This is a genomic window from Oenococcus kitaharae (assembly GCF_025758695.1).
Classification (GTDB): Bacteria; Bacillota; Bacilli; order Lactobacillales; family Lactobacillaceae; genus Oenococcus; species Oenococcus kitaharae_A.
This window is the reverse complement of sequence record NZ_JANJQP010000003.1, coordinates 173,015-230,685: the sequence shown is the minus strand read 5'-3', so window position 1 is coordinate 230,685 and position 57,671 is coordinate 173,015. Positions and strand designations below refer to the sequence as shown.

The window sequence follows — 57,671 nt, the reverse complement described above, 5'->3', positions numbered from 1 at the left end:
AATCCAGTGTGTGCCAACAAGACCGAGCTTTATCATTTTTCAATCTCCCTTGATAGGTTTTTTAAATCAGATAGTCTGCCGTTAAAAATCGACAAAGGCAGGCGGAAAGAACGAATACCGGAACCAACCTTCCCATTGGCATTATACTGTACAAATTGATTAACCGTATCGGTGTTGTCCAGACTGTTTTCTAGCAGCCAATACCTCATATTCAATGGCGCCAGCTGTGCTTGAATCCGATCGTAGACTGCCTTGTCGCAGCGGACAATGACAGAATTTTTTGGATAATAGGACCTTAGATCCAAAATCAGGCCACGCAGATTGGCAATTGAATTGTTGTCAGTAATATCGTCATCGGTTACAGAAATAGCGATCGGTAAGTTCCCTACTTGACGGCCTACATTCTGCACGAAATATAAATAAGCCGCATAAGCTGTCGTGAAAGAATCATAGATCAGCACCGCGCCGGCCGACAGACCTGCGTCCCGCGCCGACTTCAGAGATGACATATACAAATCATCAAAATCGCTGCCGCCAGTCGTGGCGCGAAAATAGACAAAACTTAATCCCTGCGCACGCAAATAAGAATAATCGCTATAGGGCTGATCCGAGCTCAAAGTTGTTCCTCTAGCAAACTTGCCGCTAGCCAATTTAGCCCGAGTACTGCCGCCACTCTGACTATCAGAACTGCTCGAGGCGCGGCTTGATTGACGTTTAGAACTTTTTGAAACTTCACTTTTTGAAAGCGCCTGCTTGATTGGCTTAGAACTAGAAGATGATTGCACAGCAGGCCGGCTCTTTTGGCTAGGAACACTCGCAAAGACCCACAAACTGACCGTCCAAAGAAAACCTACAATAACAAGGATGTAAAAGATGTAATCCAGCATCCCTTTCTTTTTATTTTTCCGTTTCCTCTGCACCTTTCTTATTATAACTAAGTCTTGGCGTCCGCTATAATTATGTTGATGGTTACCAGGCAGACCAGGTATCCAACCAAAACGTTGCCGTCAGGGAGAAAAATATGTTTCCAGCATTGAATAAACAAATCGACAAGTTTGCTGATCTGATTATCAAGAAAGGTGCTCATGTAGCGCCCAGGCAGACAGTCGTTATCTACTCGAATACAGAAACTGATTATTTTGCTGAAAAATTGGTCAAGCGCGCCTATCAAGCCGGTGCTGTGCAGGTACAGGTTCAATGGCACAATGCACTAGAAACAAGGGAATTTTATTTGCATGCGAGTCCGGCAGTCATTAGTGAAACGCCCGAATACTTAAAAGTCTGGGGCGACGATCTGATTGGTCGGAAAAACGCGACAAGAATTTCAATTATGTCTGACAACCCTGATAATTTAAGCGGTATTGACCCTCAAGTGATTGCTAATAGGCGGCAAGCTTTACGGCCCGCACTAAAAACGGTCGCTCAAAAAACGACTGCCGATGTTATTTCCTGGCTTGTCGTGGCAGCGCCTTCGATTGCTTGGGCAGAAAAAGTATTTCCGGATTTGCATGGTCAAGAAGCTGCAGAACGCCTTTGGCAGGAAATTTTAAAAACAGTCCGCATCAGTGAAGATAATGATCCAATCGCCGAATGGGATCAGCATGTCGCTGAATTAAAAGCCCATGCTGATTGGCTGACAGAACAGAATTTTAAAGAACTGCGTTACAAGTCGGCCAAAAGTGATTTTACGATTGGCTTAGCAGAGCACCATCGTTGGGAGGCTGCTAGTTCAGTCGATCGAAGCGGGAATCCCTTTATTCCTAATATGCCAACCGAAGAAGTCTTTACTGCACCAGACAACCGCCATATTGACGGTACAATTGCTTCAACGCTGCCATTAAGCTACAGTGGCAATCTGATTCAAGATATTGTTCTGCAAGTCAAAGATGGCCAGATTGTTAAGGCACAAGCTTCAAGTGGTGAAGCAGTACTAAAAGACCTGATCGCTACAGATGCTGGCTCGCATTCTTTTGGTGAAGTTAGTCTCGTTCCCTTCCACTCGCCGATTAATGATGCAGGTGTCTTGTTCTATAACACATTATTTGACGAAAATGCCTCAGACCATGTCGCTATCGGCCAGGCATACAACACTAATATTCAAAAGGGTGAAGAACTTGATGAGAAGACACTTGCATCATATGGCTGGAATCAAAGCGATGTACATGTGGATTTCATGATCGGTTCTAGCGATATGGCTATTGACGGTGTCACACAAGACGACCGTATTATTCCAGTATTTAGAAATGGTGATTGGGCATAAAAAAAGCGATTCTGAATGGAATCGCTTTTAATTTGCTTATTATCTATTTTGCAAAAGCATTAACAGCAAGCCTAGGATCAACCAAATGCCGCCAAGGATTGCTGTAATTCTTTTCATGACAGCCTCAAAGCCACGTGACTTTTGTGCCTGAAAGAGGTCGCTGGCGCCGCCTGACAAAGCATTCAATGCGTCCTGCTGTTTGCTGGGCTGCATCATAATACAAATAATCAAGACGATACCGATAACGACTAATGCTGTTAAAATCAACTGTGCCATACTCCATCCAGTATATCAGATTGATTCCGTTTGACAAAGAGCATTGTGCAGAAACAAAAAACCTCGGAAAAACCGAGGTTTTAATCAATACAATTTATGGCTCATCTTATCTATATAAAATTAGTCTAATTTTGCAAAGTGGAGCAAAGTGCGGACCATGTTGGATGTGAAACCGTATTCGTTGTCATACCATGAAACAGTCTTAACCAACTGGAAATCACCGCCAGCGACGATCTGAGTCTGAGTTGGGTCAAAAACAGCACTGTGAGTATCGTTGATGATATCAGAAGAGACAATTTCATCATCGTTCCAACCAAAGCTTTCGTTACCCTTTGTATATTCTTTAAAGGCATCGTTCACTTCTTCAACAGTAACTTTCTTTGACAAAATACTTGTCAATTCAGTCACAGAACCATCGATAACTGGAACACGCTGAGCATGACCGTTCATCTTGCCGTCAACTTCAGGAACAACCAAGCCAATAGCCTTGGCAGCACCACTGCTATGAGGAATCGTGTTGGAAGCAGCTGTACGGTTAGAACGCTTCTTAGAACCGCGAGGTCCATCAAGGATCATCTGAGTAGAAGTGTAGGCATGAACAGTCGTCATTGTACCAACTTCAACACCAAACTTGTCTTGCAGCAAACGTGCCATTGGTGCCAATGACTGGGTCGTGCAAGAACCAGCAGAAACAATTGTATCGGCAGATGTCAGAATGTCTTGGTTAACACCGTAAACAACTGTTGGTACAGCACCGGCTGGGGCAGAAATTAATACACGCTTAGCACCGGCATCGATATGAGCCTGTGCTTTTTCTTTGGAAGTGTAGAATCCAGTACACTCAAGAACATATTCAACACCATCGTTCTTAACCCAAGGAAGGTTGTGAGCATCTCTTTCAGAATAGATATGATAGTCTTTGCCGTTAACCGTCAAAGTAGCTGTCTCATCATTAGCTGAAACATCGGCGTTCAATGTGCCATGAGTGGTATCGTACTTGAGCAGATAAGCCAGCATTGAAGGTGTTGTTAAATCGTTGATCGCAACAACTTCAATATCAGAGGCTTCATCTTGTAACTCAAGGATCCGACGGAAAGCCAAACGGCCAATACGTCCGAATCCATTAATACCAATCTTTACAGTCATAGAAAATTTTCTCCTCTTATGAATATTTGGATATTGTCCGTAAATAGTATAACACGGGCTTTTGACAAAGCTTGACCATTAGCCCGTCTGACAAGCTTTTTTTACCTTGACACAGGTTATACATTTCACAAAATCTTATTGAAAATACCACTTTGTCCAAAAGCCTGAAAACAAAAATAGATTAGCCTTCTTATCTAGTATAATAGTAATGTTCGCGCGAGTAGTGTAATGGATCATCACGTAGGATTCCGGTTCCTGAGATGAGGGTTCGATTCCCTCCTTGCGCATTTTTAGTTATCTTTATTGGCGATAATAAAAGCCTATAAACTGATTTTTTTCAGAAATTCCCCTATCAACGCTGCAGGATAGCAGCAACGTTCGATGGAATAATAAGAGAGTCGCTGTTTCCCATCAATGCAGGACCAGTGACGGCTGGCTTGATATTTAAAGCCCGCCTAATTTTGTCTGTTCCTACCTGCTGACTCGTTTTCGATACAACTTGAAAGGATACGCCGTCTTCCCAATCAGAAGTACCTTGTATTGAGTACGATTGAACGTGTTTTTTGGCATTCGCATAATTTTTTGCGATCAAAAGAAAGTCATTCAGCACTAAATTAGTCTTCACATTTGAGGCCAGAGAATTAACAAAAGAACTGGTTAAAAAAACAGCCGGATTTTTTGCTTTGTTTAAAAGTGCCTGTATCACGAGTCTTTGTCTCTGGGTTCGACCATAATCGCCCAGCGGATCATCATAACGCATTCTCGTGAAAGCCAAAGCGGCTTGTCCATCCATACGCTGATATTCAGTCCAATCAGTACCGTCGGTACTGTGATAGTAAGTGGATGATCCCTTGATGAAACGATAAATGTCATTACCCGTATCGTGAGCAGTATACGGATTATAAGAAAAATTCAGAGGCGATTTCACCTGGACGCCGCCTACTTGATCCACCATTTTGATTAATCCGCCCATATTAACCAGCGCCACAAAATTGATTGGCACATTTAAATAATGCGAAACATCAGACACAGTCTGCTTGAGGTTAGTAAAAGTATAGACTGAATTTATTTTTTGTGGAAAAGTATTCTCTAATCCGGGAATTGCCACCATCGTATCTCTTGGAATAGAAACGAGCGTCGTCCTTCTCTTTTGCTCATTAACTGTTACTAGCATCATAGAATCAGTTCTGCCTTTGTCGGTTCGGTTCAAATCACCAGTATCGGTGCCCAAGAGCAGGATCGAAAAGGGCTTTTTACTATTTAGAAGTTTATTGTTATGTGCAGACTGTACTTTATCTGTTAATCCAAGGCTTGTTTTTTTAAAGGATTGAGACAAGTTCAAAAAATGATATCCAAGCAGCAATAAGGCTGCTATGAAAATAAAAATGAAAATTCTTGATCTAATTTTGTGCATCGTTTTTCCTTTCCGTGAGATCTAGAATGGCTATATGTTGGCTTGCCTGCGGCATCACGCGGCCAAAATCGTTAAACTTATTTTGAGGTTTTCTTATGAATTTAAAGCAATTAAAGTATTTTGTCGTCATCTGTGAAGAAGGACAGATCACGGCCGCGGCAAAACAATTGCATATCAAGCAGCCGCTTTTGAGTTATGAAATTAAGCAATTAGAGCAGGAACTAGATACTAGTTTATTTGTCAGAGGCCCGAGAGGAATTTCTCTGACCGATGCCGGCAAGATTTTCAAACCATATGCTGAACAAATAACTGAGTTATCCAGGGTCGCTCAAGGCAAGGTACAGTACCTGCATAAAGGTATTTCCGGGTCATTATCAATTGGCAGCGTCTCATCTTCAATAAATAAGCTGCCGAATCTCAACTTGCTGCAACTTAAAAAATACTATCCCAATATCAGCATCAATATCATAGAGGGTAATACGTATAAATTACTAGGTTACCTGGAAAAGGGATTGATTGATCTAGCAATTTTGCGGACTCCTTTTTCAAGTAATGGCGTGATCGGTTATTATTTTGATAAAGAACCAATGATTGCAGCTTCGTGGGCAGACCCAGGTCAGGTGGATCAGGCAGAGACATCATCCAGTGTTGAGTTAAAAGATCTTGCCAATGTGCCTTTAATCATCTACAGAAGATTTGAAGAAGTTATAAAAGGTGCTTTTGCCGAGGCTGGCCTGAATCCACTGATCGTCGTCCGTTGTGATGATGCCAGAACAGCATTGGATTGGGCTAAATGCGGCTTTGGTACTGCCTTAGTACCACATTCTGCCATCCTGCAAATTCAAGAACAGCGGGATCGGCGTTTCCATATGCGGGAAATACGGGCGAAAAGCTTGGAAACACAATTAGCTGTTATGTGGCGGCGAAACGAACCCTTTAGTCCCTTGGTGGAGAATTTCTTAGAACTCTTGATTGGTCAGCAGTCACATAAATCGTGACACTGGCTGCCATGATTTCGCCAATGTGCCGATAGATAATAGGTGCAAACATTTTACATTTCTGCAAAACCTAAGGCCATACCGCAAAAAAGAATAATCAATACCAAAGTCGTAATGTAGCCATACAATTTATCCCCGCCTCTAAAAAATGCATAAATTGAGGCTGCCACTCTTAAAACAGGGGTCAAAATCAATAAAAAGAGACCAAGCATAATAATGGCGTAAGGCTCTAAACTGCATAAGTCATGCACCAAACTAGTCAACGAAGTTGGCAGCGTGTTTGCTTGTTGGTTTTGCTGCAGGGAAAGTATGATAACGCCGATAGTGATGATGGTTCCCGAAAGGATAACACCTATTCTTAAAATTTTGCCAATCATAATTTCGATGCTTGTCATCTCGCTTGTTTTTGTTGTATCTTCTTCAACCATAGTTAAAATCCTCTGAACATCATCTGCAGGCCCATATATGCTAATACAGGAATGAAAATCATCCTGATAGTTCGAGCTTTCAGATACAACATAATTCTCGATCCAATAAGTGCGCCAATTAAAATACCAATTGATAACGGGCCGGCGATCTCTGGGCGAATTGATCCATTGAAGAAATAAATCATCGCACTCGCAGACGCCGTGACACCAATCATCAGATTGCTCGTTGCACTGGATGGTTTGATCGGCATTCCCATAATCGTATCCATGGCGAGCACCTTAAATGCGCCACTTCCTATCCCTAGTAAGCCGCTAGCTATACCTGCGCCATACATCATCGCAAAACCACCCGGAACATGCGAAACTTGATAATGAATCATTCGCTGAGACGGTTTATCATAATAAGTATCGTCCAATCTCAATTTACGCGAGATAGCATCTGCCTGTACCTGATCTTTCGTCTCTTTTTTTGCCCTCAATTTTTTAATCATATTGACAGCTGAAAAAACTAATAAAGCGCCAAATAAAACAAATAAAAAGCCTTTTGGAACAACGCCTGACAACAGCGCTCCTGAGATAGCGCCAATAGTTGTAGCTATCTCAAGAAACATTGCCACTCTCAAATTCAGCATTCGATCTCGCAAAAACGAAACTGCTGCTCCGGAACTTGTCGCAATAACAGCAATAATGCTTGCGCCAATGGCATATTTGATAGGTACTCCCATCATAATAGTTAATATAGGCGTTGCGATAATGCCACCTCCTAGACCTAACACGGCTCCAAAAACACCAGCAAGAAGGCCTACTAACAATAAAATTTCAATACTAATCATTTTTCTCTCCTTAATATCGAACTCGGTAAATTGTCTTCAACTATGAAGAATTCGTGCCTTCATTGTTAATCACCTTTTGAAAATATAATTTTTCCAAAATATGCTGGTTGATGTCAGGAATCAAGTCTATGTGGATTTTTGCCAATTCAATATGCATGAAACAGCTCCTATTACGAACAGATATTCATCCACGTTACACAACGGAAGATAATGAACACGTATCACCATACGTTCGCCAATCATTCTATATCTAAAATTCATAAAATATAGGCATGTATAATATGTATTTTTTTGATATCTAGGTAGATAAACGTTCAAACTATCTTAGTTCACAAAAAAGAAGCATCTCGCTTCTTAAATAAATGTCCTGTTTTGGTCGGAGTGGCATAATTTGTCTATAGGCTGCCGGATAGACGGTCCGTAGATTGTTTTTCAAATTGGAGGGCGCCGCATGGCAAAACTTAATTATGAAGATCAAGAGAATTGGCCATTTGAAGGCGGGAAACGGCAGTCGCCGATTGATTTGCACTTTGCTCAAGCTAAAAAAATGCCATCAGCTGCGGATTTGCAGCTGGCCTACAGTCAAGTGGCCAGCTACGCTAAAGATACGGGGCGCGGCATCGAAGTTGGATCATCTGGCCAAGCCATGATTAATCAGCGGCCATTTAGTTTACAGCAGTTTCATTTTCACGCACCCAGCGAACACTTGCTTGACGGACAGGATTTTCCGGCCGAAGTTCATTTTGTTCATGAAGCAGCAGATGACCAGCTGGCAGTGATTGCCGTTTTCCTGACTGTTGGGCAAACATCCCCAGCAATTACCTCGATCCTGCATCAACTAGGTGCCTCAGAGAAATTTGCCTGTGATGTCGAAAAACTGCTGCCAAAAGACCGTTCTTACTTTCATTATTTAGGCTCTCTGACCACACCACCATTGACCGAAACGGTGGAATGGTATGTGATGACGCACCCTGTCGAATTATCGGCCCTGCAGCTCAAAGAATTCCACCAGCTTTATGAACATAACAACCGAAAAATCCAAGCCATGAATGACCGGCCGCTGCTTTATTTTCAAGCCAAGGAGCCATCATGAAAGTACTGGTCTTTGGCGGCAGTGGTTTTGTCGGGCAGCAATTACTGAAAACTTTTCAAGCACAAGGCTGGCAAACGATCAGTGTTTCACGGCACGGCCGACCGAAAAAAGGTCAAGCGGCCTGGGCTGATGAAGTGACTTGGATCAAATCTGATGTGACAAAAGATCAGACTTGGCAGGATGCTGCTAAAAATGCCGATTGGATCATTGATGCGATTGGTATTTTGTTTGAAAAACCCAAACAAGGCATCACCTATGAGAACGCGATTGTACTGCCCTTGCAGAAGATCGCTGGGTTTTTGCTTAAACAATCAAAGCCAGCCAGACTGATATTTATTTCTGCTAACAAAGCGCCTTTTGTCCTGAAAAAATATATGCAACATAAGATCGCGGCTGAAAGATTTTTGCAGCAGCCCGATTTTGCCAAGCTACAAAGCGTGATTATTTATCCAGGGCTGGTAATTGATGCTGCTAAACCTACCACGCTGATTGCTGAATGGGGCATTCACCTGCTGTACCGTCTACCCTTTTTAAAAAAATGGATCAGCGGCTATCTGCCCATCAAACGGACAATCTTAGCCGACGAAATTACCAAAGTCATGCGGGGCGGCAAATCAATTTTGACGCAACGGCGGCCATAACATGATTAAGAGGCTGTTATTTTCGTGCTTGCAAAGAGATTAGAATCAAACCGAGAATCCCCAAGCTCAGGCCCAAAAACATAAAGGAATAAATACTCAGCCAGACAGCTGAAACGAAAATCAATAAAATACTGCTGACAAAAACACTGGTAATATAGACAACCCGCATCTTTGCCCCCAAATTAACGAAGAGACAAACGATTTGAAAGATGTTTAACAGGGCTGTCAGAAAAGCAATCACAATCGACGACTTTGCCAGTAAATTTCCCGAAGACATCAAAGCATAATTATCACTTGCCGTTACAACAAGTGGATAAATAATCAGCAGTAGGCCAATGGCCACAATCAATTTCATAAACAACAGAAAGAATTTGAATAGTGTCTTGTCATTATACATATTGGACCTGCTTTCTCAGGAAATTCAACCGGTATCTATTCTTATTATATGGGTTGCACAAAAGGACTGTCTAGCAAAAAAGCCCGATTTCTCGGGCTTTTATAATAACTATTTTACTTTTCAGATGCTGCAACTTTAGGCAGAATCAAATTCAAGAGGATACCGATCACCGTTGCCAAAGCAACACCGGAAAAATCCAATCCGTTTGATAATTGCAGATGGAAATTACCAATACCGATAACAAGAATTGGTGCCGCTACCATCAGATTGCGTTTTTTTGAATAGTCAACTTTACTATCAACAATCACCTGCAGGCCGGCTGCCGCAATCACACCATAAAGCATGAATCCAACGCCACCGATAACCGCGCCAGGAACCGTCTCAATCAAAGCGGACAATTTACCGATAAAACTCAATAGAACAGCCAGGACAGCTGCGCCACCAATGACCCACACAGAGTAGACACGGCTCATCTGCATAACGCCAATGTTTTCCCCGTATGAAGTTACTGATGGGCCGCCAACCAATGATGCTGCAATTGAAGCTGTACCATCACCAGCCAATGTATGACTGAGTCCGGGATCTTTAAAGAAATTATGGCCTGTGATTTTATTCAGCACCATGATATGGCCCAAATGCTCGGAAATAGTAACCAGAGCTAGCGGCGCCATACTTAATACAGCTGAAGGATAAAACCTGCTGCTTTCAAAAATCGAGTTGAAGTTCGGAAGTGCAAACCAAGGTGCGGTCATCACACGGCTGAAATCAACCAAGCCAAACAACACCGCAAAAATATATCCAGTTATAATCCCTAACAGAACCGGAATCATCCCCATAAAACCCTTGAAACACATGTTGTATAAAATCGTGACAGCCAGCGTTAGCAAAGCAACAATAAAAATCTTAATATCGTATTTACTTGTTGCGGAGTTGATTGTCGCATTCTGAGCAGCGGTAGATGCCAAAGATAGACCGATCACCATGACAATCGGGCCAACGACCGAAGCCGGGAAAATTCTGTCAATCCAAGCAGATCCGGCTTTAGCAACAATCAAAGCGACAATCAAGTAAACAACACCAACTGATAGAACACCTTGCCCAACAGCTGGATAGCCGAAGGCTTTCATCAAACTGCCCATTGGAATGATAAAGGCAAAACTAGAACCCATGTAGGCCGGAATTTTTCCTCTAGTTATCAGCATGTGAAGCAGTGTACCAACACCTGACGAAAAAATTGCCACACCAGGATTTAAACCAACTAGCAGCGGTACCAGTACAGTCGCCCCGAACATACTGAACAAGTGCTGCAAACTTAAACCAAATAAAGCTGGAAATGGTGGTCGTTCATACAAGTCGTAGATAGAACCATTTGCGTGTTTCTCTTCCATAATTTCTCAATTCCTCTCGTTTTTGTGCTAAATAAGAAAAAACGCAACCGTTACCCAATAAATGGGCAAGGCTGCGTTAAAGCATCTGAATCACTTGTTTTCTATTTTTTTGCACTGAGAGTAATTAAAACAGTCCAATCCCAGCTTGTCAATAGTTATTTGTCAGCAACTGTAAAACGTTCGCCGATGAAGCGCGGTTCCTCAATTTCGTTAAGAATGGCTGTCGCAATATTGCCTGTCGTCACATGGGATTTGCCATCTTCAGCATAAATTAATTCATCCCGGCCGGTCATGTAATCAGAGGCCGGCCCATCGACAAATTCCTGCTGCGGCGAGATCGCTGTCCAATTCACATTTTGAGCATCGTGCTGTAAAACATAAAGTGCATCGACACCAAATTTCGGCTCATCGATCCAGGCCTCGTTATTAGCCAGCTTAGACAAGCTGTCGTATAAAAGTTGTCCGTCTTCTCTTTTAAGTGAGGAAGCACCTAAAATAAAGATAAAACGACTGTCGATTTTGCGGCCAATCCGTAACAAATAAGTCAAAGCATCAAAATTTTCAATCGGATGAGTATGATTGGCAAAAGCATTAATCACAACATCATAGCCGTGCAAGTTTGCCGCACCAATTTGATAGAGGCTCTTTTTAATAAAATAGCCTGGGCCAAGGAGTCCCTCAGCCTTATTTAAATCCCGCACAAAAGCTGTCACCTCATGCCCGCGTGCAATTGCCTCACGATAGATTGCTCTTCCTGCCATACCAGTCGCACCAATAATTGCAATCTTCATCTCCTCGAACCTCTTTTCTTCGTTCGCGAATTAATCATCAAAAACAAAAACAAAATTTGATTTTAAAAGAAACTGATTAAGACACCCAGAGCCGCTTAGCATCGTGAAAACGCACTCATGCCAACATTTTAACTCATTGCAATTTTTTGTTTATCTAATTTGGCCTGGCGGTCGCGATCACGCTTCATAATCGGTCCTAAATACTGGCCAGTATAAGAGGCTTTAACTTGAGCAACATCGTCAGGCGTGCCCGTAGCGATGACCTGACCACCACCTTGGCCGCCTTCAGGGCCTAAATCAATCACCCAATCGGCCGTTTTGATGACATCCAGGTTATGTTCAATGACAAGCACCGTATTTCCAGCATCAACCAAACGATGCAGTACTTCTAAGAGCCGTTTAACATCATCAGTATGCAGGCCCGTGGTCGGTTCATCCAAAATATAAAAATTACGGCCGGATTGAATACGATGAAGTTCACTGGCTAATTTCATGCGCTGAGCTTCACCACCCGAAAGAGTCGTCGCAGACTGTCCTAATTGGACATAGCCTAGGCCGACATCCTTAATTGTCTGCAGTTTACGAGCAATTTTCGGTATCGCGGAAAAGAAAGGCAGCGCTTCATCAACCGTCATATCCAACACTTGGGCAATATTCTTGCCCTTATAGGTAACTTCCAAAGTCTCTGAATTGTAACGCGTACCGCCACAGACTTCACACGTGACGTAGACATCCGGCAGAAAGTTCATTTCGATTTTGATAATGCCGTCGCCTTGACAGTTTTCACAACGGCCGCCTTTCACATTGAAAGAAAAACGTCCCTTGGCATAACCACGCATCTTCGCTTCATTAGTCTGAGCAAACAAGCCGCGAATATCATCAAAAACACCCGTATAAGTTGCTGGATTTGACCGCGGTGTCCGACCAATCGGTGATTGATCAATGTCGATCACTTTTTCAATGTGTTCAAAACCTTTAATTGACTTATAGGCGCCGGGTTTTTCTGAGTTACCGTTAATTTTTTGTTTCAGCGCGCGTTTTAGAATCGAATTGACTAGCGTGGATTTACCCGACCCAGAAACACCAGTCACAGCGATGAATTTGCCCAAGGGAAATTTAACGTTGATCTTTTTTAAGTTGTTCTCCGCTGCCCCATCTATTTCGACAAACTCGCCATTGCCTGGATGGTGTTTTTCCGGTACTGGAATAAATTTCTTCCCCGACAGGTATTGGCCTGTAATGGATTTAGCCACGCGTTCTACTTGTTTAGGCGTACCGGCGGCCATGACTTCGCCACCTTTGTCGCCGGCACCCGGGCCAATATCAATCAAATAATCAGCCGCCCGCATCGTATCTTCGTCATGTTCGACAACAACGAGTGTGTTACCAAGGTCGCGCATCTTTTTGAGCGAATTCAAAAGCATATCATTGTCTCGCTGATGCAGTCCGATAGACGGCTCATCCAGTACGTAAAGGACACCTGATAAATTCGATCCAATCTGGGTGGCCAAACGAATTCGCTGGCTCTCTCCACCTGATAAGGTCCCGGCAGAACGGGAAAGCGTCAAGTAGCCCAAGCCAACTGACACGAGAAAACCCAAACGGTCGGAAATTTCTTTGGCAATCGGTGCGGCGATTTCTTGATCGTTTTTACCTAATTTCAATGCTTTGAAAAAAGACAATTCATCGGAAACTGCCAGATCCACCACTTGCCCAATATTCAAATGATGAATTTTCACTGATAGCGCTGCCGGGTTCAAACGATAACCGCCACAAGCCGGGCAGGACATCTCCGCCATATATTGACTCATCACATCCCTTGTAAATTCAGAATTAGAGTCGTTAAAACGCCGCTGAATATTATTCAAAACGCCTTCAAATTCAGTATCAACATCACGAACTCCGCCGAAATCATTTTCATAATGGAAATGAAATGTCTTCTTGCCAGTGCCATTCAGCACCATGTCACGCTGTTTTTTTGGTAATTTGCGCCAAGGCGTGTCTTCATTAATACCATTCTGCTCGGCAAACTGTGACAACATAGACGGATAGTAATTAGAAGAAATAGGGTTCCAAGGCGCAATTGCGCCTTGCCTAATCGAAAGCGAGTCATCCGGAACCACAAGATCAATATCAACTTTGCGCAGCACACCCAACCCTTGGCAGACTGGGCAGGCACCCATTGGTGCGTTAAAAGAAAACAATCTCGGTTCCAAACGGCCGACACGAAAATCCTTTAAAGCACCCGAATAATGGTCAGAAAATTTCATCGTTGACCCGTCGACTTCTTCAACGGTTACCTTGCCATCCGCGATTCGAGTTGCGGCCTCCATAGCATCATAAAGGCGGGATCGCGAACCAGCTTTTAAGATGATGCGGTCAATCATGATCTCAATCGTATGACTGCTTTCACGATTCAAAGACAAGTTTTGTTCTTCATCCAGCTCAACAATCTCACCATCAATACGGGCACGAATATAACCCAATTTTTTGGCATTTTTCAGAGATTGTTCATGCGTACCGGGCTGATTTTCGATAATTGGCGCAAAAATCTGCAAGCGGGAGCGCTCAGGCAGTTTTAGCACTTTTTCAACCATCTGGTCGACAGTCACCATCACGATTGTGCCGTCTTTAGGTGCATCCGGCCGGCCGATTCGTGCAAACAGCAAACGCAGGTAGTCATTAATTTCCGTGACAGTTCCGACCGTCGACCGAGGATTATTATTGGTCGTCTTCTGATCAATAGAAATGGCCGGCGACAGTCCTTCAATCGAGTCGACATCGGGTTTTTCCATCTGACCTAAAAACTGCCGAGCATAGGCTGACAGACTCTGCACATAGCGGCGCTGCCCCTCAGCATACAAGGTGTCAAAAGCCAAGCTGGACTTGCCAGATCCAGATAGGCCGGTCAGGACAGTCAGGCTGTCGCGCGGAATATCAACATCAATGTTTTTTAAATTGTGGGAACGCGCCCCGCGAATCGAAATGTATTTCTTCACCATAGATAATATTTTAAGGCTTTTTGCTACAAAAAAAGCGAACATTTGTTCGCTTTAAGAAATCATTGATGATTATTCGCAGAAACTAAGCCATGATGCCGCCATCGGCAACAAATTCAGCGCCGGTCGTAAAGGCACTTTCGTCGGAGGCGAGATAAGTCGCCAGTTTGGCAATATCTTTCGGCTGTCCCAAATGGCGCATCGGGGTCATAGCAATCACGCTTGCCCGCATCTCATCAGGAATAATATCTGTATCAATCCAGCCTGGATGAATGGAATTGACACGAATCTTTTTACCCATCTGCAGAGCTTCCAAAGCAGCAGCCTTGGTCAATAAGCGCGTGCCGCCTTTCGATGCAGAATAGTCAGCAGCACCAGGCAGACCTCGCAAACCTGCAACCGAAGAGACATCAACAATTGAACCCGGCTCAGACATTTGTTTGAAAGCAAAATGAACGCCAAGAAAATTCCCGGACAAATTGATAGACTGTGTCCAGTTAAATTCGGCCAATGACATTTCTGCCAAAGGTTTCCCGACGCCGCCAACACCGGCGTTATTCACAAGAATATCGAATTTGCCGAATTTTTCAATCGTGCTGTCGACAACTTTTTTCCAGTCAGCTTCTTTACTGACATCCTGCTGAATAAATAAGGCATCAGGACCGAGTTTTGAAGCTGCCTGTTGGCCCTTTTCGTCATTGCGTCCTGTGATAACGACTTTTGCGCCTTCCGCAATGAAATCAGCGGCAATTGCTTCACCAATCCCACCATTGCCACCCGTGATAATTGCTACTTTGCCTTTTAAACGATCAACCATAGCTGTATCCTCCGAATTTGTGAATAAATTTACTTTACGGTCTAATTATACAGCTTTGCCTAAATCCAGCGTTTACTTTTTCTTCAGCTTGTTTTTGAACTCGATAACAGCATCCCGCAACTGAGCAGCCTCTTCGAAGTCCATGCGTTTGGCAGCGGCCTTCATCTGATCGGTCAGGCTTTGAATCATTTCTTTCTGATCAGCAGCAGGCATATCGGCAAAAGCCACTTGTGTCAGATCCATCTTGGACTCATCACTTGAAGCAACTTCGTGTGAAATAGCAATGGCACCGCGAATTGGTTTTTTGATCGTCATCGGTGTAATGTGGTGTTTTTCGTTGTAAGCAATTTGAATCTTCCGGCGTCGAGCAGTTTCATCAATGGCTTTTTGCATGTTTTCTGTGATTTTGTCCGCATACATAATCACATGCCCGTTCGAATTACGCGCGGCACGCCCGATCGTCTGGATTAATGACCGCTCGTTGCGCAAAAAGCCATCTTTATCAGCATCTAGGATTGCAACAAGGCTGACTTCAGGAACATCCAAACCTTCACGCAGCAGATTAATCCCGACCAGCACATCGAATTTGCCCAAACGCAGATTACGCAATATTTCCGATCGTTCTAAGGTCTTAATATCGCTGTGCAAGTACTGAACTTTCACGCCATTTTCCTTCAAATACGAAGTTAAATCTTCGGACATGCGCTTGGTCAATGTCGTAATAAAGACACGCTCGTCTTTTTTGGCACGTTCATTGATCTCGCCAAGGAGATCATCAATCTGGCCCATGATCGGCCGCACTTCAATTTCCGGGTCCAAAAGACCAGTCGGCCGAATAATCTGTTCAGCAATATGTTCAGGAGCCACACGTGCTAGTTCATAATCACCAGGTGTTGCCGACATATAAATAATCTGGTTCACATGCTTTTCAAATTCATTTAATTTGAGCGGGCGATTATCCAAAGCCGAGGGCAAACGAAAACCATAATCCACCAAGGTCTTTTTTCGTGCCTGGTCGCCATTAAACATACCGCGAACCTGCGGCATTGTCACATGACTCTCATCGACAACTAGCAGAAAATCCTTCGGAAAGAAATCCAGCAGTGTGAAAGGCGGCTCCCCTTGTTTTCGGCCATCCATCCAACGCGAATAGTTTTCAATGCCGTTTGTATAACCCATTTCCAGCAGCATTTCGATATCGTATTCAGTCCGCTGCTTGATACGCTGCGCTTCCAGCAATTTTCCCTGCTGTTCAAATTTTTTCACCGATTCAACCATTTCCTGGCGGATGCCATCGGTAGCCGTCTTTAAAATATCATCGTTGGTCATGAAATGTTTGGCTGGGAATATTGAAATAAAGTCATCTTCCAATAAAATCTCGCCGGTCAGCGGATTAATCTCTCGAATACGGTCAACCTCGTCCCCGAAAAATTCGACACGAATCGCTTTTTCATCTTCTGAAGCCGGGAATATTTCGACGACATCTCCGCGGACACGGAAAGTGCCACGGGCAAAATCAATATCGTTTCGCACATATTGGATGTCGATTAAGTGGCGCATGAGATTATCGCGCCCATATTCATCCCCGACACGCAGGCTGATCACGTGATCTTTATACTGGCGCGGATCGCCCAAACCAAAAATCGATGAAACAGAAGCTACGACAATTGTGTCATTACGCGACAGGAGACTGCTGGTAGCACTGTTTCGCAGCTTATCAATCTCATCATTAATGCTGGCATCTTTTTCAATATAGGTATCCGAAGAAGGCACGTAGGCTTCCGGCTGATAGTAATCATAGTAGGAAACAAAATACTCGACTGCATTATCCGGGAAGAAGCTTTTCATCTCGCCATAAAGCTGGCCGGCCAATGTCTTGTTATGAGACAAAATCAAGGTCGGCTTATTAGCAGCAGCGATCACATTTGAAATCGTAAAAGTCTTGCCAGTACCTGTCGCACCCAACAAGATCTGTTCTTTAATACCATTTTTAAGTCCGTCAGTCAGCTGCTTAATCGCGGTCGGCTGGTCACCAGTCGGCTGGTATTGACTATTTAATTTAAAATTTCCAGGTAAACGCGTTTCCAATTCCATAGTTCCATTATCGCATTTTTCGTTAGAGCTTTGAACTGGCGTTCCCCTACCACATATTAAATTTAACGAAATTATTTTTTCAGAACTTCAAAGGTATAGATCAGATAACGATCCTGGAAATAACTGCCTGACATTGGCTGCATTGATAAAGGATATCCGTGTCCAGCCTGTGAAACGATCCCAATCGCATGACGGGTGTTATTGTGCCAAGTTATCAGATAACGGCCAGGCCGGAAACGATATTGAAGATGAACCCAAGTTCTATTCTTAGCAAAATGACCTTTTTTAAAAATGATTCTGCCTTGATAACGAATTGTTAATTCGCCGAACTGTTTTTGTTCACGCATGATACGCAGACGCGTAAAACGGCTTCCAGAAATAGTCACTGCTTGCGACACCGACTGCCCAGGACGGATTCTTTTGTCTTCCCGATCATAGCCGGCACCGTAATTGGAATAGTTGCCTAAAACCGGCAGGAAAGTTTGTTTGGCCAAACGATCATCAGGATCTCCGTCGATGACCTGCTGATTCAAATTAACCAAATCAATATCAAAGGCTGCCGCTGCTGCTCCAGCAGCAGAGACAAGAGTCAGCAAAATGAGCGTGATCAAAGTTAATCTAGATTCCGATAATTTGTTCGCTGTTGTGTTCTCTTTGGTTGGCTGGATGGCCAGCAGCAGAATCGGCAAAATGGCAATTTCACCGTAACGGCCGTTCACTTCCCAAAGCAGTGCATAAAAAGACAGCCCGGCTAAGGGCAGAATGATGTTGACAAAAGCGGCCGCAGAAGCCTGATCGTCGTATTGTGACTGAAACAGACGTTTTTTAAGTTTCCAAAAAGCCAGTGCAAAAATCGCGATATAAGATGCACGGGACAATGTCGATACTGCATTGTTGATCAGCTGGGCATGATTTTCATAAAAAGGCGGCGCGAGAATAAAACCCGTATGATAACGATCAAAAATATTTCCCGCATAAAGCAGCACAGCGAATTTTTGAATAAATTGTCTTAAAAGGCCAAGGGGGCCTTCCTGTTTGATCCGATTTAGCAGACGGCGGCCGGCGACGCGGCTGCGCTGAGACTTGTTAGGCAGGGCGGCCATTTGGTTGACATCCTGCTGATTATACTGGCCCGCAGAAACTTGATTAAGCCCCATTGACATCCAATGCGCGATGGGAAATTCGTAACGAGAACTGCTGGAAAAATGGTAACTGTTTGCCAACCTGGTATTAATTGGAAAAGAGAGCGCGATCACAGCAAAAAGGACCAAAAAAAGTTTGAGTACGGGCGCAAAGGCACGATTTCGGTAGTAAAACAAGAAAAGCATTAATAGTAAAATAGCCGGCAGAACCACGATAAAACTGGCTTTGCTGCTCATACCAAAATAAAAAATCACAGCTGACGGCAGCAGCAGTTTCCATGACAGGCGTTTCTTTTCGATCGCATACTGCAGTAAAAAAAGAGCCAGTGCCCAAGTGATCATCGCAGGCAGGTCCGTATACAGAATCCACAGATTATAGCTGTAAAGCATTGGCAGACAGAAAAAAAGCATAGCAGCTAAATTCAAATACCGAATTTTTTTCGTCGCCTGATAAACATTCAACAGACACAAAGCCAAGAATACATTCAATAACGTAAAGGAAATGACTGACTGAATCGCAAATTTATCCAATAAAATGAAATGGCCCAAGCGGACGGCCCAGCTGTAAAAGATAGTTGGTGAAACAATCTGCGGATATTGGGCAAAATAAATCCCCCACCGTCCCTGCCTGCCGTTTGCTAAATCATAGGCGAACGAGCGCAGGCGGAAAGGGTCATGAATAAGTGACGGAATAAAGTTCCGCAACAAATAGATTTCCAATAAGGCAAATAGCAACAACAGGCCAATTAAAATGCCGCGGTTGGCCGCCAAACTGCATTTTTTAAAAAACTGATCGGCTTTTCTGAATAATAGCAGCAGCAATGCAGACAGCAGCAAGACTAAGAAGTTGCCTGGCAAAAAGCTGCCATTTCCGGACATAAAAGTATTAACAACGACACCCGTTAATAAAATAAACAGTAAAATAGCGGTTAACGCCCGGTATATATACCGAAATGAATTCTTTTCCTGACTCACAATAATTAAAGTATAGGATAAAAAAACGCCTCAAAAATGAGACGTTTGTTCAACATAGCCAATAAAATTTTATTGGTTGATATATTCCTTGCTTGAAGCGATGATATCCTGCAGACCTTTTTTAGCATCCGAGAAGAACATCTTCGTATTCGGCAAAGAGAATAATGGATTTGGTACACCGGCATATCCACTGCTCATCGAGCGTTTGATAACAACAACCGACTTAGACTTATCAACATCCAAGATAGGCATTCCGGAAATATCATTCCCCGATTCGCGAGCTAACGGATTCGTCACGTCATTTGCACCAATAACCAAGGAAACATCGGTGTTTTCAAACATAGAATTAGCTTCATCCAGCTGTTTCAATTGGTCATAAGGCACATTGACATCAGCCAGCAGCACATTCATATGGCCAGGCATACGTCCAGCGACCGGATGGATCGCGTAATCAACATTAATCCCGTTATCAGTCAGCAGTTTGGCTAACTCAGCTACTTCATGCTGGGCCTGAGCGGCCGCCAAACCATAACCAGGAACAATCATCACATTATGCGCATAGGCTAATTGCAGGCCGATATCATCAGCTGATGTTTCCACTACTTTGACATCTGTCTGGCCAGCAGGAGAAGCAGGCTGAGAATCATCTGTCCCGAATCCACCTGCCAGAATATTAGCGACTGACCGGTTCATCGCATCAGCCATCTGCAAGGTCAAAATCGTGCCCGCAGCACCAACAAGCGCACCGGCAATAATCAAAACCTGATTGTTAATCACGAATCCGGCAAAAGCAACTGCTAGGCCAGTAAAGGCATTTAACAATGATACAACGACCGGCATATCTGCACCGCCAATCGGCAGTGTCATCAAGAGCCCAAAAGCCAAGCTGGCCAGCAAAGCCAAGACAAGGTACCAGCTATTGTCAACTTGCGTGATCATTAAGATGGCAGCAGCCACGATCGCAATCACGACCAGGATATTGACAAATTTTGAACCTGGAAATGTAATCGGTTTTCCAGAAACCTTCCCGGAAAGTTTGCCAGTGGCAATCAAAGAACCAGAAAATGTAATCCCGCCAATGACGATATCTAAGACCACCGGAATTGATAAAACAAGCGGCAAGTGCCCATTAGCTGTCATGTAATCAAAAGCGCCAATCGCAGCAGCTGCACCGCCACCAACGGCGTTAAATAATGAAACCAGCTGCGGCACATCGGTCATCGGTACTCTTTTTGCCTTGCTAAAGCCATAAAAAATACCCAAAGCCAATCCGGCAGCCAAAGCAATCCAGGCGCCAACTTGGACACGGCCAGAGACCAGGATCTCAATCAAAATCATGATGGCAGCCAGAATCATACCGACAAATGAGAGGCCATTCCCCTTTTTAGCCGTCTTAGGGCTGCGCATCAAATGCACGCCAATCACATAGCAAAAGGCCGAGATCAGATAAATGAGAGATGCAGTTGTTGTCAGACCTGTCATTTTTTGTCCTCCTCTTTTTTAGCTGGCTTGCGGTCAAACATACCTAGCATTCTGTCTGTTACCGTATAGCCACCGGCGACATTGATTGCAGCAAATAGTGCAGCAAAGAAAGTCAGCACATACAACAGCCAATTATTGGCCTCGGCTGCAATAGCAAAGGCACCAACGACAACCACACCGTGAATCGCGTTTGCACCAGACATCATCGGTGTCTGCAGCGTGGATGGAATTTTCGACATAACCTCAAAACCAACCAGCAGGCTTAAAACAAAGATAGCCAAATTGGCATATAATTCTTCACTCATTTTTCTTCCTCCGCTCCCTGTTCCTGCTTTGGCTGTACTGGCCTTTTTTCCATACCCATACGGCTGCGCAGAAAATTCGAATTGATCTGGCCGCCATAAGTTGCCAGCAGGTCTGTCAAAACATCATCATCAAGATCAAAATGAATCTGGCCGTCTTTGACAATATAGTTGATTGTATTCTGGACATTTTTGGCATACATATCCGAAGCTGATCGAGCTACACGGCTCGCTAAATCACCAGCACCAACAATAATTGCACCAGTCTTTGTGACGATGGTCTCGCCAGGTTGGGATCCGGCTACATTGCCACCCAATTTTGATGACCCCAAATCTATGAAGACCGTATCGGCTTTCGCTTCATCTACAGCTTTCTTTGAAACAACAACCGGTGGCTTGCCTCCAGGGACTTGAGCTGTCGTGATAATGACATTATTCTCCGCAATAAAGCCTTCTAATTCAGCCTGTTGTGCTTGTTTTTCATCATCATTCAAGGCACGGGCATAACCATTTTCATCTTTCACCTGGACTTTGGAAATCAATGCTTTGGCACCCAGCGACTCAATCTGGCCACGGGCATCTTCACGAATATCATAACCAGAAACAACTGCACCTAAACGATGGGCAGTACCAATGGCTTGCAAGCCAGCCACAGCTGCACCAATAACTAATACTTTGGCTGGACGCGCCGTTCCGGCAGCTGTCATCATCATTGGAAAATATTGCGGATAGGTATCAGCAGCCAGTAGAGCCGCTTTATATCCAGCAATCGATTTCTGCGATGAATTGGCATCAAGATTCTGAGCTCTTGACACAGTTCGCGGAAGCAGTTCAAAAGCCAAGGCACTGACACCCGCCTTGGCCAGCTGCTGCATCCCTTTTTTATCTCCAAGCGGATTCAGCATTCCGATAATCGTCTGTCCTTGAGACAATTTGGATAAAACTGCCTCGCTAGGTTCGTTAACGACTGTGACAATATCGGCCTTTAATGCCTCTGTTCGCGTGACCAGTTTGACACCAGCCTTTGCATATAAATCATCATTATAAAAAGCCTTTTCGCCAGCTCCCTTTTCGATGCTCACCTCAAAATCGCTCTTAATCAGTTTTGCGGCCGTATCAGGTGTCAATGCGACACGATTTTCGCCGGCAGCTTCTTTAAGAGCAGAAACAACAATTGCCATAAAACCCCTTTCGTGTTTGAAGCTGCAATCACTTGCAAACGCTTCCACGCTTTCCTATTCTATTACATTCTTGTGAAAAATAAATTTTCATTTGCACATTTTTGGATTTTTTTGGTCAATCCGCTGCCAAACACCGCATAATTAAAGAAGATTTCGGTTTTTAAATTGAGAAAACAGTTGCATAGCTTCTTGGGGGTCGCTTAATTGTGTTTAAAAAAAATAAGATAGTCCAAATGGTGATTGCAGGATTAATTCTTGCCGCACGTCTCGGTATCAACGGTCAATTTTTCGTGAACGCTGACACTGCCGGTAATATGCAATCTTCTAGCAGTGAAGCTTCCTCAGCGCCAACTCGGCAAAGCACACAAACCACGAGCCATGCCGACAAACCAAATCCACCTACTTTCCCAGCTGCGATTACCGGCCATCAAAATATCAACCAGACAGCCGAAATTCTTGATAGCAGCCGTAATGACGGTGTTTTTGCAAATGGGCCGGCCCTAACAAGTGCAGACACTATGGCTCCAGAAAGTAATGGGAGCCAACTTAATGGCCGTTCTGTTAATGTTCTAGCAGTTATCAATACAGTCCGCAGCAACGGCCAAAGATATGATTATGCTAAAGTACAGGATCTGGCCAATCAAAGAATTTTCTGGATTGACGAAAGAGCAATTTTAGCCACCATGATCAGCCAAAAAGATGTGCAATACCAGGCAATTATCATTTCAGGACAACGTAATGATGGTATTTACAACAACGGCCCAGCTCTCAGCACTTGGGCCGCTCTAAAAGCAGATAATTCAGCAAAAAATGTTGATGGTCGTCAAGTGACCGTCCTAAAAGAAGCAGAGACACTGCGAGGAAACGGCCAGCATTATTATTATGTCCAAGTGCATGATCCGGTCTCAAACCAAGATTATTGGCTTGACCGCAGAGCATTAACTCTGGGCCAATATGCTGTGATCACTAGTCACAAAACTGTCAATCAATATGCAGAGGTAACAAATCAGCGGAATGACGGCATTTACAATAATGGCCCAGCCTTAACAAATGCAGCCAGCCTCTCTCCCCAAGGCTATGGAAACCGATATGCCGGCCTTTATCTACAGGTAACTGAATTAGCTGTAACTCAGCGTGCGACAGGACGAAGCTATGAATATGCCAAAGTTACTAATCCTGAAAACGGAGAAAGTTTTTGGATTGACAGCCGATCATTAGCGATAAGTGATTTTGCAAGTATCATCAACCAGACTCCGATAAATCAAACTGCTACTATTCGCGACTCGTCCAGAAATGATGCCGTCTACAATAACGGTCCTGCTCTAACAAACATCAATACCTTAGCAGCTAGCAATCAGGGACAGAAGCTTAATGGCCGTGAAGTAATTATTTTAAACGCTGTCAGAACACGCAGGGCTAACGGACAAGAATATGATTATGACCAAATTAAAGATGGTAATCAGACATATTGGATAGATCAAAGAGCTGTTTTAGCTAGTGTTTCATACAAGAATGTCAGCTATCAGGCGATTATTAATACGATTAACCGAACGGATGATTTTTACTTCAATAATCCAGCTCTAACGAACTGGCAAACGCTCTCCGCCAACGGCAGCGACCGTAATCGTAATGGCCATAAAGTTCAGGTTCTGCAAGAAGCTTATACACTTCGAGGCGATGGTAACCGTTATACCTATCTAAAAGTTCAAGATGGTATTACCATTTATTGGCTGGATAAGCGTGCCTTCTTGTTCCCGAATCAATCAGTAACTTTATCGTTTCACCATTTTAATCAAAACCAAGAAGGCGCACCCGAAGGGTGTGAAGGGGCTTCTCTGCAAACAGCCTTGTCAGTCAAGGGCAGGTACCTATCCTTGCGCCAAATTTATAATGCCACCGGCTATGGCTGGTCCATTTCCCCTTATAACGGTTTTCACGGCAATCCCTTTGGCGGCGGCACTTTTCAAACACAGACAGTCTATGCTGAACCGCTGGCACGTGCGACCAAGAAATTTTATAACGGTATTAGCAACATGACCGGTGCTAATGTGAATGATGTTATCTACCAGCTGCAACAAGGTAATCCAGTTGTTACCTGGGCATCTTATACTTGGACTGTCAATCCGGCTAATTTTCATGTCATGTGCATTGTCGGCTATCGGCCAGGATACTTCCAAATCTCAGATCCAATTTTTTGGGGCAATTCTTACTGGATTTCAACGAAAACCTGGCAAAATGTTAACCAAAATGAAAAAACAATCGGCTTCAGCACACCAAGAAGCATGAATATTGTTGTTAAATAAAAAACCGCGACTCAAGGTTGCGGTTTTTTATTTATATTAATCAACTACTTTCGCGCCAATCACATTTTTAAAATGTGCCAAAGCCCAGTCTTGTGCCACTTGTGTGAGCGTGGCAACAGCGTTTTCATGAATGATCAGTTGATAATTCAAATCGTAAGCATCAACAGCCGTGTGTAAGACGCAGATATCCGTACAGACGCCAACTAGATGCAGTGTATCAACATGTCGTTCACGCAAACGCAAGTCCAAGTCAGTCCCGGCAAAGGCACTGTAACGCGTCTTATCATACATATAAACCTGTGGGTCATCTTTGTTAGCACCATACCAAGGTGCCAGCTTGCCATAAAATTCCCGACCCCAGCTGCCAGCTAAATTATGCGGCGGATACAATTTAGTCTCAGGATGATAAGGATCATCTTTCTTATGCAGATCCGTTGGCAGAATCACCCAACCACCGTCAGCTTTGATTTGGTCAGCTAGTTCAACAATCCGGCTGTCAAGAACTTGGGCCGGTTTGCCGCAGGTCAAAGCGCCTTTATCGTCAACAAAATCATTCGTGTAATCAATAATCAGTAATGCTTCATTTTTAGCCATCTGACAAGATTCTCCTTTTGCTGTTAAAACAATTATAATCTTTTCATTGAACTGTCTTGGGTGCCTGCGCGTTAGGTTCATAATAGTGATGCAAAAAGTGTTCAACGTGCCGTTTATAATTTTCAGGATCAACCCAAAAACTTTCAGCATGGCTGGCGTTTTCAACAATCCACAAATCTTTCGGTGACTGTGCTGCTTGATAATTTTCCAGCGCCATATAACTGGGTACAAAGCGGTCCTTCTCGCCGTGAATGAAGAAAATCGGCAGCTTGTTTTTCTTTAATTGCGTCACTGAGGAGACATCCCCGAGATAATAGCCTAAGCGATGGTGATTGATCGTGCTGACAAAGGGATAAAAGGGATATTTCGGCAAATGGTACTGGTGTTTCAGCAGGAAAACCAGTTCTTCGTCAATGCTGGAATAACCGCAATCAGCAATAATACAACGTACCTGCGGCGGCAAGTCTTCTCCACTCAGCATCTCAACCGTTGAAGCGCCCATACTGACACCAAACAGGACGATTTTCGTCTTGTCGCCGAGACGGACAATTAATTTCTGCAGCCAGCGCAGATAATCCAGCCGGTCCAGCCAGCCGAAACTGATATATTTCCCAGCACTCTCGCCATGCCCACGATCGTCGGGCAGCAGCACTGAAAAACCCATGTCGTAAAACATTTGCGCATAATTTGACATGGTCTCGCCATTACCTTTATAGCCATGGGAAATAATCACCGATTTATCGGAACTACCGTCTTTGGCCGGGATAAAATAAGCCGACATATCTTCTTTTTCACCGGAAATTGTAAAAGTCCAGTGCTCTTTATCGACTTTTTTAAACCAATCCACATAGCGCCAATAGTCATCAGCGTATTTCTGCTTATCGGCCGATGTTTCGGGTACGTAATCAACCCGCTTAAAAGCCAAACGGAACAAATACTCGCTGGCCAAAAAGGACAGCGACACAATCCCAGCCGAAGCCAGCAGCAGCCGGCTTGTATTTTTAAAATTTTTCTTTGCCATTAGCACCTCGTAAAATAAATTAAGGCAATCCATGCACTTGAAAGACATTCTAACAGTTACGACCAAAAGGCGCTATTTTTTGGAAAACTGGACACAAAAAAATCCCGCTTGCAACTGGGATTTTTGGGTAACGATTATTTCAAAAGCTGATTAATCTGATCTTTTAAATAGGTTAACTGTTTATTGGCAGCAGCCATATCCTCACCTTTAGCCGCGATATAGACCTTTAATTTCGGTTCTGTACCAGATGGCCGCAGGGCAATCCAAGAACCATCGACAAGCCAGTATTTAATCACGTTAGCCTTAGGCAGAGAAATGCGTTTGCTGGCACCAGTCGTCAAATCTTTGGAGACGCGCAATTCATTGTCTTCAACGGTCTTTACAGCGACTTCGCCAAAATTTTTCGGCCCTTGATTTCTAAAGCGCGTCATCACAGCTGCCATCTGAGCTTGGCCTTGCTCGCCGGGGAACTCTGTGGCTTCAGAAGACTCGGCAAAGGCACTGAACTTAGCATAAATTTCATCCAAGCCGTCGCCGATCGTCATGCCGCGGTCCTTATAATAGGCTGCCAGTTCAGACATTAAAGTAATCGCTTGAACGGCATCTTTATCGTGCACGAAAGGCTTGATCAAAAAACCGTAAGACTCTTCAAAACCAAATTCGAATTGATAATCCTGTTTGGCATCAAATTCAACGATTTTATCAGCAATATATTTAAAGCCGGTCAGCACCGTAAATTGCTTAATACCAAAGGAATCAGCAATCAGACCTGGCAGATTAGAGGAAACATTGGAGGTTACAATCGCGCCATTCTTTGGCAAAGTACCAGCCTGCTGTTGAGCCGTCAAAATATAATTAACCATCAAAGCTGCGATCTGGTTGCCTGTCAGATAGGCATAACTGCCATCTGCTTTACGATAGCCGACACCCATCCGATCCGAATCAGGATCAACAGCCAATTCCAAATCAGTTTGATAACCTTCAGAAAGCTTGAAGACTTCATGAAATTCAGGATTCGGATATTTCACGGTCGGAAAAGTACCATCAGGCTTGAACTGTTCTTTGACAATTGAAACTTTGTTAAAACCCGCCTGTTTTAAAGCGCGCGACCCCAAATCACCGCCAGCACCATGCAGCGGTGTGAAACTGATCGTTAATTTATCTCCCCACTTTTTGATCAGTTCTGGGTTAATCGTGACGGTCTTGACATGCTCCAAATAAGCCTTATCCATGTCGGCACCGATTTTTTTAATCCCGCCGGCTACCTGCTTGATATGAAAAATATCTGTGACACCGGCACGCTCTGCGACAATTTCATCTGCGGGTTTTGGTGGTAACTGGCCGCCGTCTTCACCATATAATTTATATCCGTTATATTCTTTTGTATTGTGGCTGGCCGTGATCATAATGCCTGCATAAGTATGCAAGTTCATAACGGCAAAACTTAATTCCGGCGTCGGATGCGGCCCATTAAACAAATAAACCGTAATATCATGCGCCCGCAGAACTTCAGCTGATACCTTTTTGAATAGTTCAGAATTAATTCTCGAATCGCCGGAGATCACGACGCCGCGTTTTTTAGCATCATCACCCTGCTTTTCCATATGCCGCGCCAACGCTTCTGTCGTCTGCGCAACCGTGTAAATATTCATGCGGTTACTACCGACTCCTAGCAGACCGCGCATGCCAGCTGTCCCAAAATTAAGATCCTGATAGAAGGCATCTTCCAGCTGCGCCTGGCTGGCGTTAGCAAACTCTAAACGTAATCCTTCGGGAAGATCTGCGACTTCCCAGTCTTTTATTTTCTCTTGTATTGTTTTTTCTTTAACCATATGATCATTGTAAATTTTTCTTGGTTAAAATAGTTGTATGACAATAAAATTAGTAGCAATTGATGTAGATGCCACTCTGCTGAACAGCAGAAACGAATTAACCAAACATACAATCGACGTTTTGGAAGAAGCGATCAAGCAAGGAGTTAAACCCGTGATTACTTCCGGGCGTCCACTGCCAGGCACCGAACCTTATTATGCTAAGCTCGGGATTGCTAATCGCGATGATCAATATGCAATTAATTACAACGGCGCAACTATCAGAACCACTTCCGGAAAAATGATTGCCCAGACGCCTGTCAGCATTCAGGACTATCGCGATATCTATAAATTGGCCGGTGAAATCGGTGTCAAGGTCCACGCTGAAACAGCCGATTATATTTATACGCCCTATTTGTCAGCACCGAAATATACAAAATACGAGTCTAAATTAACCAATTGCCAAGTGCGCCATGTCCGCATGCAGGACTTAAAAGAATCTGATGTTCTAGCCAAAATTATGTTCATTGACGAACCTGAAATCATTGAAAGAGTCAAAAAAGAATTGCCGCAGTGGGTTTACGATCGTTTTACAGTCGTCCCCAGTTCGCCTATTTTCTTGGAATTCATTCATAAAGGGATCTCAAAGGGCAGTGCGGTCAAGACCTTGGCTGAGAAATTAAATATCGACATCAGCGATGTGATGGCTATCGGTGATCAGGGAAACGATATTTCTATGATCGAAGCTGCCGGTGTTGGTGTGGCGATGGCTAACGCGATTGACGAAGCCAAAGAGAAGGCTCAATTCATCACGAAGAGCAATGATGAAGACGGCGTCGCTTTTGCAATTGAGAAGTTTGTCTTAAATCAAGAACAGTTAGAAAAATAAGCTGCAGCAATCAATTCTGCAGCTTATTTTTTTTGGCATGAACATGGGCGACGATCCAAGTCGTGACCGGAATCGTTAACAACACCCCGATCATGGCAATGAATAAATCAATAATCGCAGCCACCAGCAGTTTGCCATTAATTAATTGAGCAAAACTGTAATGCAGGCGAATGTAGAAAATAGCCAAGGTTAAATTCTCGCCCAAGACGCCAAAGAAAAGTGTATTCAAAGCTGTTCCAATAATCTGAGCACCGATAATGTTGCCCTGCTTATACAGATTGGCGTTTGTAATATCAGGCGTGCTTTCGATCAATTCATGCAGATCGGCTGAAATCGCCATACTAGCCTCAGCAATTGCACCGAGGCTGGCAATTACAGTCACAATAAAAGCAATACGATGAAAGTTCAAGCCTACAGCCAACAGCAACCCCTCCAATTCTTCTGACGACTCAGATGAAAACCCCTGGACGTTTGCTAAATAATTAATCGGAATAATCAGCAGTACAACAGCAAATAAGACAATCAGGCTGGCCACAAAAGCATGATTCGTCACTTCTTGATTATCAGCGGAAAGATAAATGGAAACGGCCAGAATTATAAAACTGATCGCAACCGTCACGATATAAACATTAAACTGCCAATTAATCAGAATAATCAGCAGAAAGATTGCGGCAAGATTGATGATGAGGCCGATAAAGGCCTTAAAACCTTGTTTCCCCGCCACCAAAATCATTAGAAGAAACAAAATGATAATTAACCAAACAAAAGTCGTCATCGGGCAAGCCTCTTTTCAGCTGACAGCAAACTGGCCGACAACCAAGATGTGATCGGCACAGTCAGGACAATGCCAATTGCAGAAATCACCGTGGATAATAATCCCAGCATCATGGTCATATCAATCGTGTAGGACCAGGTATTGCCGTTTCTTAAATATAGGAAGACCATCGGCAATGTATTGGCGATAAAGACCATGAATAAGACATTCGTTAAAGAGCCAACAATGTCCCGACCAACACGCATGCCGGAAACAAAATACTCGCCAAAGGAACGGTCTGCCCGTTCACGCTGCATACCAAACATCATGGCCGTAATATCTGAGGACTCGTCCATAGCTGCGCCTAACACGCCAATCATCAGTTCCGAATAAAAGAGTGGGATCGGAAATTGTGTGATAAAGTCCATGTATTCGAAATGAATCCCACTAGCATGATTGACTGCAATCGTGATCGCGCCAATCCCAACACCGGCGGCCGTTGACAGAATTGTCGACAAAAAGACAATCACAAATTGCTTGCGCCTGCCCAGCACCAACAATAAAGTAATAAAAGCAAAAACGATGGTCAAAATCGCGAAGATGAAGACAGCTGGTGCGTCTTCAAAATTGATGTCCAACAAAATTGCCAGAATAAAGAAGATAAAATTCAGACCCAAACTGCCGATAATCCGCAAGCTGATTTTTTTTGTCAGCCCGATGGTCAGAGCCAGCATCAAAGTAATCGTGAAAACAAGAAAAGTATCCCGCTTTTGGCCGATGATGCCCCACCATTTTTTATGGCTTAACAGCAAGCGCTGGCCAACACGATATTTTTGTGTCAGCACTTCCGAAGCAACATATTGATTGCTAATCGTTATCTTCTGATTCTTGCGCTTCGTATTTAAAAATTTAACCGTCAGCTGTTGTGTCGCGCTACGGTCTTCATTAGCAAAATAATCTCGCGTACGATGGCTGTCGTTCTCTTTAACTCGAACAACTTGGGCAATAGGCGTCTGATAGAAAACAGTATCAAAGTGTGTCAAGGCTGTTAAGCCGATGACAGCCAACAAAAGAATGGCCCATTTGAGGAGTTTGCTGCGGGAAAAAGACATTACCTGCATTTTAGCGCAAATAAAAAAAGCGCACGCGCTTTTTATGCAGCATCAGGTAGTTTCAAATCCGATGCTTTAATGAATGCAGTTTTCTTAACAAAAATAAAATGAGTGGCAAAAGCCAGCAGCGCTGGAATAAGTACAAACTCCACGATCAGCAGCAGGATATTGGTTGTGCCTGTTTGAAAGGCACCCAGGGGGCCAACGAGTCCTGAGATACCAAAGCCGGCTGACATAGGCGTACCGCCGACTTGTAATACTGCGGCCTCAAAACCAGCCAGCGCCGAGACAATCATGATCGGAATGAACAATTTAGGTTTGCTGAGCATATTCGCCATTTGAATTTTTGGTGTGCCGATAAAATGACTGATTGTCCCACCGAAAGTGTTGACAGAAGAACCCATGATCGCCAAGGTGAAACTGGCGGTCGTGATACCTAAATTAGCCGCGCCGGATCCGATGCCAGTCAAACCGATTGCAATCGCAATGCCGGCTGATGAGATTGGCGACAGAATCAGGACAGCGAAGATTAGTCCCATTAAAGGTGCCATAACTAACGGCTGCAGATCAGTCAAGCGATTAATGCCGGCCCCAATTTCGGTTGTAATCCAGTGAACGTAGGGAAACAAGAATCGGCCTAGGCCCCCAGCGATTCCCAATACGAGAATCGGAGATAGAATGACCTTTAGCTGGCCTAAATGCGACTGGATTAATTTGATCAGCACAACCGCAATCACCAGTGTCACACCAATGTTGATAATGTCGCCGGTACCGGCAATCACGAAGCTACCTTTAGCTCCAATGCTGGCAGCACCAGAACCCATAAAAGCTGCTAAAGCCATTGAACCCGTATCAATCATTGAAAAACGAAAAGCCTGCCCCACGGCGAATGCCGCTATCACTGCGAGCAAGCTTTGTGCCATGCTAGTCATTTGAATCACGGACAAGGCGGCGGGATTGCTGCCGAAAGCTCGCATCAAAGAACCTAAAACTGCACTGGGAATCAGCGTAATCACAACGCCAATGCTGAGGCCGTTTAAAATATTTAAAATAAATGAATTTTTTTCTTTTTTCATATAAACCTGCTTAACGCCCTGAGGGCTTATTGATGGAATTTTTTTACATATCAGCGTCAGTAACGCTTCGCTGTTTGGCTTTTTGCATCTTTAAAAATGCAGATAGACGTTGAGCAGCCACTTTTAATTGCGCCAAAGATGTCGCATAGGAGATTCGCATATAACCGGCCTGTCCAAAAGCAACACCGGGTGTCAAACCAACTTTGGCTTCTTTGGCAATCTGCCGTGCCAGTTTGAAACCATCCTGCTCGAGATAATCCGGAATCTTGACAAAGAAATAAAAAGCACCATCCGGATACGCGTAATGCAGACCCATTTGATCAAAAGCCGATATGAGAAATGCACGTCGTTTTTTATATTCAGCCCGCATAGATTCAGCGTCATTTTCACCCGGTCCGAAAGCTTCAGCACCGGCGGCCATGACAACGTTAGGCTGAGTCGTCGTGATTAATTCATGGATTACGGCTAATTGAGAAATGATCGCAGCAGGTGCAGCAATAATGCCCAAACGGTAACCAGTCATAGCATGAGACTTAGAAACACCGTTGAACAAAATCGTCTGTTCTGGCAGGGCTTTTGCAAAAGAGGCATGCGGCCGGTCATAAGTCAGCTCGGAATAAATCTCATCGGAAACCACGAAAATATCGTGCTGTTTTAAGACGGCTGCCAAAGCTGCAATCTGAGTTTCGCTATAAGCGACACCGGTGGGGTTTCCGGGACTTGCCAGCACAATCGCTTTAGCCTTGGGATGCTCTGCCAAAACAGCCGTTAGCCTAGCAGGGGTCAACAAAAAGTCGTCATCAACCGTTGGTACAGGAACAACTTTTGCCCCGCATACAGTGGCTGCAGCACCATAGACCGGGAACGTCGGCTGTGGAATAATCACTTCGTCGCCAGGATTCAGCAGCGTCTTCATCGTGTCAAAAATCCCTTCTGTGACGCCGATGGTCGTCAGCAATTCAGTCTTAGGATCATAATCCAAGCCATAACGATCCTTCAAAAAGCTGGCAGCGTTTTTCAACAAAAGAGCTGTTCCCTTAGACGGCCCATAATGAGAATCATCAGCCTGAATATCGGCGACAGCAGCTGCTTTAACGTGTTCTGGTGTGTTGAAATCCGGCTCGCCAATCGTCAGCATGACAATATCGTCAATCCCTTTGAATTCTTGATTCAAGGCCAAGATCATACTCGGTTTTGTGCCTTGTACCACGCTGTTGGTCAATCTCTCTAAATTTTTTCTAACTTGCGGCATCTTCTCTCTCCTTAATTTCGAATAAAAAAAGCACTCCGAGTTCATCCCAAGAGTGCTTAAAAAATCTTAGCGGTCCCAGGATTTAAACCCGCGACCAAACTGGCAACACGGGTTAGCGCGTAAACCAGTAATAGTAACTGTGCATTTGTGACATCTGATCTGCCATCGAAATTACTGCTAAGCTTAACGGAAAAAAACCAGTCTGTCAATCATTTTTTACGACATTTTCAATGATTCACAAACTTACTCACATGACTGACTTAGAAGGACTGTGGCCGCGGTTAGCCCGCCGATCAAGAAGATAAAGGACGGAAAATTCAATCACAAACAGCAGCAGGCTGGCCATCAGCAGCAGCTCGCTAGCAAATCCAGCATAATACTGGCCATTTTCCGTTAAATTAGCGAAGTAGCCTGTCACCATATGGTCAATCTGGAAATAAGAAAAAATATTCAAATAATTCGGCGGTATCATCTGACCGGCCAGCAAAAACAAGCAAGTCGCCACATTGGTTAATTTTTGATTTTTGATCAGAAGCGACAAGATACCATTCAAGGCAAACACAAAAATAATCAAGGACAATAACAAGGGCAAAGCTGTTAAAAGATACTGGTACAAAGGATACAATTTCCCGAGATTGAACATCGAGAAGGCGTGATTATAAGTCACCATCCAAACCGGATATTGCAAGCTGCCAACTTGACCAAAGATTGCCATCAGCAGCAAGAAGACTGCTAACGGCAGAAAAATGACGGTCATAGCCAGAATAACCTGAGACAATAGCTGCTCAGCATATAAAGCATGCCGGCTTTGACCGTAAGTTTTTAGTAAACGCCAATTAGGATGGTGATGATCTAATTCTGATGCGAATCGACCACCAAACAGGAAAATCAACCCTATCAGCAGCAGCAAAGGCCCATAGCTGCTCTGTAAAAAGGCATACAGCAGATACCAACCTTTCAGGAAAAAATAATGGTTCCAATACTGTAAATAATCGCGCGTTCGTCTAGGTGCCCGACCCTGGATATTCAAAAAATTATCATAATGGAAGAAAAAGCCATAAGGATAAAGAGCCTCAACTCGATGTCTTTGCAAATAGGCCAGATAATCCAAAGTTTGTTGGGCATAGCCTGCATCATCGCCGCCGCCGTATAAAAAACGCCGGTTCTGGTCAGGCGAGACATAATCTGTCGCTTGATTAGGCTGGAAACCATAGGAATTGAGCTGATTTTTCTGATCAAACATGGTCGTGGAAAACCAGCGGAAATAAGTCTTCTGGCCGCCATTCAAGGCCTTTAGTTCTTGCCGGGTGTCCTTTCGAACAATGGCCGAATTAATATAGTTGTTTGAGGACTTATAGTATGTGTTTTGAACCAAAGTCTGGCGATAGTGATTTAAAAAAAGCAGCTGGCTGCCTTTCTCATAAGCTAAATAGGCGAAAAGCAGTAAGAAAATCACGATAGCAGCCTTGAGAAAATGACTGGAAATCCACAGTTTGCGAAATTCGAGCTTTAAAAATTTCATAGTCTCATCCCCTTTGGCAAAGGCCGATTGACCGCCTTTTGGTAAATCAGCGGCAGTAACGCGTTGACCAGCAAAGCTAGCAGTAGGCCAATCACAAACAAGGGCCATAATAACTTAATTAAAGGCTGAGTCATACCAAGAAAAGTCATCGGATAGGCAAAACTGCTGGATCCAGACTTGAGCAGCGGGTGATCCAAGATGAGAAAAGTGCTGCTAGCTAGAATGTAGATGACAAGCAGATCGGTGATAAAACGTTTTAAGGCAAATAACATTTTTCCCAAAGCTAAGGATTTTTCATCTGCCAGCGTCTGCAACAAACGTTCATTTTTCCGTTCCTTTTCCAGCAGAAAGAAGGCCAGCTGGATCACCAAAAACAGCAAAATACTTAGCGGATTAAAGAAATAACTCGTGAAAAGGAAGAAAACATTCGGAAAATTAAAACTGGCATCGTTAAACTCAAAACTCATATGTGCTTTCATCAGACGACGGGCTTCAGCAGCGTTCGCACGAAAAATATCAGCATCACTGGCTTGGATCGGTCCTTGACTCTGATTTAAAATATCGGCCTGGCGAGATACTTGAATCGTTAATGGCAAGTAATTTCCCTGACGGTTATTCAAAGCGTTTTCTTGTTTTTTAATTGCATTGGATACGTTGGCAGCTAGCTCCAGACCATGCCGTAGATAAGCCAGCTGTTTTTTCGGCATCTCGGGATTGTCGTTAATTTGTTTGGCAACACCATACATGGCACCGCCAATGGTTGAACGCTGTGCATCGAACTGTCTATCATAGGCTAGAGTCTGCTGCTGAACACCTAAAAACATTGAAATAACGAACAGAGTCACATAAACGACAATAAAAGCCAGATCAATGCAGAAAAACCAGCTTTTAAAGAAGCTTATTTCCGCTACATGAGAAAGTACTTTGGCGCGGGTCATGATTAATCAAAGATCCTTTGATATTGGTCTTCTAGGCTGTTGACATAAATTTTAGGATCGGAAAAATCTAAATGCTGCTGATCCATCTTTCTGATTAAGTCAATGATTTTATCCGAAGCAACCAAAATGACCAGCCGGCCATCGTCCTGTTTGACTTGAAAATCAGCATCCTCCAAGAATTGCTGCATTTGTTCAGGCTGGTCAGTCTTAAATGACAGGTTAGCAAAATGCTCAATCTGTTCTGAAAAAAGCTGCTTATTTTTCACGTAAAAGAAAGTGTCTGTGGTTTTCGCTAGTTCATCCAAATTATGAGAAGAGACCAAAACCGTCTTCTTTTCCAAGGCCAGCTGCTTTAAAACATTTCTAATAATAATCACGCTGTCTGGATCGAGGCCATTGAGGGGTTCGTCTAAAAAGATCAGTTGTGGATCCGTGACCATGGCCATCGCAATCAAAATGCGCTGTTTTTGACCAAGCGAATAGCTGGAGACTGGGCGTGTCAGAAAATTGGTCAGAGCAAACTGTTTCACTAATTGTGCGACACGCTCTTTAGACACATGATACAGATCCGCTACCATATTCAGGTGTTCTTGTGCACTGAGATATTGATAGAGGACGCGGTTGTCCTGGACATAACTAATCTTCGGCGCTAGGGATTTCAACTGCTTATTAGACTGCCCGAAAATCCTAATCTCGCCTCGCTGCTGAGATAAAAAACCAGCAATCAAGTCCAGCAGCGTCGTCTTCCCAGAACCGTTAGGAGCCACCAAACCATAAACACCGGGTTTTTCAATCTGCATAGATGCGTCTTTAAAAATATCGACGTTTTTGTAGTTAAAAGATAAATGAGTGATTTCCAGAATCATGCCAATCCCCTCGCTTATTGTTTACATTATAGGCAAATTACTCACAAAAATCTTTATATATGTCTATTAAAAATAAAAAAAATAGTTTTAATATTGCTTTTAACTATTTTTTTGGAAGAAAAACCTGTTTTATATCTTTTTTTCGAGGCGAGTTATTTTTTCACGAGCTTTATTCATCACTATCGAATCTTGATTGAACACTGAGAAACTTTCTGCCAGGCGATAATAGGAGATTGCCTTTGCTGTATCAGCCCCGTTTTCAGATAAATTGAAAGCATAAACGTAGTAAAAATCTTCTACAAACAAGGTAGTTGAATGGCTCTTTGCTATTCGGATACCTTGTTCAGCTAATTGATTACTGAGAGGCAAATCAGATTCTCGAGAATAAAATTTCGCTAAATTGCTCAGCAAGAATAATGCCCAATAAAAATGTGCATGATCGACGTTGAAATGGCCGATTTGTTCAACGATCCGATGGAAGTAAACGGCAGCTTCTTGATGATTGTCATTTTGATAATAAGCGACACCAATCCCGTTGAGCAGCAAAAAGTAATAAATATCATCTTGTTTCGGCGTATTCTCCAATAAAAGAGAAAAAGCGAAAATTGCCGACTTAAAATCTTGGCTGATCCACATTTTGGAAACAGTTCTTAAAAAGCCATACCTCGCTCTATCTCTATCGTTGTGAATCGCAGAGATATCAATACCATCCAAAATGTCCAGCGCCGCCTGATAGTTATACTGTTGGGCTGCTTGTTCGGCTTTTGAAAGCTGATCTTGAAATTTAATTTTGTTGGGATTACCTAATAAATCATTCAAATCAACATTTAAACGGTCGGAGATTTGCGAAAGCACTTTGACACTCGGTGCTCGATTATTTTTCTCCAAGAGACTAATTGAAGCTTGATTCGTGATTCCACGTGCCAGTTCCCCTTGACTTAAATTTAGTTTCTCTCGCGCTTCTTTAATTAGACGACCATTGATCATATATGACTATATTATCATTTATACTAAAATAAAGATAAATATATTGTTCCCATTAATTATTTGATGGACTAACGACGTTTACGACAGCAAAAAATCCCTCATGATTGAATGAGGGATTTATGAATATCTCACCGTGATTATTGCTTGCCCGTTGGTTCACTGAATAAATATTTATCGCGCAGCAGCTGAATATCAGCCGGCTGAAGCTGTAGATAGTTTTGCAAATAAGTGATCGGATCACCAGACAAGCGTTTGACTGTATCAATGGAACGCTGAATATAATCAATGTTCACCGACCACATAGAGTGGATGTTTTCAATTTCGTCAGGTGTAGCACCCTCGGCTTTCATGTGCTCAATTTTATTACGAACAACTTCAGTCGACAGGCGGTCCGTAATCAAATAATCGTGTTTGATCTGAGCCTCATTAATGCCCAAGGCTGACATCAGCAGCATAGAGGCAACCCCTGTCCGGTCTTTGCCAGCTGTGCAGTGATAAGCCAAAGTCTTGTTTTCCGTCATTAAAAGATCGAAAAACTTGCGGTAAGCAATATTGGAATACTCGTCTGAAATCAGATGTTCATAATTATTGATCATATTCAAATAGCCGTAGCCTTTTTGATCGTACTCTTTGCTCAACTGTGCGTAATCCACAGTCGATTCGGTCCGGTCAAAATCCATAGCTGGAATATTAATATCAACAGCATGTGCCGGTACACGATCGGGGCCTTTAGCCACTTCAGCTTCAGTGCGAAAATCAATAATCGTGTCCACTTGCCGATCTTCTAAATATTTCAAATCTTCAGGCGACAAGTCTGCCATACCGGCCGTTCGAAAAGCCTTGCCCCACTTGATTTTGCGTCCGTCAAAAGAGGTATAACCGCCAATATCTCTGAAATTAAAACCGCCGATTACCGGCAAAACGCGTCTTTTATCCATAAATTAATCTTAACTAATTTGAAGAAATAAAACTTGCCAGCGGTGCTGTCCTAAAAGATTTCTAAATGTGAATCGGCAGGCCGTCAGCTAGTTCTGCAGCATCCATAATTGCCTCGCCAAGAGTCGGATGAGGATGAATCGTCAAACTGATATCTTCAGTTGTTAGCCCATTTTCAATCGCCAAAGATAACTCCGAAATCAAATCCGAAGCACCCGGACCGACAATCTGAGCCCCAATCAGTGCCTTGCTTTGATTATCGCTAATCAAACGAATAAAACCAGTTCCGGCATTCATCGCCAGCGCACGTCCGTTAGCAGCAAAAGGAAACTTATAGGCTTTGGCATCCAAGTTCTTTTCTTGGATACTCTCAGGTGTCTCGCCGGTCGTAGCTAATTCGTAATTCGTATAAGCAACAGCAGGCAGCGAGTAGTGTAAATCACGTGCTTGCGGATCGCCAGAAATGGCAGCCGCGGCAATCTTGGCTTGGAAACTGGCTTTATGTGCCAAGGCCGGCCCAGCTGTGACATCCCCGATCGCGTAGATATGCGCAGCCGTTGTTGCCATGCGGTCGTCAACTTGAATCAAACCATGTTCATCAAGCTTGACGTTCGTATTATTCAGGCCCAGTTCATCTGTGTTAGGCCGGCGTCCTACTGAAACCAGCAGATAATCACCGGTCACAGTCTGTTCTTTACCATCAGCTTCAAAGGTCACAGCCACGCCATTGTCGGTCTGAACAGCCGACTTGGCTTTGGCACTCGTATAAATTTCGCCGCCTTGGGCTTTAAAGTCATCTAAAACAGGCTTGATTAGTTCAGCATCAAAGCCGTTTAACACGTGATCCAAGCCCTCGATGATCGTCACCTTGGCTCCCAAATTCAGATAGAGGCCGCCCAACTCCGACCCGATCACGCCGCCGCCAATCACAATTAAATGTTTGGGAACAGCTGGCAGACTCAAGGCACCGGTCGAATCAACGATCCGATTAGCGAACTCGAATCCAGGGATCTGTACAGGACGTGAACCAGTCGCAATGATGCAGTTTTTGAATTGGAACAATTCGTGGTTGTCCCCTTCAATGACATTAATCTGTTCATTATCATTGAAAGAAGCCGTTCCGCGAACGATATCGACATGATGTTTTTTTAATAACATGGCCACGCCGCCAGTCAGACGCTCGACGACTTTTTTCTGTTTCCAATCCTGTGTCGCGGCCCAATCCAAGCTGACGCCGGTCGCGTGCAATCCGAAAGGCTGCTCAGTCATTTCATCGCGATAATGGTGGCCGATATTAATCAAAGCTTTAGAAGGAATACAGCCAACGTTTAAACAAACACCGCCAATCTCGCCGCTTTCAATCAAGGTCACTTTCTGACCTAATTCAGCTGCCCGAATCGCCGCAACATAGCCGCCAGGGCCCGAACCAATCACAACCGTCTCTACTTCAGTAGCTTGTGCACCAACAACCATCCTTACACCTCCATCAGCATATAAGCTGGATCAGCCATGAGCGTCTTGAAATAATTCAAAGATGTCTGCCCTAACATGCCGTCAATCAAACGGTGATCGTAACTAAGACTGAACTTCATCACTTGACCGGCGACAATCGAGCCATCATCAGCCACAATCGGCTCTTTGACAATCGAACCCAGACCAAGAATTGCCACTTCTTTAGCATTGATAATCGGCGTAAACCAAGTACCGCGCGCCGAACCAAGATTGGAAATCGTAATCGTCGCGCCATGCATCTGGTTACCTTTAATTGATCCGTCACGAACAGCGGCAGCCAAATCTTCAATTTCTTGGGCAATTGTCAGAATAGACTTCCGATCAGCTTGTGCAACTACGGGCACGAAGAGGCCGTTTGGCGCGCTAACCGCAACGCCGATATTGATATCGTCATGATAAACAATTTCCTGTTTATCCATATCGACTGAGGCATTCAACTCTGGGAACTTCTTGGCAGTCGCGGCTAAAGCCTTCACAGCATAAGCCAAATAAGTCAAATGAATCGACTGGTCAGCTGCCATGGCTTTGAACTGTTTGCGATGCTCAACCAGTTTAGAAACTTCAATCTGATCGAAATTCGTAACCGTCGGAATCGTCGCGTTTTGTGTCGCCATGGCTTTTGCGATCGCTTTACGGATCGGCGTCATCGCAACACGGCCTTCTTTAACTTCGACTGGTGCTGGAGCTGGTTCCGGACTAGCTGAAACTGGCGCAGCGCTAGCGGCCGGTGCAGCTGTCTGCTGAGGCTGCTCAACAGCTTTTTGCGCATCAGCCATCGTGATGTGGCCATGGCGGCCGGTGGCTGGCACTTGTGCCAGGTCCAAATGATGTTCAAAAGCAAAGTGGCGGACAGAAGGCATAGCCAAAACGTTACCGTTAGAAGCTACCGGTGCTGCTGGTGCCGAACTTTGCGGCTGTTCACTAGCCGCAGGTGCAGGTGCAGGTGCAGGTGCTGGAGCAGGCGTGCTGGTAGTACTGTTGTCTTGTATGGCGGCTCCCGCAGCTGGCGTTTCAGCGCTGCTGCCGCTGCCGTCACCATCAAATTCGATTAAGGGCTGGCCCACTTGAACTGTGGTTCCAGCATCGACAAATAACTTTGTCACTTTACCGGAATAAGGCGATAGAATTTCCTGCAGCAGTTTGTCATTTTGTACTTCGGCGACTGAATCATCGGTCTTTACTTGATCGCCGACTTTGACCAGCCAATTTGAAATCTCGCCTTCAGCCATGCCTTCACCAATATCCGGCATTTTAAAAATTTCAGTCATAGTTGACTACCTCCTTGACTTTGGCAATGACATCATCTGCGTTGGCCATCCAGTCGTTTTCAGCCTGAGCAAATGGATAAACGGTATCCGGAGCGGACACACGGCCAATCGGTGCCCTCAAACTCAAAATAAATCTTTCGGAAATTTCGGCCATCACTGACGCACTAATTCCGGCAATCCGCTGAGCTTCCTGAGCCACAACAACACGGCCGGTCTTTTCTACTGACTTCCCGATCGTCTCGATATCCAAAGGCGAAACAGTTCTCAAATCGACAACTTCAGCGTCAATGCCTTCTTTAGCTAGGCTCTCAGCCGCATTTAAGACGACCGGTGTCATGCCGCCATAGGTAATAATCGAAACGTCTTTGCCTTCACGTGCAATCGCGGCTTTGTCCAATGGAGTCGTATAATAACCGTCTGCGACTTCGCCTTTCAAAGAGCGGTAGAGATGAATATTTTCCAGGAAAACAACAGGGTCATTTGATGCAATCGCACTTAGCAGCAAACCTTTGGCATCAGCCGGATTCGCCGGCATCACAACTCGCAGGCCTGGATTTTGTGCCACCAGGCCTTCTAGGTTATCAGCATGCATTTCCGGTGTCTTTGTACCGCCGCCATAGGGCGCACGTACAACAATCGGCATCTGGCGCGTGCCATTAAAACGAAAACGGTTACGAGCCATTTGCCCGGCAATCGAGTCCATCGTTTCATAGACAAAACCGAAGAACTGGATTTCCATAATCGGGCGAAAACCCTGTGAGGCCAGTCCGATTGCCAGTCCGCCAATGCCCGATTCGGCTAAAGGCGTATTGAAAACGCGGTCAACGCCGTATTTAGTCTGCAGGCCGTCAGTTGCACGGAAAACACCACCGTTTTTACCAACATCTTCCCCAAAAATCAGCACATTCTCATCACGGCCCAGCGCTAGATCCTGTGCATCTCTCACAGCTTCGATATAACTCTTCACAGCCATTTTATCTGCCCTCGCTTTCAAATTTCTTTATCTGTTCGCGCATCACATAACTAGGTACTTCCAGCGTATTTTTAAGGTAGTCGCTGATTTTCTGCTTATCAACCTGATCGGCTTTTTTAATATCCGCGTCAATCCGCGCGTCAATCTGAGCAATCGTCTCTTTTTCTTGATCCTCACTCCACAATCCTTGGTCCGTCAGATACTTGCGCATGCGAATCAAAGGATCCTTCTTCCACCAATCAGCAATATCTTCCTTGCTGCGGTAACGCAGCGGATCATCACCGGCTGTTGAGTGTGCTTCAAAACGATTTGTCAGCAGTTCAATCAGAACAGGGCCTTTGCCGGAAACAGCCCAAGCGCGTGCCTCTTTAGCCGCTAAATAAGCAGCGATGGCATCCTGGCCGTCAACGACGATACTTGGCAAACCAGCTGCCCAGCCCTTTGCTGCCAAATGCGCTGCTGCTGTCTGATCAGCACGCGGCATTGAGATTGCATAACCATTATTTTGAACAAAGAAGACGGCATTAGCGTGATAGGCGCCGGCAAAATTCAGTGCCTCGTAAAAGTCGCCTTGCGAACTGCCACCATCTCCTGTGTAGGCATAAGCGACTGCATTTTGTTCACGTTTTTTCAAGCCCAAAGCGACACCGGCTGCTTCCACGTATTGGGCGCCGATAATAATTTGCGGAAACCAGGAATTAACCGGCTGGCCATCTTCTGTTTTAAATTCATTGCCCAGCACATGCCCGCGGCTCCAAAGAATGGCTTTATAAATCGGCCAGCCTTTAGCGACAACCTGTGGAATATCCCGATAGCCCGGGAACAGCCAATCCTCAGCACGAAACGCAAAAGCCGTCCCCATCTGGGAAGCCTCTTGACCGGCAGTCGGCGCAAAGAAACCGAAACGGCCCTGTTTAGCCAATTTTGTCGATCGAATATCCAATTGGCGGTTCAACAGCATACTGCTGAACAATTTAACGAGATCGTCATTGCTCAGATCAGCACGCTTTAAAGCCTCTTCATCGACAATCTGGCCATCATTATTTAAGACGGACAATGTCGGAAAATTATCATCCTGTGCCTTGAGCTGAGTTGCAAAATCCAAAATCTGGTGATTAAGATTTGAGATGTTAGACATTTTCTTCCTCCTGAACATTTTTAGCACCAGCAGAGAACATGGCGGCTAGACCATGATCGTCAATTGATCCGAAATAATGCCCGCCGGCGTTTGCATGCAATACTTGATAAACAGCATCCGGATCAAAGGGCAATCCGATAAAACGATCCTTGATTTCGCGCCAATCCCGTACGCCGAGAAAATCACCGCGAAAATCAATTGCCTGGATACGGCCTTGGTCAACATTGGCAGAAACATCAATGGCGCCACCCGTAAACTTTTCATGGTTCGTAAAATTAAATTTCGGACTCGTGCCGTAATTCCAATCCCAAGTCGCAAACTGCTGATCGCGCAAATCCAAAATTCCTTTTTTCTGCTGATCAGATAAGACGTATTCTGTATCACGGCCTTCATCTGTCAGATAATATTGCAAAGCCTGCCAGAATTTTTCCAGCGTTAAATCAGCTGGCGCGTAGTCTTTGATATTGCCCACTCGCGCGCGCACTGATTTAGCAGCTTTTGAGATGAATTTCTCATCAGCAACATTCAACGAACGCACCATACTGTCAACATCAGAATTCCAAAGCAAAGTCCCGTGGTGCATCAAGTAACCGCCGGCATAGCGCTGTGCATTGCCGCTGATTTTTTTACCGTCAATCGTTAAATCATTTCGGCCGCTGATCTCTGCCTCAATGCCGACTTCGTGCAAAGCATCATACATCGGGCGGACAAACTTATGAAAATCGACTTCAGCACTACTTTTGACCGGTACAAAAAAAGTGAAACAAATATTCCCCAAATCATGAAAGACAGCGCCGCCGCCAGAAACCCGCCGGACTACCTGTGTGTGGTGTTCATCAATAAAATCCTGATTTACTTCGGCAAAGGTGTTCTGATTCCGACCGACAATGACAGCGTTGCGATTCTGCCAGAGCGAGAAGACCGGTTGGTCAGGCTTTAAATGATATAAAAGCCAGCTGTCCATTGCGATATTTGTGTAAGCATCTGTGCCAAAATATTTAATATATTGCATTGATTACCTCTACTTTGTGAAATGCAGTCTGCCCTTTTTGTAAGCGTTTTCATCTCACAAGACAATTCTAACACTGCAAGATAAGTCTGCCATCATGCTCATAAAAAGACTTTTAAAAAAATTTTCTAACCGGCGTGATTGTTCATAAATGAGCGATGTTTCAGGCAATCAGTCCGCGTTTCACATCGGAAAGCATATCCAACACAAGTACCTTGAAAAGTAATATTTTTAAATCATAAATTATATTTTTTAAAATCAGAAATGTGCATTTCACAAGAAAGGCCGCTCGAATTGAAACAGCCGGCGCGAGAATTTATATACTGTAGTCATGAGCTTTTTTTATACAAATGACCATGTCAAACTTGATTATCACGAACTCGGTGATCCATCCGGACTGCCTGTGATTTTAATTGAGGGCTATTCCGGCAGCGAGATGACTTGGGTCGGACAGATTTCTGATTTCACGAAGGCTGGATTTCATGTGATCACTTATGACCGGCGCAATCATGGCAAAAGCCAGAGCGTCCCTTTCGGTATGCGAATTTCTCGTCACGCCATGGATCTAGCTGAATTAATTGACCATTTGCAGTTGAAACAAAAAATTGTCCTGATTGGCCACTCCATGGGTGCTTCGACTATTTTTGCCTATCTGTCTTTATTCGGCAGTCAGCGTCTGCAAGCCGTTGTCACGGAAGATCAATCACCCAAGGCAATTAACGACAACAGTTGGCAATTTGGCCAATATGACAGCAGCTGGTCAAATTTCTTGGAGTTAGTCAAACAAATCCGCACGACCAGATTCACGCGTATCCCCGTTGACCAGCAATTCAAGATTGCCCTAGGCAAAGTCTATCAGCCTTTCGATTTTGACTTCAACGAACCGCTCTTGATCGATTCTTTAAGCCAAGATTGGCGGGATCAAATTCCTTTGGAAACTGAGCCGCACTTGTTTTTAGCCGGTGAAAAATCGCCATTATGGCCGGCCGGACAGGCTAAAGCAGCAGCCGAGATGAATCCGCTAGCTGAAAGTTATGTCTTTGCAGGCGCGGGCCACATCCCTCATTTGGAACTAGCTCCCGAATTCAACCAGGTAGTGATTGATTTTATTAACCGGCATCGACCGGCTGATTCACATCTTTCAGATAAATAATTTGATCCAACAAACGTGATGATGCATCGTGTAACTGATGCGTCACGATGATTAAAGTAATATCCTGGATCTTAAATAAAGTCTGTTCAATCTGAATGGCTGACTCACGGTCCAAAGATGAAGTTGCTTCATCGACAAGCCAAATGCTGCCCTGCTCAATCAGGCCTCGAGCAATGGCAATCCGCTGCTGCTGCCCGCCGGATAAGTTGCGGCCGTTTTCACTAATGATCGTATCCAAACCTTCTGGTAAGGAATCAATCAAGCTGATCAAGCCGCTTTTGAAAAGTACATTTTGCAGGCTGCTCTTGTTAATTGGCTCGCCTAAAGTGAGATTAAAAAGCAGCGACTCATTAAAAATATGTGGTTTCTGATTTAAATAAACCAGTTGTTTACGCAGATCTGCTGGCGTCATGTTTTGCAAATCTTGCCCATTGACCGCAATCACACCACGGTAATGATCAAGTTTGCCGGCAATCAAATCCAGCAACGTACTTTTCCCACTACCGGATTCACCGACCAGCGCATATTTTTTTGCTTTTTGAAAGCTTAGCGTCAGCCCGTGAAGAATATCTGATTCTTTATTCGGATAGCTAAAAGACAAATTCGTTAACTGAATCGCAGCATCACTATCAACAGCGTTGCTCAAATTGGCCGTTGGCGTCATGCGAACACTACTTGGTTCTTCTTTTATCTCAGGCAATTGTCCATATTTAGCAAACACGGGTTTCACAGTCCCCACCTCAACCAAGTTAGCAATCATACCAGTGAGACTAGCAAAAATCGTCGCTGAAAAGTAACGGGCACCGCTAATCGCACCAGCTGAGACGAGATGCATAAAAAACAGCAGCGCAGCTTGGGCCACTAAAATCACTTGACTAATCAGACTCGTGAAATTCGAGCTGGCAGACATGGTTGCACTGGCTTTAGCAAATTTCACTCTTTTATCGGCCAAATCCTGCGAAGCTTTTGTGATTTCACGATGGATAAGGTGCGGACGATTAATCATGACTAATTCATCAAAGCCCAACAAAAAATCAGACATTTTGCTCGTCGCTCTTTCAGCTGCTTGTGTGGCCTTTAAAGATGCCTGATTCATTTTAGCTGTAAAAATCTTCGGAGCTAACAACATCAAAGCAGATAAAACGATAATTGTGATAATCATCGAATAATGAAAACTCAGCATGGCACCGATACTCATGAGGATCGTTAAAAATTGGCTCAGGGCCATTTCCAGATTACCAAAACCGAATTCATTAATGGTTGAAATATCATTTGTCAGCCAAGAGACGTAGACGGAGCTGCTCTTCTCATGAAAAGCACTCACAGACCTGTTCAATAAGGAACTCGTAATATCTTGACGAATTAAGGTATCCATTTTTTGGATCGACTTAGTTAAGGTCACCGCTTCAAAATAAATTTGCAGCGACCAAATCACGCTGGTCAATAACAGGACCACGACCCAGATGATGACAGCACGAAATTTGAAGGCAACAGCGCTGGTTAAAATATTAGCAGTACTGAGGCCATACAAAGTCGTACAGGATGACCCGATCACGACCCAAAACAACACGATTAAATTTTCTTTCCAAGCTCGACGAATATATTTAGCTAAAGGCACCGATAAACCACACTTTCTTTTCTTGATTGACTATATTTATGAAGAGCCGCAACTGTTTAAAAAAATGAGTCTGTCAGGATAGAAAAGGTCCGCTTAGAAAAAATAAATTTATGTAAATGAAACGATAGATCTATTAACTTATGTAACAACACCTCAACTACACTTGAGAACTCATCTTCTGAAAAATCTCTTGTGTTTGCATGTTCCAAACACGATGAAGATAAAATCATGAGACCTTCTCAGTTAAGTTGTTGTCAGTTAATCATGGCCTTATTGTACTCGTTGATATACACAGCGTTTCATAATTATGCAAAAAAATTGATAATAACTGATTCCAACACCAGTAAAGGTAATGATGTCTTCATTCCTGCTTTTAAGAGGTCCTTTTCTTTTTAATTCTGATTATGTAATAATAACCTGCAAATGGATAGATTATTAAAAACAAACGCTGGTCAATTATTTCATAAAATTAGAAACAACCGAGGATTCAGCGTTGCTCAACTATCATCAGGGATTCTTTCTCCGTCAACGATTAACAAATTCGAAGCCGGAACGATTCAGCTCTCTTTTTTTAATTTGGCTCCTTTGTTGCAGAAAATGGATTATAGTCTTGACGATTTTTACAATCAAGTGCAAACAAGCTCTGCATCGGCGTCCTACAGAAAATTTCTCGATGGTTTTGAAAGCATTTATCAGGAAAATGATCTGCCAACTCTTAAAAAAGCGAGTCAAGAATTGTGTGCCGTTTACGAAAAGGATCAGAATTTTCAAAGTTTAATCCAGGCTGCGACAGCAATTTCTTTAACCAAAAGTGTTGACCAAAGTTATGAAACAAATCCACTGATTACTCAAAGAATCACTGAATACCTGTTAAAAGTTAACTATTGGGGGAAATTAGAAGTTGCCATTTTCAACAATTGTTCCTTTTTGCTAACTTCTCAAATGGTTAAAACGATTACTAAAGAATTAATTTATTCGCAAAGCGTATCAGCGCTGGCGCTCATCAATGTTGCTGATTTAATGTACCAGAGACAGGAGTATCAACTGGCTAAAGAAATCGTGAAGCAAGTTGAAAACTTACGCTTGAATCAAAACGATCTAGTTACGCGTTTTAAGTTCCTCTTCATGAAGAATCTCTTAACTTTAGATGCATCGACAGCTCGTGTTAGGAACCAGCAATTAATTGATGGGTCGCTCAGATCTCTGGGTTCAAACAGTTTGGCTTCTACTTTTGAGGTCTATATGACCAAACATTCCTTTCCGAATACTTAGAATTGCGTAGTATTTGCGTTAAAAACTTTCAATTTGGTGAACATAACGACTATAAGATAGCTTTCTTCCAAAAGAAAAATAATGAGTTACGATTAATTCAATTTTTAACTGGGAGGAAAAATAATACGTCCAATAGGATGAACAATCGACGGAATCAAGTTCTAATTGTTTACATCGTTTTTATAGCTCTTTTGGCATTATTCATTCATAACGACCTGCTCTGGTTCCTTTGGCAGCTGGGTTGTGCGGCCACGGTGTTAACGGTTAATATCGCTTTTCCGATTATCCAGGCTGGTCTTGCCCAGCAGCTTGAGCATGATTTACTTTTTGCCTTCTCTTGGTTATTGAATGTCCTGATTTTTAGTTTGCTACTCCATGTGAACACTCACTCTCCTCATTACTTTTTAGCCATTGTCCTTGTCTCTTTGATCGCCTTGCTGATACAAGCTGGCTATGATCTCGTCAACTATCGCAAGAGATAAAGAACCAGTCTATTTGTATCAATGAAGGAATCACAGAAATGAGTGATTTAGAATTAATGCTTAAAATTAAGGCCTTTTTCAAAATGAGAATATAACTATGATCTGAATCGCAGGCTCACGGCACACAGACGAAGTCGCTCCATTAACGAGCCAAATGCCTCCTGCAGACTAAACTGTTAGTATGAAATCAATGTCTATGCAGCCAGTAAATAACAATCTAACCAAGACTTTGATTATCAAATTTTTTGGTACTTTTGGCAGTGAAATGCTTTCCTTTGCGATTAGCTTGTATATTCTGCGGCGAACAGGCTCGGCCTTAGGCATGGGAGTCAGTTTGATCACGGGGCCGCTAATCAGCGTATGCCTGACGCCCTTTGTCGGTTACGCTGTTGATAGCTATAGCCATAAAAAAATCATGGTGGCATCGCAGCTTGGTACGATTATCTCGCTATTATTGTTTGCTTTTTGTTTCACTGCCTTTCCACAAGCTTATTTCCTGATACTGGTCGTCTTAATTGCCTTGCTAGCGATCACTGATGGTTTTTTGACCACAGCCGTGCAGGCAAGTCTGGCGCAGCTCTTCAATAAAGATGATCTTCAAAAAGCGAATTCACTGAACCAGTCGATTTCGTCACTGGCCGAGTTTTTAGCACCGGTTCTCGGGGCTGTGGTGTACACACTTGTCACACTAAATGTCTTCGCTTATTTAGAAGTGATTTTTGAAACCGTTGCCTTGATCGCAATTCTAGTTCTCAAGTTTACCAAGATTCGTCGTCCGATAAGCAATCAAGGCATGCAGACTGAAGCCACAGAAAACCATCTCGGATCCAATTTTATGGCAGGCCTTAGATTCTTGTGGGAAAACAAATTATATCTGATGTTTTCCGGATCCTCTGGCGTCATCAATTTTTTCTTTGCAACGATCAATGTTGGCCTGCCTTTCTTTTTAGTGGACAGACTACATCTCAGCAACACACAATATGGATTAACAGAATCAGCCTTTGCTGGCGGCATGTTCCTCGGTGGTCTGGTTTTGAGCCGGCTGCCCTTGAAAAACCAATCATTAAAAGTGGCTTACTTCAGTTTGGCTGTCTTTTCCTTAATCATTGCCCTGATTGGCCTGCCATCGCTGTTGACTTTGCCAAAAGCCGCTTATGCTTTAGTGTTTATCACAATTAATCTTGTACTGGGCCTCCTGCTCGTATTTTCAAACACACCGGTTGAAGTCTACATGCAGCAGCATATCCCAGAAGAGATGCAGGGACGCGTCTTCTCCATGGACGAGACGCTCAGCTCAGTGCTGATGCCAGCCGGAACGATTGTCTTCGGGATCTTGTTTGACCGATTAGATGTTTTTGCCGTCTTTATCTTTGGCGGGTTTATGATGCTGCTGCTCTCCTGCTGGGCCTTTGTCGTAATTAATCATCACCGGGAAACGGCCCTAATATCGGAACAGAAATAATTATTTAGTATCCGCTTCTTTCTTTAAAGCTTTATTTTGAATTGAATAATAATCGCGATAATAATCATTATTTTTTAAAAGATTTTCATGCGTATCAAAAGCCACGACTTTCCCTTTGTTCAGAACCAAGACCTTATCAGCGATCGTCACAGAATTCAGGCGATGCGTAATAAAGAACACAGTTTTATCAGCGCCAATACGGACAAATTTTTGAAACAGCGAGTATTCGCTTCTCGGGTCTAACGAAGCTGTCGGCTCATCGAGAATTAAGATTTGCCGATTGGCAAAAATGCCCCTGGCCAAAGCTAATTTTTGCCACTCTCCGCCAGACAGCTCAGTGCCATTTTCATATTCTTTACCCAGCTGCACATCGAGCAAGGAGCTTTCCGATACACCCTTATTTGGATCAAAGCCAGATATTTTCATGGCGTCAATTAAAGCCTGACTGTCATCTTGTTTGTCCAGGTCTGAGATGGCAATATTTTCTTTGACCGTCAGTGAAAACTTCGCATAATCTTGAAATACGGCTGAAAACAAAGAACGATAACTGAATAAATCAAATTCTTGGACGGTCTGGCCATTCAATTGAATATGGCCTTGATTAGGATCATAAAAACGCAGCAGCAATTTCATCAAAGTTGTTTTACCGGAACCATTTTCGCCGACAATCGCAATTTTCTGGCCTTTAGTCACATCGAAATTCACATCGTTCAGAGCGGGCCGCGGACTATGAGGATAAGTAAAACTAACATGTTTGAAACTGATGCCTTTGACTGTGCCGACTTTGGTTGTGCCTCTTTTATCGATCGTATCGCTGCTTTTCAGGAAATTAAAATACTTCTCCATGTAGAGCAAAGTGTCATACAGCAAGCTGCTGTCTTCGATCATTGAAAAAATATTCTCGGCGATATAACCAATCGCGCTGGTAAGTGTTAATAAGGCACCCACGCGAAAACGGCCAGCCTGAATCGAGAAAACAAACCATAAAAGAGCCAAAATACTGATCAAGCTGCTAACCGTCATGGAAGCTAAAGCAATAATCATTTTCTTGGCTCTTCTTTGGTTAACAGCATGATGAATCTGCCAAAAAATCCTCTGATAGCGTTTAATAAAAAAGTCAAAAGCATTAAACAAGCGAATTTCTTTTGTAAAGTCCTTGTTCAGCACGGCTTGACTGGCGTACTGCATTTTTCTCGCGTCACTGCTTGCACCGACCATTGTTTCAAAAGCTTCTTGCTGTACACGATATGAAACCAAGCTCTCAGGAATCATTGAGACCAGGATCAGTAAGGCAATCAGTGGGTTGTAAGTCGCCAACAGCACACCCATGGAAACAATCGTAATAAAGCTGCTAATCACGCTGGTTCCAAACACAATCAAGTTAACCGGCCGCCAAGAACTTTGCGAATTAATGACTTGAACCTGATCGTAAAAATCAGCATCTTCAAAGTTAGCCAAGCCTTGCAGTTCTTTCGTCTTGTTCATGAGGCTCGTATTCACAAAAGCAATCAAGCGGTCTGTCAAAACTCCCTGAACATTAGTTGCCAACGGAATCGTGATCAAAGAGACAAAAAAACTAATTCCCCAAAATAAGAAATTTTCATAGTTTAAACGGCCAACACTCAGCTGATTGAGCATCTCTTGGGCAAAAAAAGTCAGCAGTGACGGTATCAGCGCTTTTAACGGAATGACTAAAATTAAAATACTGCTATCGAGTTTATCAGCCCGCCAAAAAAGCAGCAGACTTTTAAAATACAGGCCCAAATATTTTGTTAGAGATTTTCTTTTTGCCATGTCTAAGAATAAAAATACACCTAATTAATACACTTGGCGAATAGTCAGCATATAACGCAACAAGGCTTGATTGTATGATAGACGCCTGGGGGCCGCTAGAATGCTTTTCAGTCTTTGTGGATAATCCGTAATAATGCTGTCCACATTCATGACACTGAGCCACTGCATAGCTTGTCGATCATTGGCCGTCCAAGCAAAAATACGTTTATGCTGTCTGTGAATCTTTTTCACGAGCATATTATTCAAAGTACTGTACTCGGTCGTATAAAAATTGTTGTCTCCTCCTGGCAAAGACTCCGTATTATAAGAAACAATAAAGCCAACTTTTAAGCGTGGCTGCTTCGTGTGGATCTGACGCATCACATTCTGGTTCAAAGAATGCAATAAATCACCATGTCGAAGCAAAGCACTGCCATACTGACGCAAGAAAGTTTTTGTCAAGGTCGAAGACTGTTGCACCATGGGTGGTGTTTTAATCTCGACGAGTAATTTTTGCTGATGGTCTTGGGCGCGATTCATGTATTCGCGCAAAGAAACCATTTTCGCTTTATGACCACGGTAGGCCATCGTAAGCCTCTTCAATCGCTTTAAAGTCACATGCTCAGCCTGCAGTTTGTGGCCAGTCAAAGTCTTCAGGTTATCATCGTGCACTACAACAAATTGGTGATCCTTTGTATAGTGAACATCTAATTCGATGTAGTCAGGCTTAACACGCACCGTTGATACGAGGCTTTGCAGGCTGTTTGGCACACCGTTATTGCCATTGGAACCTTTATGTGAGATTACAAGAGGTATTCTGTCCAGTCGGGGAAAGAAATTATCAGCTAATAGACAAGAAGCCGCGCCAACAGCGACCGTAGCCAAGACAGCTGCAGCGGCTTGCTGAAAAGAAATACGAGAGCGGCGTTTCTGATAGAGAAAATGATTTTCGACAGGAAAAGATTGTCTAAAAATATTTTTCAGCAATTCATAAGTCGCAGCATATAAAATAGCTGTGAATAAAATCATCAGGCTATTAGCAAACAGGCGAGCCGATAAAAATGCCAAGTGATCAACGAGAGTCTGCGCGGCAAACACAATTCCTGTTATGACAGACAGCACGATGACATTGATAAATAATATCAAACACAAATGAAGGATTTTTTTAGTCGGCATCTCTTTCCAGCTATATCGGAGAGCTTGAAAGAAAGATTGACCGGACATCACAGCCGGAATGACCTGCAGAAATTTGATCGTGAATAGCCAAAAACATACCAGGCCTAATAAAATAGCAGCTATCAGAAAAATGTTGCCAGCAAATGGCTGAATGATAAAATCAGGCAGTTTGATCAAAGTTGCCAAAGGCAATTTATAACCAATGTTTGCTAAGGGTAAGGCAGCTAACAATAGCCACAAGCACATCATGTGCAGGCCTGGATGAAAATATCGCAGCCGCATGCCAGACCAGCGGGTATTGCGATGCTTAATGGCAAGAAAATAAAAAAAGAACAATTGGATTGACCAAACAAAAGCCAGCCAGATGAGGATATAGCAAGCTAAGCCTAAAAATAAATTAAGCCAGCTGCTTAAAGGCCAACTCAAAATATGGTCTATCTGTGGCATCAATTGATTAGCTAATTGAAACAAAAAATTTGCCAACCAATTAAAAGCCAGCAGAAAAACTAAAATAACGATAATCGTCATGTCCATGCTGCTAGACATTTTTCTTTTGTGCGCTTGTCTAAAAGGCATTCTGTTTATCCTCACCCGATAAGTGTGTGCTTTTGTGCGTATTTTTGCAGCGTCGGCTGCTGACAAAACATGTGTTAATGATTGATATTGCTAGCCGAAGGTCTTTTTTCTACCTATAATAATGGACAAGATTGCTTGGCTTGCCGGATAGGTAATTAGCCAAGTTACTGATGCTGATATCCAATAACCGCCTTCGAGTCTCAAAGGGTGCCCAGGCGATATGCGGCGTGATGTAGCAATTTTTAGCTTTCAGCAAGGGATTATCGGCGCTAATCGGTTCAGTGCCAACGACATCCGTAGCAAAAGCATCAATATCTCCCCGATTCAGCGCCTCAGCGAGGTCAGCTTCGTTAACCAGTTTGCCGCGTGCTGTGTTTAACAAAATCGCGCTCTTTTTCATTTTCTGAAGACTGCTGCGATTGATTAAATTAACTGTATCCGGAGTCTGAATGGTGTGCAGGCTGATGACATCAGACCTTGTCAACAGTTCATCCAAATCCACCTGTTCAACCCATGATGGGTGATCCTTTTTCGGGCGATGATTGTAAAAAATGACTTTCATGGCAAAAGTATGCCCAAGTTCAGCGACTTTTTCAGCAATATGGCCGTAACCGATTAGTCCCAAAGTCTTGCCCTGCAGCTCGAATAAAGGCCGGTCCCAGAAAGTAAAATCAGGAACACGCAGCCATTTGCCTTCGTGTACCAAACGGTTATGCAGGCCTACCTGGCTCGTCACTTCAAGCAATAAAGCAAAAGTAAATTGCGCAACCGCATCGGTGGCGTAAGTGGGCACATTCGTTACGGCAACATGATTGCGATCAGCGCTCTGAATATCAACAGCATCGTAGCCTGTGCCCATGATGCCAATGTAGCGCAATCGGGGTGCCTGACTAATCACCCGGTCGTTTAAAGGCGTTTTATGTGTCAGGACAATCTCTGTTTGACCGATTCTTTGGAGAATTTCTTCATCGTTATCAACGGACGTTCGATCATAATGGTCAAACTCTCCCAACCGATCTAGTTGCTGCCAATCAAGATCGTGATTCAAAGCATAACCATCTAAAAGAACTATTTTCATGACTGTTTGCCTCTACTTTATTAATCACATTAGCTTAATTTTATACCTGGGTGCCAGGCAAACAGCATCAACGAGATATCGTGGCTTCACTTGATCTTAATCATGGTTTAATTTCGGCTTGCTATACTGTTGTCTGGCTTTGAGTTGATGAATAAAGGAGTCAAATCAATTATGCAGACAAATACGAAGACTGCTTCGGCAGAAATACTTGAACAGGCAAAACTTCGAAAAGTTCAGAAGCGACACCAAATTCAGCAGCAGACAACTAAACAAAAAATAACAAACAATAATAAAAAGACCACTTGAGGTCTTTTTTTATTACTCCATTAACGGTCATCATAAGCCGTTCATTTGTCGCTCTTCATTCTGTTGGTTAAAAGAATACATGGCAAAGCAATTAATAAAGCAGCGATCGCAATGCACAGAAAGGCATACTGAAAGGAATGTGTTTGGATCAGATCCAAGTGCTGCAGAATAAATTCGTGCATCTTGAACGATTTCATTTGAAAGTGACCACCCGCTAAATTCACTTTGAATTGTTTTATCTGAGTGTGCGAGTAAGCCGTCATTAAGGTCGTGACAATCGCCGATCCAAAGGCACTGCCAATGTTTTGAATGGTACGCGAACCAATCGAAGCGGCCGGAATTAATCGGCCCTCCATACCTGTATACGAGTCAGCCATTAAAGGCATCAAGATACCGCCAGCACCGATTCCTCTAATTAAAAGAACAAAAGCGATCAGCCAATATGGTGTTTGGCCATCAATCCAATAAAAAGGAATCGTACCCGCAAAAGTGATCACCAGACTCGCTAAAACCACATATTTAGCTCCAATCTTATCCGTTAATCTGCCAGTGAGCGTCCTAGAGACTAGCATGCCAATGCCTTGTGGAATTAAAGCTAATCCGGCCGCCATCACGCTCATACCGCGGATGTTTTGGAAAAACAAAGGTAAAACCAGCATAGCGCCATTTAAAACAGTGCCAGCAATTAATAATCCAAGCACCGATCCATTAAACGAACGATATTTAAATAAACTGAGAGGCAAAACAGCTTTTTCTTTGAGCCGAAAGGCCCAAGCTAAGTACAAAAGCAATAAAATCAGGCCCAAGCCCATGAACCAGAGCGTGCTTTGATTTAAGAAACTGGCATCTCGTGCTGCACGCACAATCGCATAAATAATACTCGTTGTCGCTGCAGCAATGAAAAATATACCGACAAAATCCATTTTGGCCGATTTATTTTGTGCCGGGTAATTCGGCATTTTTAACAGAATCAAAATGATCGCAATCAGTGCTACAGGGACATTAACCCAAAAAATCCACTGCCAAGATAAATATCGAATAATGACACCGCCAATTACCGGCCCCACCAAAGGCCCTAGAATAATCGGCAGCCCAACAGTTGCCATCATTTGCCCCATAACTTTTTGACCAGCCGTTTGAACCAGTAAAGTCGTCAATAAAGGCATGATAATACCGCCAGCAAATCCTTGCACTAAACGCGCACCAATTAAAAATTGTGCGTTGCCAGCTAAAGCTGAAAGAATAGAACCCAGGACAAATAGTATTTCACCGGATACAAAAACAAATTTGCCATCAAATTTGTTTAACAACCAGCTGGAAAAAGGGACAGCTATTCCCGTTGCTAACACATAACCTGTAATAGTCCACTGTATGGTTGAAATTGAGCTGTTCAAATTTTTAACCAGGCTATGAATTGCGATATTCACCATTGTCGAATCTAATAAAGGTGCAATCGCTCCCAAAACCAAAATCCAAGCAGTTACCATCGTGGATTTGGAAATGGTATTTTCTCTTTTCTGCACGATGTCTCCTTTTTGTTTAAGATACTAAAAGTTTCTTAACAAGAAATGTTATATTACTCTTAGGACAAAAAGTCAATAAGATACTTAAAGTTTCTTAATGGGAAAATCATGGCTGGAAAAAGACGACGCGGGCAGGAACTAGAAAAAGATATATTTATTACCGCACGAAAAATTATTAATGAAGATGGATTTCGGGCTTTAACATTTGAGCGAGTCGCTCAGCAAGCTGCAACCGGCAAACCGGTTATTTATCGTCGCTGGAAGACACCTTTTGAACTGGCTTTGGCCGCACTTCAAGACCAAATTCGCCGGGAAAACAACGGTAAAGTGGATGAAGTAACCCTTAGCGGCAGCGATCTGCGCGAAGACCTTTTCCAAGTGATGAAGCGTTTTTTGGTAAGTGTGGATGTCATTGGCAAAAGCCTGATCAGAGAAATTCTGACCGAGCCCGATATGTATACCGATTCTCTTCCTGGGATCATCGGCGAAAATTCCGACATTGATATTCATGCGATTGACCGTGTTTTGCAACGAGCAGCTAATCGTGGAGAACCCGTCAAACAAAATCTATCAAGAACACTGAAATTGCTTCCTTTTGATTGGCTGCGCTATCGCGTCTTTGTTAGAGAAAATA

50 protein-coding genes and 1 tRNA gene (2 of these 51 running past the window's edge) are annotated in these 57,671 nt (G+C 43.5%); 12 read left to right on the top strand and 39 right to left on the bottom strand.

Annotated elements, in window-relative coordinates; genetic code table 11:
• On the bottom strand, positions 1-36 hold the start of the coding sequence (locus NRF22_RS07335; RefSeq protein WP_263779908.1) for a Gfo/Idh/MocA family protein. The gene continues 969 nt to the left of window position 1, outside the view; only the first 36 of its 1,005 coding nucleotides appear in the window; it begins with the start codon at positions 34-36; the stop codon falls past the left edge of the window.
• Positions 33-920: a GH25 family lysozyme gene (locus tag NRF22_RS07330; protein ID WP_263779907.1), complete on the bottom strand. Its 888-nt coding sequence runs from the start codon at positions 918-920 to the stop codon at positions 33-35. Before NRF22_RS07330 ends, NRF22_RS07335 begins: the two co-directional genes overlap by 4 nt.
• Before the next feature lie 101 nt (positions 921-1,021).
• Here NRF22_RS07330 and NRF22_RS07325 point away from each other — a divergent pair, with 101 nt between their 5' ends.
• Positions 1,022-2,260: an aminopeptidase gene (locus NRF22_RS07325; protein ID WP_263779906.1), complete on the top strand. Its 1,239-nt coding sequence runs from the start codon at positions 1,022-1,024 to the stop codon at positions 2,258-2,260.
• A gap of 39 nt (positions 2,261-2,299) precedes the next feature.
• Here the strand turns inward: NRF22_RS07325 and secG are convergent, their stop codons facing one another.
• Positions 2,300-2,536 (bottom strand): preprotein translocase subunit SecG, encoded by a 237-nt coding sequence (gene secG / locus NRF22_RS07320; RefSeq protein ID WP_028291888.1) that lies wholly within the window; start codon positions 2,534-2,536, stop codon positions 2,300-2,302.
• 120 nt (positions 2,537-2,656) lie between these two features.
• Positions 2,657-3,682, bottom strand: coding sequence for a type I glyceraldehyde-3-phosphate dehydrogenase (gene gap, locus NRF22_RS07315; RefSeq protein WP_263779905.1), 1,026 nt, complete (start codon positions 3,680-3,682; stop codon positions 2,657-2,659).
• A gap of 214 nt (positions 3,683-3,896) precedes the next feature.
• Between gap and NRF22_RS07310 the strand changes: the two genes are divergently transcribed.
• Positions 3,897-3,969: transfer RNA gene (locus NRF22_RS07310), tRNA-Arg, on the top strand.
• Between the two features lie 65 nt (positions 3,970-4,034).
• Here NRF22_RS07310 and NRF22_RS07305 read toward each other — a convergent pair.
• A complete protein-coding gene (locus tag NRF22_RS07305) occupies positions 4,035-5,096 on the bottom strand; it encodes an LCP family protein (RefSeq protein ID WP_263779904.1) in 1,062 nt (353 codons plus the stop codon).
• Positions 5,097-5,191: 95 nt separating this feature from the next.
• Between NRF22_RS07305 and NRF22_RS07300 the strand changes: the two genes are divergently transcribed.
• Positions 5,192-6,094, top strand: coding sequence for a LysR family transcriptional regulator (locus NRF22_RS07300; protein WP_263779903.1), 903 nt, complete (start codon positions 5,192-5,194; stop codon positions 6,092-6,094).
• Positions 6,095-6,147: 53 nt separating this feature from the next.
• Here the strand turns inward: NRF22_RS07300 and NRF22_RS07295 are convergent, their stop codons facing one another.
• Together NRF22_RS07295 and NRF22_RS07290 are read right to left on the bottom strand one after the other, a co-directional pair.
• Positions 6,148-6,522 (bottom strand): DUF1634 domain-containing protein, encoded by a 375-nt coding sequence (locus tag NRF22_RS07295; RefSeq protein ID WP_263779902.1) that lies wholly within the window; start codon positions 6,520-6,522, stop codon positions 6,148-6,150.
• Between the two features lie 2 nt (positions 6,523-6,524).
• On the bottom strand, positions 6,525-7,355 hold the full coding sequence (locus tag NRF22_RS07290) for a sulfite exporter TauE/SafE family protein (protein ID WP_263779901.1): 831 nt from the start codon (positions 7,353-7,355) through the stop codon (positions 6,525-6,527).
• 451 nt (positions 7,356-7,806) lie between these two features.
• Here NRF22_RS07290 and NRF22_RS07285 point away from each other — a divergent pair, with 451 nt between their 5' ends.
• Together NRF22_RS07285 and NRF22_RS07280 are read left to right on the top strand one after the other, a co-directional pair.
• The gene (locus tag NRF22_RS07285; RefSeq protein ID WP_263779900.1) at positions 7,807-8,448 is read left to right on the top strand and encodes a carbonic anhydrase family protein; all 642 of its coding nucleotides are present in this window, start codon (positions 7,807-7,809) and stop codon (positions 8,446-8,448) included.
• Entirely contained in the window at positions 8,445-9,089 is a 645-nt protein-coding gene (locus tag NRF22_RS07280) for an NAD-dependent epimerase/dehydratase family protein (protein WP_263779899.1), read from the top strand. Before NRF22_RS07285 ends, NRF22_RS07280 begins: the two co-directional genes overlap by 4 nt.
• Before the next feature lie 16 nt (positions 9,090-9,105).
• On the opposite strand, the gene NRF22_RS07275 is transcribed toward NRF22_RS07280, so the two are convergent.
• The 10 genes from NRF22_RS07275 to NRF22_RS07230 form a co-directional block, all read right to left on the bottom strand.
• A complete protein-coding gene (locus tag NRF22_RS07275) occupies positions 9,106-9,486 on the bottom strand; it encodes a hypothetical protein (protein WP_263779898.1) in 381 nt (126 codons plus the stop codon).
• A gap of 113 nt (positions 9,487-9,599) precedes the next feature.
• Positions 9,600-10,874 (bottom strand): solute carrier family 23 protein, encoded by a 1,275-nt coding sequence (locus tag NRF22_RS07270; protein WP_263779897.1) that lies wholly within the window; start codon positions 10,872-10,874, stop codon positions 9,600-9,602.
• A gap of 155 nt (positions 10,875-11,029) precedes the next feature.
• Positions 11,030-11,665: an NAD(P)H-binding protein gene (locus NRF22_RS07265; RefSeq protein ID WP_263779896.1), complete on the bottom strand. Its 636-nt coding sequence runs from the start codon at positions 11,663-11,665 to the stop codon at positions 11,030-11,032.
• Positions 11,666-11,793: 128 nt separating this feature from the next.
• Complete coding sequence (uvrA, locus tag NRF22_RS07260) at positions 11,794-14,667, bottom strand: excinuclease ABC subunit UvrA (protein WP_263779895.1); 2,874 nt, start codon at positions 14,665-14,667, stop codon at positions 11,794-11,796.
• An 82-nt stretch (positions 14,668-14,749) separates the two neighbouring features.
• Positions 14,750-15,481, bottom strand: a complete 732-nt coding sequence (locus NRF22_RS07255) for a glucose 1-dehydrogenase (protein ID WP_263779894.1) — start codon at positions 15,479-15,481, stop codon at positions 14,750-14,752.
• 72 nt (positions 15,482-15,553) lie between these two features.
• The gene (uvrB, locus tag NRF22_RS07250; protein WP_263779893.1) at positions 15,554-17,575 is read right to left on the bottom strand and encodes an excinuclease ABC subunit UvrB; all 2,022 of its coding nucleotides are present in this window, start codon (positions 17,573-17,575) and stop codon (positions 15,554-15,556) included.
• Between the two features lie 71 nt (positions 17,576-17,646).
• On the bottom strand, positions 17,647-19,692 hold the full coding sequence (locus NRF22_RS07245) for a hypothetical protein (RefSeq protein ID WP_263779892.1): 2,046 nt from the start codon (positions 19,690-19,692) through the stop codon (positions 17,647-17,649).
• A gap of 69 nt (positions 19,693-19,761) precedes the next feature.
• Positions 19,762-21,174, bottom strand: a complete 1,413-nt coding sequence (locus NRF22_RS07240; protein ID WP_263779891.1) for an NAD(P)(+) transhydrogenase (Re/Si-specific) subunit beta — start codon at positions 21,172-21,174, stop codon at positions 19,762-19,764.
• The gene (locus NRF22_RS07235) at positions 21,171-21,479 is read right to left on the bottom strand and encodes an NAD(P) transhydrogenase subunit alpha (RefSeq protein WP_007745543.1); all 309 of its coding nucleotides are present in this window, start codon (positions 21,477-21,479) and stop codon (positions 21,171-21,173) included. Before NRF22_RS07235 ends, NRF22_RS07240 begins: the two co-directional genes overlap by 4 nt.
• Positions 21,476-22,657 (bottom strand): NAD(P) transhydrogenase subunit alpha, encoded by a 1,182-nt coding sequence (locus NRF22_RS07230; RefSeq protein ID WP_007745542.1) that lies wholly within the window; start codon positions 22,655-22,657, stop codon positions 21,476-21,478. Before NRF22_RS07230 ends, NRF22_RS07235 begins: the two co-directional genes overlap by 4 nt.
• A 233-nt stretch (positions 22,658-22,890) precedes the next feature.
• On the opposite strand from NRF22_RS07230, the gene NRF22_RS07225 reads away from it, so the two are divergent.
• Positions 22,891-24,960 (top strand): GW dipeptide domain-containing protein, encoded by a 2,070-nt coding sequence (locus tag NRF22_RS07225; protein ID WP_263779890.1) that lies wholly within the window; start codon positions 22,891-22,893, stop codon positions 24,958-24,960.
• Between the two features lie 36 nt (positions 24,961-24,996).
• On the opposite strand, the gene NRF22_RS07220 is transcribed toward NRF22_RS07225, so the two are convergent.
• The 3 genes from NRF22_RS07220 to NRF22_RS07210 form a co-directional block, all read right to left on the bottom strand.
• Positions 24,997-25,554, bottom strand: a complete 558-nt coding sequence (locus NRF22_RS07220; protein ID WP_263779889.1) for a cysteine hydrolase family protein — start codon at positions 25,552-25,554, stop codon at positions 24,997-24,999.
• A 43-nt stretch (positions 25,555-25,597) separates the two neighbouring features.
• Positions 25,598-26,575: an alpha/beta hydrolase gene (locus tag NRF22_RS07215; RefSeq protein ID WP_263779888.1), complete on the bottom strand. Its 978-nt coding sequence runs from the start codon at positions 26,573-26,575 to the stop codon at positions 25,598-25,600.
• Between the two features lie 134 nt (positions 26,576-26,709).
• Positions 26,710-28,407, bottom strand: coding sequence for a phospho-sugar mutase (locus tag NRF22_RS07210; RefSeq protein WP_263779887.1), 1,698 nt, complete (start codon positions 28,405-28,407; stop codon positions 26,710-26,712).
• 37 nt (positions 28,408-28,444) lie between these two features.
• On the opposite strand from NRF22_RS07210, the gene yidA reads away from it, so the two are divergent.
• Positions 28,445-29,275 carry a sugar-phosphatase gene (gene yidA, locus NRF22_RS07205; RefSeq protein WP_263779886.1) on the top strand — a complete coding sequence of 277 codons (831 nt, stop codon included), beginning with the start codon at positions 28,445-28,447 and terminating at the stop codon, positions 29,273-29,275.
• Between the two features lie 10 nt (positions 29,276-29,285).
• On the opposite strand, the gene NRF22_RS07200 is transcribed toward yidA, so the two are convergent.
• The 14 genes from NRF22_RS07200 to NRF22_RS07135 form a co-directional block, all read right to left on the bottom strand.
• Complete coding sequence (locus tag NRF22_RS07200; protein ID WP_263779885.1) at positions 29,286-30,050, bottom strand: YibE/F family protein; 765 nt, start codon at positions 30,048-30,050, stop codon at positions 29,286-29,288.
• Complete coding sequence (locus NRF22_RS07195) at positions 30,047-31,141, bottom strand: YibE/F family protein (RefSeq protein WP_263779884.1); 1,095 nt, start codon at positions 31,139-31,141, stop codon at positions 30,047-30,049. Before NRF22_RS07195 ends, NRF22_RS07200 begins: the two co-directional genes overlap by 4 nt.
• A gap of 41 nt (positions 31,142-31,182) precedes the next feature.
• Positions 31,183-32,217, bottom strand: a complete 1,035-nt coding sequence (locus NRF22_RS07190) for a PTS transporter subunit IIC (RefSeq protein ID WP_263779883.1) — start codon at positions 32,215-32,217, stop codon at positions 31,183-31,185.
• 43 nt (positions 32,218-32,260) lie between these two features.
• A complete protein-coding gene (locus tag NRF22_RS07185; protein ID WP_263779882.1) occupies positions 32,261-33,469 on the bottom strand; it encodes an aminotransferase class I/II-fold pyridoxal phosphate-dependent enzyme in 1,209 nt (402 codons plus the stop codon).
• 247 nt (positions 33,470-33,716) lie between these two features.
• Positions 33,717-34,991 carry a hypothetical protein gene (locus tag NRF22_RS07180; RefSeq protein WP_263779881.1) on the bottom strand — a complete coding sequence of 425 codons (1,275 nt, stop codon included), beginning with the start codon at positions 34,989-34,991 and terminating at the stop codon, positions 33,717-33,719.
• Positions 34,988-35,929 carry a hypothetical protein gene (locus NRF22_RS07175; RefSeq protein WP_263779880.1) on the bottom strand — a complete coding sequence of 314 codons (942 nt, stop codon included), beginning with the start codon at positions 35,927-35,929 and terminating at the stop codon, positions 34,988-34,990. The genes NRF22_RS07180 and NRF22_RS07175 overlap by 4 nt, the downstream gene beginning before the upstream one ends.
• 2 nt (positions 35,930-35,931) lie before the next feature.
• A complete protein-coding gene (locus NRF22_RS07170; protein WP_263779879.1) occupies positions 35,932-36,795 on the bottom strand; it encodes an ABC transporter ATP-binding protein in 864 nt (287 codons plus the stop codon).
• Between the two features lie 129 nt (positions 36,796-36,924).
• A complete protein-coding gene (locus NRF22_RS07165; RefSeq protein WP_263779878.1) occupies positions 36,925-37,782 on the bottom strand; it encodes a helix-turn-helix domain-containing protein in 858 nt (285 codons plus the stop codon).
• Positions 37,783-37,919: 137 nt separating this feature from the next.
• A complete protein-coding gene (locus tag NRF22_RS07160; protein WP_007745523.1) occupies positions 37,920-38,720 on the bottom strand; it encodes a tyrosine-protein phosphatase in 801 nt (266 codons plus the stop codon).
• A gap of 61 nt (positions 38,721-38,781) precedes the next feature.
• Positions 38,782-40,191, bottom strand: a complete 1,410-nt coding sequence (lpdA, locus tag NRF22_RS07155; protein WP_263779877.1) for a dihydrolipoyl dehydrogenase — start codon at positions 40,189-40,191, stop codon at positions 38,782-38,784.
• A gap of 2 nt (positions 40,192-40,193) precedes the next feature.
• Complete coding sequence (locus NRF22_RS07150) at positions 40,194-41,498, bottom strand: dihydrolipoamide acetyltransferase family protein (protein ID WP_263779876.1); 1,305 nt, start codon at positions 41,496-41,498, stop codon at positions 40,194-40,196.
• On the bottom strand, positions 41,491-42,471 hold the full coding sequence (locus tag NRF22_RS07145; RefSeq protein ID WP_007745520.1) for an alpha-ketoacid dehydrogenase subunit beta: 981 nt from the start codon (positions 42,469-42,471) through the stop codon (positions 41,491-41,493). Before NRF22_RS07145 ends, NRF22_RS07150 begins: the two co-directional genes overlap by 8 nt.
• A gap of 1 nt (position 42,472) precedes the next feature.
• Entirely contained in the window at positions 42,473-43,609 is a 1,137-nt protein-coding gene (locus NRF22_RS07140; RefSeq protein WP_007745519.1) for a thiamine pyrophosphate-dependent dehydrogenase E1 component subunit alpha, read from the bottom strand.
• Positions 43,602-44,621 (bottom strand): lipoate--protein ligase, encoded by a 1,020-nt coding sequence (locus NRF22_RS07135; protein ID WP_007745518.1) that lies wholly within the window; start codon positions 44,619-44,621, stop codon positions 43,602-43,604. Before NRF22_RS07135 ends, NRF22_RS07140 begins: the two co-directional genes overlap by 8 nt.
• A 328-nt stretch (positions 44,622-44,949) precedes the next feature.
• Here NRF22_RS07135 and NRF22_RS07130 point away from each other — a divergent pair, with 328 nt between their 5' ends.
• A complete protein-coding gene (locus NRF22_RS07130) occupies positions 44,950-45,771 on the top strand; it encodes an alpha/beta fold hydrolase (protein ID WP_263779875.1) in 822 nt (273 codons plus the stop codon).
• On the opposite strand, the gene NRF22_RS07125 is transcribed toward NRF22_RS07130, so the two are convergent.
• Complete coding sequence (locus NRF22_RS07125) at positions 45,728-47,389, bottom strand: ABC transporter ATP-binding protein (protein ID WP_263779874.1); 1,662 nt, start codon at positions 47,387-47,389, stop codon at positions 45,728-45,730. The genes NRF22_RS07130 and NRF22_RS07125 overlap by 44 nt on opposite strands.
• Before the next feature lie 423 nt (positions 47,390-47,812).
• Here NRF22_RS07125 and NRF22_RS07120 point away from each other — a divergent pair, with 423 nt between their 5' ends.
• The 3 genes from NRF22_RS07120 to NRF22_RS07110 all read left to right on the top strand — a co-directional run bounded on the left by NRF22_RS07120 (position 47,813) and on the right by NRF22_RS07110 (position 50,605).
• Entirely contained in the window at positions 47,813-48,661 is an 849-nt protein-coding gene (locus NRF22_RS07120) for a helix-turn-helix domain-containing protein (protein ID WP_263779873.1), read from the top strand.
• Positions 48,662-48,852: 191 nt separating this feature from the next.
• A complete protein-coding gene (locus tag NRF22_RS07115) occupies positions 48,853-49,143 on the top strand; it encodes a hypothetical protein (RefSeq protein ID WP_148126053.1) in 291 nt (96 codons plus the stop codon).
• Between the two features lie 181 nt (positions 49,144-49,324).
• The gene (locus NRF22_RS07110; protein WP_263779872.1) at positions 49,325-50,605 is read left to right on the top strand and encodes an MFS transporter; all 1,281 of its coding nucleotides are present in this window, start codon (positions 49,325-49,327) and stop codon (positions 50,603-50,605) included.
• Here the strand turns inward: NRF22_RS07110 and NRF22_RS07105 are convergent, their stop codons facing one another.
• The 4 genes from NRF22_RS07105 to NRF22_RS07090 all read right to left on the bottom strand — a co-directional run bounded on the left by NRF22_RS07105 (position 50,606) and on the right by NRF22_RS07090 (position 57,001).
• Positions 50,606-52,399, bottom strand: a complete 1,794-nt coding sequence (locus NRF22_RS07105) for an ABC transporter ATP-binding protein (protein ID WP_007745505.1) — start codon at positions 52,397-52,399, stop codon at positions 50,606-50,608. It lies immediately after the preceding gene.
• Positions 52,400-52,423: 24 nt separating this feature from the next.
• Complete coding sequence (locus NRF22_RS07100) at positions 52,424-54,130, bottom strand: glycerophosphodiester phosphodiesterase (RefSeq protein WP_263779871.1); 1,707 nt, start codon at positions 54,128-54,130, stop codon at positions 52,424-52,426.
• Between the two features lie 109 nt (positions 54,131-54,239).
• The gene (locus tag NRF22_RS07095; protein ID WP_263779870.1) at positions 54,240-55,208 is read right to left on the bottom strand and encodes a D-2-hydroxyacid dehydrogenase; all 969 of its coding nucleotides are present in this window, start codon (positions 55,206-55,208) and stop codon (positions 54,240-54,242) included.
• 347 nt (positions 55,209-55,555) lie between these two features.
• Positions 55,556-57,001 carry an MDR family MFS transporter gene (locus NRF22_RS07090; RefSeq protein WP_412178727.1) on the bottom strand — a complete coding sequence of 482 codons (1,446 nt, stop codon included), beginning with the start codon at positions 56,999-57,001 and terminating at the stop codon, positions 55,556-55,558.
• A 144-nt stretch (positions 57,002-57,145) separates the two neighbouring features.
• Here NRF22_RS07090 and NRF22_RS07085 point away from each other — a divergent pair, with 144 nt between their 5' ends.
• Positions 57,146-57,671 carry the 5' portion of a TetR/AcrR family transcriptional regulator gene (locus tag NRF22_RS07085; protein ID WP_263779868.1) on the top strand. It continues 68 nt past the right edge of the window, so 526 of the gene's 594 nt are visible here — the first part of the coding sequence; the start codon lies at positions 57,146-57,148; the stop codon falls past the right edge of the window.

Excerpts from the sequence above, each read along its gene's own strand:
- NRF22_RS07235 (WP_007745543.1), bottom strand. The coding sequence starts at position 21,479 with ATGAGTGAAGAATTATATGCCAATTTGGCTATCTTTGTTTTAAGCCTG.
- NRF22_RS07215 (WP_263779888.1), bottom strand. The coding sequence starts at position 26,575 with ATGGCAAAGAAAAATTTTAAAAATACAAGCCGGCTGCTGCTGGCTTCG.
- NRF22_RS07290 (WP_263779901.1), bottom strand. The coding sequence starts at position 7,355 with ATGATTAGTATTGAAATTTTATTGTTAGTAGGCCTTCTTGCTGGTGTT.
- NRF22_RS07280 (WP_263779899.1), top strand. The coding sequence starts at position 8,445 with ATGAAAGTACTGGTCTTTGGCGGCAGTGGTTTTGTCGGGCAGCAATTA.
- NRF22_RS07105 (WP_007745505.1), bottom strand. The coding sequence starts at position 52,399 with ATGGCAAAAAGAAAATCTCTAACAAAATATTTGGGCCTGTATTTTAAA.
- NRF22_RS07240 (WP_263779891.1), bottom strand. The coding sequence starts at position 21,174 with ATGACAGGTCTGACAACAACTGCATCTCTCATTTATCTGATCTCGGCC.
- gap (WP_263779905.1), bottom strand. The coding sequence starts at position 3,682 with ATGACTGTAAAGATTGGTATTAATGGATTCGGACGTATTGGCCGTTTG.
- NRF22_RS07095 (WP_263779870.1), bottom strand. The coding sequence starts at position 55,208 with ATGAAAATAGTTCTTTTAGATGGTTATGCTTTGAATCACGATCTTGAT.
- NRF22_RS07190 (WP_263779883.1), bottom strand. The coding sequence starts at position 32,217 with ATGAAAAAAGAAAAAAATTCATTTATTTTAAATATTTTAAACGGCCTC.
- NRF22_RS07295 (WP_263779902.1), bottom strand. The coding sequence starts at position 6,522 with ATGGTTGAAGAAGATACAACAAAAACAAGCGAGATGACAAGCATCGAA.
- NRF22_RS07210 (WP_263779887.1), bottom strand. The coding sequence starts at position 28,407 with ATGGTTAAAGAAAAAACAATACAAGAGAAAATAAAAGACTGGGAAGTC.
- uvrB (WP_263779893.1), bottom strand. The coding sequence starts at position 17,575 with ATGGAATTGGAAACGCGTTTACCTGGAAATTTTAAATTAAATAGTCAA.
- lpdA (WP_263779877.1), bottom strand. The coding sequence starts at position 40,191 with ATGGTTGTTGGTGCACAAGCTACTGAAGTAGAGACGGTTGTGATTGGT.
- secG (WP_028291888.1), bottom strand. The coding sequence starts at position 2,536 with ATGGCACAGTTGATTTTAACAGCATTAGTCGTTATCGGTATCGTCTTG.
- NRF22_RS07230 (WP_007745542.1), bottom strand. The coding sequence starts at position 22,657 with ATGGCAATTGTTGTTTCTGCTCTTAAAGAAGCTGCCGGCGAAAATCGT.
- NRF22_RS07135 (WP_007745518.1), bottom strand. The coding sequence starts at position 44,621 with ATGCAATATATTAAATATTTTGGCACAGATGCTTACACAAATATCGCA.
- NRF22_RS07120 (WP_263779873.1), top strand. The coding sequence starts at position 47,813 with ATGGATAGATTATTAAAAACAAACGCTGGTCAATTATTTCATAAAATT.
- NRF22_RS07220 (WP_263779889.1), bottom strand. The coding sequence starts at position 25,554 with ATGGCTAAAAATGAAGCATTACTGATTATTGATTACACGAATGATTTT.
- NRF22_RS07100 (WP_263779871.1), bottom strand. The coding sequence starts at position 54,130 with ATGCCTTTTAGACAAGCGCACAAAAGAAAAATGTCTAGCAGCATGGAC.
- NRF22_RS07170 (WP_263779879.1), bottom strand. The coding sequence starts at position 36,795 with ATGATTCTGGAAATCACTCATTTATCTTTTAACTACAAAAACGTCGAT.
- NRF22_RS07195 (WP_263779884.1), bottom strand. The coding sequence starts at position 31,141 with ATGTCTTTTTCCCGCAGCAAACTCCTCAAATGGGCCATTCTTTTGTTG.
- yidA (WP_263779886.1), top strand. The coding sequence starts at position 28,445 with ATGACAATAAAATTAGTAGCAATTGATGTAGATGCCACTCTGCTGAAC.
- NRF22_RS07180 (WP_263779881.1), bottom strand. The coding sequence starts at position 34,991 with ATGAAATTTTTAAAGCTCGAATTTCGCAAACTGTGGATTTCCAGTCAT.
- NRF22_RS07275 (WP_263779898.1), bottom strand. The coding sequence starts at position 9,486 with ATGTATAATGACAAGACACTATTCAAATTCTTTCTGTTGTTTATGAAA.
- NRF22_RS07165 (WP_263779878.1), bottom strand. The coding sequence starts at position 37,782 with ATGATCAATGGTCGTCTAATTAAAGAAGCGCGAGAGAAACTAAATTTA.
- NRF22_RS07130 (WP_263779875.1), top strand. The coding sequence starts at position 44,950 with ATGAGCTTTTTTTATACAAATGACCATGTCAAACTTGATTATCACGAA.
- NRF22_RS07185 (WP_263779882.1), bottom strand. The coding sequence starts at position 33,469 with ATGCCGCAAGTTAGAAAAAATTTAGAGAGATTGACCAACAGCGTGGTA.
- NRF22_RS07110 (WP_263779872.1), top strand. The coding sequence starts at position 49,325 with ATGAAATCAATGTCTATGCAGCCAGTAAATAACAATCTAACCAAGACT.
- NRF22_RS07300 (WP_263779903.1), top strand. The coding sequence starts at position 5,192 with ATGAATTTAAAGCAATTAAAGTATTTTGTCGTCATCTGTGAAGAAGGA.
- NRF22_RS07255 (WP_263779894.1), bottom strand. The coding sequence starts at position 15,481 with ATGGTTGATCGTTTAAAAGGCAAAGTAGCAATTATCACGGGTGGCAAT.
- NRF22_RS07090 (WP_412178727.1), bottom strand. The coding sequence starts at position 57,001 with ATGGTAACTGCTTGGATTTTGGTTTTGGGAGCGATTGCACCTTTATTA.
- uvrA (WP_263779895.1), bottom strand. The coding sequence starts at position 14,667 with ATGGTGAAGAAATACATTTCGATTCGCGGGGCGCGTTCCCACAATTTA.
- NRF22_RS07160 (WP_007745523.1), bottom strand. The coding sequence starts at position 38,720 with ATGGATAAAAGACGCGTTTTGCCGGTAATCGGCGGTTTTAATTTCAGA.
- NRF22_RS07225 (WP_263779890.1), top strand. The coding sequence starts at position 22,891 with ATGGTGATTGCAGGATTAATTCTTGCCGCACGTCTCGGTATCAACGGT.
- NRF22_RS07145 (WP_007745520.1), bottom strand. The coding sequence starts at position 42,471 with ATGGCTGTGAAGAGTTATATCGAAGCTGTGAGAGATGCACAGGATCTA.
- NRF22_RS07305 (WP_263779904.1), bottom strand. The coding sequence starts at position 5,096 with ATGCACAAAATTAGATCAAGAATTTTCATTTTTATTTTCATAGCAGCC.
- NRF22_RS07270 (WP_263779897.1), bottom strand. The coding sequence starts at position 10,874 with ATGGAAGAGAAACACGCAAATGGTTCTATCTACGACTTGTATGAACGA.
- NRF22_RS07150 (WP_263779876.1), bottom strand. The coding sequence starts at position 41,498 with ATGACTGAAATTTTTAAAATGCCGGATATTGGTGAAGGCATGGCTGAA.
- NRF22_RS07325 (WP_263779906.1), top strand. The coding sequence starts at position 1,022 with ATGTTTCCAGCATTGAATAAACAAATCGACAAGTTTGCTGATCTGATT.
- NRF22_RS07265 (WP_263779896.1), bottom strand. The coding sequence starts at position 11,665 with ATGAAGATTGCAATTATTGGTGCGACTGGTATGGCAGGAAGAGCAATC.
- NRF22_RS07200 (WP_263779885.1), bottom strand. The coding sequence starts at position 30,050 with ATGACGACTTTTGTTTGGTTAATTATCATTTTGTTTCTTCTAATGATT.
- NRF22_RS07175 (WP_263779880.1), bottom strand. The coding sequence starts at position 35,929 with ATGACCCGCGCCAAAGTACTTTCTCATGTAGCGGAAATAAGCTTCTTT.
- NRF22_RS07140 (WP_007745519.1), bottom strand. The coding sequence starts at position 43,609 with ATGTCTAACATCTCAAATCTTAATCACCAGATTTTGGATTTTGCAACT.
- NRF22_RS07285 (WP_263779900.1), top strand. The coding sequence starts at position 7,807 with ATGGCAAAACTTAATTATGAAGATCAAGAGAATTGGCCATTTGAAGGC.